This is a genomic window from Pseudosulfitobacter pseudonitzschiae (assembly GCF_002222635.1).
In the GTDB taxonomy this organism is placed as follows: Bacteria; Pseudomonadota; Alphaproteobacteria; order Rhodobacterales; family Rhodobacteraceae; genus Pseudosulfitobacter; species Pseudosulfitobacter pseudonitzschiae_A.
In genome coordinates this window covers 286,524-342,798 of record NZ_CP022415.1, presented here as the reverse complement: position 1 = coordinate 342,798, position 56,275 = coordinate 286,524, and the positions used below count along the sequence as shown (strand labels likewise).

At 61.0% G+C, this 56,275-nt stretch carries 53 protein-coding genes and 1 tRNA gene (2 of these 54 only partly in view); 25 read left to right on the top strand and 29 right to left on the bottom strand.

Features of this window, described 5'->3' with window-relative positions; translation table 11 throughout:
* From SULPSESMR1_RS25930 to SULPSESMR1_RS01535, 4 genes are all read left to right on the top strand, one after another.
* Positions 1 to 334, top strand: partial view of a glutathione S-transferase family protein gene (locus SULPSESMR1_RS25930; RefSeq protein ID WP_089419245.1) — the 3' portion only. Its footprint begins 275 nt before the window's first position; only the last 334 of its 609 coding nucleotides appear in the window; its start codon lies off the left edge, out of view; its stop codon occupies positions 332 to 334.
* Positions 335 to 396: 62 nt separating this feature from the next.
* Positions 397 to 1,329 (top strand): aldo/keto reductase, encoded by a 933-nt coding sequence (locus tag SULPSESMR1_RS01545; protein WP_089419244.1) that lies wholly within the window; start codon positions 397 to 399, stop codon positions 1,327 to 1,329.
* Complete coding sequence (locus tag SULPSESMR1_RS01540) at positions 1,326 to 2,390, top strand: NAD(P)/FAD-dependent oxidoreductase (protein ID WP_089419243.1); 1,065 nt, start codon at positions 1,326 to 1,328, stop codon at positions 2,388 to 2,390. The genes SULPSESMR1_RS01545 and SULPSESMR1_RS01540 overlap by 4 nt, the downstream gene beginning before the upstream one ends.
* Positions 2,391 to 2,410: 20 nt before the next feature.
* A complete protein-coding gene (locus SULPSESMR1_RS01535) occupies positions 2,411 to 3,202 on the top strand; it encodes a glycoside hydrolase family 25 protein (RefSeq protein ID WP_089419242.1) in 792 nt (263 codons plus the stop codon).
* 60 nt (positions 3,203 to 3,262) lie between these two features.
* On the opposite strand, the gene SULPSESMR1_RS01530 is transcribed toward SULPSESMR1_RS01535, so the two are convergent.
* The 4 genes from SULPSESMR1_RS01530 to SULPSESMR1_RS01515 form a co-directional block, all read right to left on the bottom strand.
* Entirely contained in the window at positions 3,263 to 5,758 is a 2,496-nt protein-coding gene (locus tag SULPSESMR1_RS01530; protein ID WP_089419241.1) for a GcvT family protein, read from the bottom strand.
* Positions 5,759 to 5,948: 190 nt separating this feature from the next.
* Positions 5,949 to 7,352 (bottom strand): FAD-binding oxidoreductase, encoded by a 1,404-nt coding sequence (locus SULPSESMR1_RS01525; RefSeq protein WP_089419240.1) that lies wholly within the window; start codon positions 7,350 to 7,352, stop codon positions 5,949 to 5,951.
* Between the two features lie 6 nt (positions 7,353 to 7,358).
* Complete coding sequence (gene ggt, locus SULPSESMR1_RS01520; protein WP_089419239.1) at positions 7,359 to 9,137, bottom strand: gamma-glutamyltransferase; 1,779 nt, start codon at positions 9,135 to 9,137, stop codon at positions 7,359 to 7,361.
* 20 nt (positions 9,138 to 9,157) lie between these two features.
* Positions 9,158 to 10,144 carry a 2-hydroxyacid dehydrogenase gene (locus SULPSESMR1_RS01515; protein ID WP_089419238.1) on the bottom strand — a complete coding sequence of 329 codons (987 nt, stop codon included), beginning with the start codon at positions 10,142 to 10,144 and terminating at the stop codon, positions 9,158 to 9,160.
* A gap of 98 nt (positions 10,145 to 10,242) precedes the next feature.
* On the opposite strand from SULPSESMR1_RS01515, the gene SULPSESMR1_RS01510 reads away from it, so the two are divergent.
* Positions 10,243 to 10,761, top strand: coding sequence for an SH3 domain-containing protein (locus SULPSESMR1_RS01510; protein WP_089419237.1), 519 nt, complete (start codon positions 10,243 to 10,245; stop codon positions 10,759 to 10,761).
* Positions 10,762 to 10,767: 6 nt separating this feature from the next.
* On the opposite strand, the gene SULPSESMR1_RS01505 is transcribed toward SULPSESMR1_RS01510, so the two are convergent.
* Positions 10,768 to 11,232 carry a DUF3237 domain-containing protein gene (locus SULPSESMR1_RS01505; protein WP_089419236.1) on the bottom strand — a complete coding sequence of 155 codons (465 nt, stop codon included), beginning with the start codon at positions 11,230 to 11,232 and terminating at the stop codon, positions 10,768 to 10,770.
* Positions 11,233 to 11,329: 97 nt separating this feature from the next.
* Between SULPSESMR1_RS01505 and SULPSESMR1_RS01500 the strand changes: the two genes are divergently transcribed.
* The 3 genes from SULPSESMR1_RS01500 to SULPSESMR1_RS01490 are packed head-to-tail and all read left to right on the top strand — an operon-like array spanning position 11,330 to position 14,353.
* Entirely contained in the window at positions 11,330 to 11,800 is a 471-nt protein-coding gene (locus tag SULPSESMR1_RS01500; protein ID WP_089419235.1) for a MarR family winged helix-turn-helix transcriptional regulator, read from the top strand.
* 4 nt (positions 11,801 to 11,804) lie between these two features.
* Positions 11,805 to 12,572, top strand: coding sequence for an SDR family NAD(P)-dependent oxidoreductase (locus SULPSESMR1_RS01495; protein ID WP_089419234.1), 768 nt, complete (start codon positions 11,805 to 11,807; stop codon positions 12,570 to 12,572).
* A gap of 11 nt (positions 12,573 to 12,583) precedes the next feature.
* Positions 12,584 to 14,353, top strand: coding sequence for a feruloyl-CoA synthase (locus SULPSESMR1_RS01490; RefSeq protein ID WP_240311506.1), 1,770 nt, complete (start codon positions 12,584 to 12,586; stop codon positions 14,351 to 14,353).
* Positions 14,354 to 14,421: 68 nt separating this feature from the next.
* Here the strand turns inward: SULPSESMR1_RS01490 and SULPSESMR1_RS01485 are convergent, their stop codons facing one another.
* From SULPSESMR1_RS01485 to SULPSESMR1_RS01470, 4 genes are read right to left on the bottom strand one after another with little or no spacing between them, the layout of a single operon-like run.
* Positions 14,422 to 15,756 carry a TRAP transporter large permease gene (locus tag SULPSESMR1_RS01485; RefSeq protein WP_089419232.1) on the bottom strand — a complete coding sequence of 445 codons (1,335 nt, stop codon included), beginning with the start codon at positions 15,754 to 15,756 and terminating at the stop codon, positions 14,422 to 14,424.
* On the bottom strand, positions 15,753 to 16,286 hold the full coding sequence (locus SULPSESMR1_RS01480) for a TRAP transporter small permease (RefSeq protein WP_240311507.1): 534 nt from the start codon (positions 16,284 to 16,286) through the stop codon (positions 15,753 to 15,755). The genes SULPSESMR1_RS01485 and SULPSESMR1_RS01480 overlap by 4 nt, the downstream gene beginning before the upstream one ends.
* Positions 16,287 to 16,346: 60 nt before the next feature.
* Positions 16,347 to 17,375 (bottom strand): TRAP transporter substrate-binding protein, encoded by a 1,029-nt coding sequence (locus SULPSESMR1_RS01475; protein WP_089419231.1) that lies wholly within the window; start codon positions 17,373 to 17,375, stop codon positions 16,347 to 16,349.
* A gap of 44 nt (positions 17,376 to 17,419) precedes the next feature.
* Positions 17,420 to 18,208: a crotonase/enoyl-CoA hydratase family protein gene (locus tag SULPSESMR1_RS01470; protein ID WP_089419230.1), complete on the bottom strand. Its 789-nt coding sequence runs from the start codon at positions 18,206 to 18,208 to the stop codon at positions 17,420 to 17,422.
* Between the two features lie 109 nt (positions 18,209 to 18,317).
* Between SULPSESMR1_RS01470 and SULPSESMR1_RS01465 the strand changes: the two genes are divergently transcribed.
* The 3 genes from SULPSESMR1_RS01465 (at position 18,318) to SULPSESMR1_RS01455 (ending at position 21,807) form a co-directional block, all read left to right on the top strand.
* Positions 18,318 to 19,205 (top strand): amidohydrolase family protein, encoded by an 888-nt coding sequence (locus SULPSESMR1_RS01465; RefSeq protein ID WP_089419229.1) that lies wholly within the window; start codon positions 18,318 to 18,320, stop codon positions 19,203 to 19,205.
* Positions 19,206 to 19,312: 107 nt separating this feature from the next.
* A complete protein-coding gene (locus tag SULPSESMR1_RS01460) occupies positions 19,313 to 20,500 on the top strand; it encodes a cytochrome P450 (protein ID WP_089419228.1) in 1,188 nt (395 codons plus the stop codon).
* The gene (locus SULPSESMR1_RS01455) at positions 20,497 to 21,807 is read left to right on the top strand and encodes a flavin-dependent oxidoreductase (RefSeq protein WP_198362832.1); all 1,311 of its coding nucleotides are present in this window, start codon (positions 20,497 to 20,499) and stop codon (positions 21,805 to 21,807) included. The genes SULPSESMR1_RS01460 and SULPSESMR1_RS01455 overlap by 4 nt, the downstream gene beginning before the upstream one ends.
* Here SULPSESMR1_RS01455 and SULPSESMR1_RS01450 read toward each other — a convergent pair.
* Together SULPSESMR1_RS01450 and SULPSESMR1_RS01445 are read right to left on the bottom strand one after the other, a co-directional pair.
* The gene (locus SULPSESMR1_RS01450; protein ID WP_089419227.1) at positions 21,774 to 22,433 is read right to left on the bottom strand and encodes a transaldolase family protein; all 660 of its coding nucleotides are present in this window, start codon (positions 22,431 to 22,433) and stop codon (positions 21,774 to 21,776) included. The two genes, SULPSESMR1_RS01455 and SULPSESMR1_RS01450, sit on opposite strands and share 34 nt — an antisense overlap.
* 12 nt (positions 22,434 to 22,445) lie before the next feature.
* Complete coding sequence (locus tag SULPSESMR1_RS01445) at positions 22,446 to 23,408, bottom strand: PfkB family carbohydrate kinase (RefSeq protein WP_157728952.1); 963 nt, start codon at positions 23,406 to 23,408, stop codon at positions 22,446 to 22,448.
* A gap of 143 nt (positions 23,409 to 23,551) precedes the next feature.
* Here SULPSESMR1_RS01445 and SULPSESMR1_RS01440 point away from each other — a divergent pair, with 143 nt between their 5' ends.
* Positions 23,552 to 24,712 (top strand): ROK family transcriptional regulator, encoded by a 1,161-nt coding sequence (locus SULPSESMR1_RS01440; protein WP_089419225.1) that lies wholly within the window; start codon positions 23,552 to 23,554, stop codon positions 24,710 to 24,712.
* 5 nt (positions 24,713 to 24,717) lie between these two features.
* On the opposite strand, the gene SULPSESMR1_RS24880 is transcribed toward SULPSESMR1_RS01440, so the two are convergent.
* Positions 24,718 to 24,858, bottom strand: coding sequence for a hypothetical protein (locus SULPSESMR1_RS24880; RefSeq protein WP_157728951.1), 141 nt, complete (start codon positions 24,856 to 24,858; stop codon positions 24,718 to 24,720).
* Between the two features lie 198 nt (positions 24,859 to 25,056).
* The gene (locus SULPSESMR1_RS24875; protein ID WP_157728950.1) at positions 25,057 to 25,218 is read right to left on the bottom strand and encodes a hypothetical protein; all 162 of its coding nucleotides are present in this window, start codon (positions 25,216 to 25,218) and stop codon (positions 25,057 to 25,059) included.
* Positions 25,219 to 25,589: 371 nt separating this feature from the next.
* On the opposite strand from SULPSESMR1_RS24875, the gene SULPSESMR1_RS01435 reads away from it, so the two are divergent.
* Positions 25,590 to 26,090, top strand: a complete 501-nt coding sequence (locus tag SULPSESMR1_RS01435) for a MarR family winged helix-turn-helix transcriptional regulator (protein WP_089419224.1) — start codon at positions 25,590 to 25,592, stop codon at positions 26,088 to 26,090.
* A gap of 14 nt (positions 26,091 to 26,104) precedes the next feature.
* Positions 26,105 to 27,352 (top strand): multidrug effflux MFS transporter, encoded by a 1,248-nt coding sequence (locus tag SULPSESMR1_RS01430; protein ID WP_089422073.1) that lies wholly within the window; start codon positions 26,105 to 26,107, stop codon positions 27,350 to 27,352.
* 201 nt (positions 27,353 to 27,553) lie between these two features.
* On the opposite strand, the gene SULPSESMR1_RS01425 is transcribed toward SULPSESMR1_RS01430, so the two are convergent.
* From SULPSESMR1_RS01425 to SULPSESMR1_RS01390, 8 genes are all read right to left on the bottom strand, one after another.
* Positions 27,554 to 27,628: transfer RNA gene (locus tag SULPSESMR1_RS01425), tRNA-Gln, on the bottom strand.
* A 72-nt stretch (positions 27,629 to 27,700) separates the two neighbouring features.
* A complete protein-coding gene (locus SULPSESMR1_RS01420) occupies positions 27,701 to 29,008 on the bottom strand; it encodes a mechanosensitive ion channel domain-containing protein (RefSeq protein WP_421086572.1) in 1,308 nt (435 codons plus the stop codon).
* Between the two features lie 5 nt (positions 29,009 to 29,013).
* Positions 29,014 to 30,006: an NADPH:quinone reductase gene (locus SULPSESMR1_RS01415; RefSeq protein ID WP_089419222.1), complete on the bottom strand. Its 993-nt coding sequence runs from the start codon at positions 30,004 to 30,006 to the stop codon at positions 29,014 to 29,016.
* A gap of 80 nt (positions 30,007 to 30,086) precedes the next feature.
* Positions 30,087 to 31,355 carry a glutamine synthetase family protein gene (locus tag SULPSESMR1_RS01410; RefSeq protein WP_089419221.1) on the bottom strand — a complete coding sequence of 423 codons (1,269 nt, stop codon included), beginning with the start codon at positions 31,353 to 31,355 and terminating at the stop codon, positions 30,087 to 30,089.
* Between the two features lie 10 nt (positions 31,356 to 31,365).
* Entirely contained in the window at positions 31,366 to 32,574 is a 1,209-nt protein-coding gene (locus SULPSESMR1_RS01405) for a cytochrome P450 (protein WP_089419220.1), read from the bottom strand.
* Positions 32,571 to 33,284 (bottom strand): type 1 glutamine amidotransferase, encoded by a 714-nt coding sequence (locus tag SULPSESMR1_RS01400; protein ID WP_089419219.1) that lies wholly within the window; start codon positions 33,282 to 33,284, stop codon positions 32,571 to 32,573. Before SULPSESMR1_RS01400 ends, SULPSESMR1_RS01405 begins: the two co-directional genes overlap by 4 nt.
* Positions 33,281 to 34,636, bottom strand: coding sequence for an aminotransferase class III-fold pyridoxal phosphate-dependent enzyme (locus tag SULPSESMR1_RS01395; RefSeq protein ID WP_089419218.1), 1,356 nt, complete (start codon positions 34,634 to 34,636; stop codon positions 33,281 to 33,283). Before SULPSESMR1_RS01395 ends, SULPSESMR1_RS01400 begins: the two co-directional genes overlap by 4 nt.
* Complete coding sequence (locus SULPSESMR1_RS01390; RefSeq protein ID WP_089419217.1) at positions 34,633 to 35,430, bottom strand: IclR family transcriptional regulator; 798 nt, start codon at positions 35,428 to 35,430, stop codon at positions 34,633 to 34,635. Before SULPSESMR1_RS01390 ends, SULPSESMR1_RS01395 begins: the two co-directional genes overlap by 4 nt.
* 122 nt (positions 35,431 to 35,552) lie before the next feature.
* On the opposite strand from SULPSESMR1_RS01390, the gene SULPSESMR1_RS01385 reads away from it, so the two are divergent.
* On the top strand, positions 35,553 to 37,037 hold the full coding sequence (locus SULPSESMR1_RS01385) for an aldehyde dehydrogenase family protein (protein ID WP_089419216.1): 1,485 nt from the start codon (positions 35,553 to 35,555) through the stop codon (positions 37,035 to 37,037).
* 4 nt (positions 37,038 to 37,041) lie between these two features.
* Here the strand turns inward: SULPSESMR1_RS01385 and hpaR are convergent, their stop codons facing one another.
* Entirely contained in the window at positions 37,042 to 37,482 is a 441-nt protein-coding gene (gene hpaR / locus SULPSESMR1_RS01380; protein WP_089419215.1) for a homoprotocatechuate degradation operon regulator HpaR, read from the bottom strand.
* A gap of 85 nt (positions 37,483 to 37,567) precedes the next feature.
* Between hpaR and SULPSESMR1_RS01375 the strand changes: the two genes are divergently transcribed.
* The 6 genes from SULPSESMR1_RS01375 to hpaH are packed head-to-tail and all read left to right on the top strand — an operon-like array spanning position 37,568 to position 43,560.
* The gene (locus SULPSESMR1_RS01375; protein ID WP_089419214.1) at positions 37,568 to 37,945 is read left to right on the top strand and encodes a 5-carboxymethyl-2-hydroxymuconate Delta-isomerase; all 378 of its coding nucleotides are present in this window, start codon (positions 37,568 to 37,570) and stop codon (positions 37,943 to 37,945) included.
* Positions 37,946 to 37,956: 11 nt separating this feature from the next.
* Positions 37,957 to 39,468: a 5-carboxymethyl-2-hydroxymuconate semialdehyde dehydrogenase gene (gene hpaE, locus SULPSESMR1_RS01370; protein WP_089419213.1), complete on the top strand. Its 1,512-nt coding sequence runs from the start codon at positions 37,957 to 37,959 to the stop codon at positions 39,466 to 39,468.
* Positions 39,469 to 39,522: 54 nt separating this feature from the next.
* Positions 39,523 to 40,503, top strand: coding sequence for a 3,4-dihydroxyphenylacetate 2,3-dioxygenase (gene hpaD / locus SULPSESMR1_RS01365; RefSeq protein ID WP_089419212.1), 981 nt, complete (start codon positions 39,523 to 39,525; stop codon positions 40,501 to 40,503).
* 20 nt (positions 40,504 to 40,523) lie between these two features.
* The gene (locus SULPSESMR1_RS01360) at positions 40,524 to 41,918 is read left to right on the top strand and encodes a pyridoxal phosphate-dependent decarboxylase family protein (protein ID WP_089419211.1); all 1,395 of its coding nucleotides are present in this window, start codon (positions 40,524 to 40,526) and stop codon (positions 41,916 to 41,918) included.
* Complete coding sequence (locus tag SULPSESMR1_RS01355) at positions 41,918 to 42,766, top strand: fumarylacetoacetate hydrolase family protein (RefSeq protein WP_089419210.1); 849 nt, start codon at positions 41,918 to 41,920, stop codon at positions 42,764 to 42,766. Before SULPSESMR1_RS01360 ends, SULPSESMR1_RS01355 begins: the two co-directional genes overlap by 1 nt.
* The gene (gene hpaH, locus SULPSESMR1_RS01350; RefSeq protein ID WP_089419209.1) at positions 42,763 to 43,560 is read left to right on the top strand and encodes a 2-oxo-hept-4-ene-1,7-dioate hydratase; all 798 of its coding nucleotides are present in this window, start codon (positions 42,763 to 42,765) and stop codon (positions 43,558 to 43,560) included. The genes SULPSESMR1_RS01355 and hpaH overlap by 4 nt, the downstream gene beginning before the upstream one ends.
* A gap of 57 nt (positions 43,561 to 43,617) precedes the next feature.
* On the opposite strand, the gene SULPSESMR1_RS01345 is transcribed toward hpaH, so the two are convergent.
* The 4 genes from SULPSESMR1_RS01345 to SULPSESMR1_RS01330 all read right to left on the bottom strand — a co-directional run bounded on the left by SULPSESMR1_RS01345 (position 43,618) and on the right by SULPSESMR1_RS01330 (position 47,749).
* The gene (locus SULPSESMR1_RS01345) at positions 43,618 to 44,499 is read right to left on the bottom strand and encodes a glucokinase (protein WP_089419208.1); all 882 of its coding nucleotides are present in this window, start codon (positions 44,497 to 44,499) and stop codon (positions 43,618 to 43,620) included.
* 3 nt (positions 44,500 to 44,502) lie between these two features.
* Complete coding sequence (locus SULPSESMR1_RS01340) at positions 44,503 to 45,270, bottom strand: ATP-binding cassette domain-containing protein (RefSeq protein ID WP_089419207.1); 768 nt, start codon at positions 45,268 to 45,270, stop codon at positions 44,503 to 44,505.
* Positions 45,267 to 46,595 (bottom strand): sugar ABC transporter permease, encoded by a 1,329-nt coding sequence (locus SULPSESMR1_RS01335; protein ID WP_089419206.1) that lies wholly within the window; start codon positions 46,593 to 46,595, stop codon positions 45,267 to 45,269. The genes SULPSESMR1_RS01340 and SULPSESMR1_RS01335 overlap by 4 nt, the downstream gene beginning before the upstream one ends.
* A 125-nt stretch (positions 46,596 to 46,720) precedes the next feature.
* Positions 46,721 to 47,749: a substrate-binding domain-containing protein gene (locus SULPSESMR1_RS01330; RefSeq protein WP_089419205.1), complete on the bottom strand. Its 1,029-nt coding sequence runs from the start codon at positions 47,747 to 47,749 to the stop codon at positions 46,721 to 46,723.
* 178 nt (positions 47,750 to 47,927) lie between these two features.
* On the opposite strand from SULPSESMR1_RS01330, the gene SULPSESMR1_RS01325 reads away from it, so the two are divergent.
* Complete coding sequence (locus SULPSESMR1_RS01325; RefSeq protein WP_089419204.1) at positions 47,928 to 49,127, top strand: ROK family transcriptional regulator; 1,200 nt, start codon at positions 47,928 to 47,930, stop codon at positions 49,125 to 49,127.
* The gene (locus SULPSESMR1_RS01320; protein WP_089419203.1) at positions 49,117 to 50,616 is read left to right on the top strand and encodes a CRTAC1 family protein; all 1,500 of its coding nucleotides are present in this window, start codon (positions 49,117 to 49,119) and stop codon (positions 50,614 to 50,616) included. The genes SULPSESMR1_RS01325 and SULPSESMR1_RS01320 overlap by 11 nt, the downstream gene beginning before the upstream one ends.
* On the opposite strand, the gene SULPSESMR1_RS01315 is transcribed toward SULPSESMR1_RS01320, so the two are convergent.
* Both SULPSESMR1_RS01315 and xylB read right to left on the bottom strand, forming a co-directional pair.
* Complete coding sequence (locus tag SULPSESMR1_RS01315) at positions 50,610 to 51,929, bottom strand: cytochrome-c peroxidase (RefSeq protein ID WP_089419202.1); 1,320 nt, start codon at positions 51,927 to 51,929, stop codon at positions 50,610 to 50,612. The two genes, SULPSESMR1_RS01320 and SULPSESMR1_RS01315, sit on opposite strands and share 7 nt — an antisense overlap.
* A 48-nt stretch (positions 51,930 to 51,977) precedes the next feature.
* Complete coding sequence (gene xylB / locus SULPSESMR1_RS01310; RefSeq protein WP_089419201.1) at positions 51,978 to 53,429, bottom strand: xylulokinase; 1,452 nt, start codon at positions 53,427 to 53,429, stop codon at positions 51,978 to 51,980.
* Positions 53,430 to 53,528: 99 nt separating this feature from the next.
* On the opposite strand from xylB, the gene SULPSESMR1_RS01305 reads away from it, so the two are divergent.
* Together SULPSESMR1_RS01305 and rpe are read left to right on the top strand one after the other, a co-directional pair.
* Positions 53,529 to 54,533 carry an SDR family NAD(P)-dependent oxidoreductase gene (locus tag SULPSESMR1_RS01305; RefSeq protein WP_089419200.1) on the top strand — a complete coding sequence of 335 codons (1,005 nt, stop codon included), beginning with the start codon at positions 53,529 to 53,531 and terminating at the stop codon, positions 54,531 to 54,533.
* Between the two features lie 101 nt (positions 54,534 to 54,634).
* Positions 54,635 to 55,324 (top strand): ribulose-phosphate 3-epimerase, encoded by a 690-nt coding sequence (gene rpe / locus SULPSESMR1_RS01300; RefSeq protein ID WP_089419199.1) that lies wholly within the window; start codon positions 54,635 to 54,637, stop codon positions 55,322 to 55,324.
* Positions 55,325 to 55,339: 15 nt separating this feature from the next.
* On the opposite strand, the gene SULPSESMR1_RS01295 is transcribed toward rpe, so the two are convergent.
* A protein-coding gene (locus SULPSESMR1_RS01295; RefSeq protein ID WP_089419198.1) for a class I adenylate-forming enzyme family protein crosses the window boundary here: on the bottom strand, positions 55,340 to 56,275 show its 3' portion. Its footprint extends 558 nt past the window's final position; the window shows 936 of its 1,494 coding nt (coding positions 559–1,494); the start codon falls outside the window, past its right edge; the stop codon is at positions 55,340 to 55,342.

Below are 56,275 nucleotides of genomic sequence, written 5' to 3'. Positions count from 1 at the left end.
GCACCTCGAACTGATGCATTTTGCCGAAGGCTCGGCCATGACCCCGATCTTGCTGCAACTTTATGTCGGTCGACTGGGAGACGCCGGAGCCCCGCTGCACCCGCGCATCCATCAACAGCTGGATTCGCACTTTGGCTACATGAACGATGTGCTGCGCCCGTCGGGTCATTTTGTACTGGATGACCTGTCCGCCGCCGACATCATGCTCAGCTTTCCCGCAGAAATCGCGATGATGCAGGGCCGCGCCAAGGATTTTCCGCGTCTGGCCGGATTTGTCGAGCGTATCCACGCCCGTCCGGCCTATCAGCGGGCGACCGCGCAAGGGGCCGACTAAAGCTGGCCCAAAGGGGATCGCTGCCCATTGCACCTGTGCAGCCCCCATGCCAACTTTGCGCCATGACACAACTTACATCGCTCGATGGCACGCCAGCCACCCGCCTGACCTTTGGTACGATGCAATTCGGTGGCAATGCCGATGCTGCAGCCTCTCGCGCCATGTTCGATGCCTGCCGCGACGCTGGCATCAATCACTTCGACACGGCGTATAATTATAACAACGGTGGCTCTGAAACGCTGCTGGCCGATATGATCGACACCGACCGCGACAGCTTGATGATCGCTACCAAGGCGGGCTATATTGGCGGGTCCAGCCGCGTCAATGTTCTGAACCAGTTTGATGAATCTCGCCGCCGACTAAAGCTGGATATGGTCGATCTGCTGTATATCCACCGCTTTGATCCCGACACACCGCTGGAAGAGACCTTTGATACGCTGGCGCATCTTCAGGCTCAGGGTGCGATCCGGTTTATTGGCGTGTCAAACTATGCCGCCTGGCAGGTGATGAAAGCCCAGTACATTGCCACGCAATTCGAAACCCGCATCGACGTAATCCAGCCGATGTACAGCCTTGTGAAACGTCAATCCGAGGTCGAGATCATCCCGATGTGCATCGACCAGAACATCGAGGTGGTGCCCTATTCGCCCTTGGGTGGTGGACTGCTGACCGGAAAATACGCCGCTGGTGGCACCGGCAGGCTTAACACCGACGAACGATACGCCACCCGCTATGGTGTGGCGTGGATGCACGAGACTGCGCGCGAACTGGCCGCGCTGGCTGCCGAACTGGATGTGGCCCCCGCGACGCTGGCCGTGGCTTGGGCTGCTGCCCACCCTGCCCGCCCGCGTCCAATCATTTCGGCGCGCAGCGTCGAGCAGTTGCAGCCCTCGTTGGCCGCAGAGCATTTCGAGATGAGCCAAGATCTCTATGACCGTATCACCGCCCTGTCGCAAACACCCCCGCCTGCCACAGACCGGCTGGACGACGCGTGAGCGATTTTCTTGTCATCGGCGGCGGCATCGCTGGCGTTTCCGCCGCAGCGCGACTTTCAGCGTATGGCAGCGTTACAGTGCTGGAATCCGAAGTGGCCCTTGGCTATCACGCTTCTGGCCGCTCGGCTGCACTGTTTGAAAAGAACTATGGCCTGCCATCGGTCATTGCCCTGAACCACGCCAGCGACGCCTATCACCAACCCTACCTTAGCCCCCGCGGCTTTATGCTGGTGGGGCGCAAGGGCGAGCATGCAGGTTTTGACACCGACGCCGCAAACCTGAAATGTCCCGAGATTTCGGTGGACGAAGCCCGCGCGATTGTCCCGATCCTGAACGATCAGATCACCCGCGCCGCCTATCACGTCGAGGCCTATGACATCGACACCGACCGAATGATACAGGACTTTGCCAAACAGGTGCGCGGCAACGGCGGGCAGGTGTTGACGAAATCACCCGTAACGCAGGTCGACTTTGCCGGTGGTATGTGGACCGTCACCGCAGGCGGGCAAACCCACCACGCCGCGACTTTGGTCAATGCCGCAGGGGCCTGGGCTGATCAGGTGGCAGAACTGGCCGGCCTTGCCCCCATCGGACTTACCCCCTATCGCCGTTCGATGGCACGCATTCCCGCGCCGGGCGGATATGACATCAGCGGCTGGCCGATCTTTTTCGGCGTCAACGAAACATGGTACGCCAAGCCCGACGCAGGGTCGTTGCTGGTCTCGCCCGCAGAAGAACACGCAACCACACCCCATGACGCGTGGGCTGACGACATGGTGCTGGCTGAAGGGCTGGACCGCTACAGCCAGCACGTCACAACCGAGGTGACACGGCTTGAGGCCTCATGGGCCGGTCTGCGCAGTTTCGCTCCCGACCGTACGCTGGTGCTGGGCCGCGATCCGGTGAACCCGGCCTTTGTCTGGTGCGCAGGTCAGGGCGGCTATGGCTTTCAGACCGCGCCAGCCGCCTCGCAACTGCTGGCCGATCTGGTAACGGGGCAGACACCAGAAGTAGACGCCGAAACCGTCGCGTCCCTGTCGCCCGGCCGCTTTCATCTCTAAATTTATACGAAGGCCCGCCCATGTCCTTGACCCGACGCCTTGCCCTGCTCAGCCTGCTGGCGCTGGTTGCTTGTGGTGCCCCCGGCACCAATGCACCGCCCGCCCCCGAGGGCGTGATCTTTGCCCCCAATTTCTCGGACATTCATCCCGTCGACTTTCAAGGCCGCGCACCGCAGCGTTTTCCGGTGCAAGGCATCGACGCGGCACGGTTTCAAGACTCGATAGACTGGAACAAGGCGCGGCGCAACGGCGTGAACTTTGCCTTTCTCAAGGCCACCGAAGGCGGTGATCTGCTTGACCCCGCTTTCAAACACCACTGGCGCGATGCTGGGCGCGCTGGCGTCGAACGTGGTGCCTATCATTTCTACTATTTCTGCACATCACCCGAGGATCAGGCCCGCTGGTTCATCCGCAACGTCCCCCGCACGCCGGGCATGTTGCCACCCGTGCTGGATATGGAATGGAACCCGTTTTCGCCCACCTGCGCCCACATCCGCCCGCCCGCAAGAGACGTGCGCGACCAGATGCGCCGCTGGATCAAGATCGTCGAGGCCCACTTTGGTCAGCGCCCGATCATCTACACCACACCAAAATTCTACGAGGATAACGGCCTGCGGTCATTCCGCGGCTACGACTTCTGGCTGCGCTCGACCGCAGAAAACGTCTCGGAAGCGTATCCGGGCCAAAGCTGGAAGTTCTGGCAATATTCAGCCACCGGCATCATTCCGGGGATCGTCGGTGAAGTGGACCTGAACGTCTTTAACGGCAGCCGCGCCGACTGGACGGCGTGGCTGGCCGCACACAAGCGATGATCCAAAGCAAAAGGCGACGCCCACCAGCGCCGCCTTTTTAGGTCTCAGCAGACAGCATCCCTAGCCGTCCACACGAATGTTCGCATTTGTCGGATCATAGGGGCTGTCTTCGGTCACTTCCGCATCCCAAAGCTGATCGAACATCTTGACCTTCAGCTTCGTTCCAGCAACAGCCAGATCCGGCGTGATATAGCCCATGCCGATGGATTTCCCGAAGGCCACGGAATAGCCGCCCGACGTCAGACGCCCCACACGGGTGTCGCCATGATAAAGAACCTCGCGGCCCCACGGGTCGGCATCGGCTGGCCCGTCGATCAGCAGTGTAACGCATTTCGAACGGACCCCTTTGGCCTCCATCTCGGCTTTTCCGTGAAACGCTTTGGACAGATCCACAAAACGCGGCAGATCAGCCTCAAGCGGGGTCGCATCCCGGCCCAGTTCGGTACCAAAGGCGCGATAGGATTTCTCCTGCCGCAGCCAGTTCTGCGCGCGCGCGCCCACCAGCTTCAGTCCGTGCGGCTCGCCGGCCTGCATCAGCTGGTCCCACAGATAGTTCTGCATCTCGATAGGGTGGTGCAATTCCCAACCCAACTCGCCGGTATAGGCCACGCGGATCGCGCGCACCGGACACATCCCCAATTCGATGTTGCGCATGGTCAACCACGGGAACCGCTTGTTCGACAGCACCGTGGCCGGATCGGCATCCTTGACCAGCGTGTTCAGCACATCGCGCGTTTTCGGTCCCGCGATGGCAAACACACCCCACTGCGTGGTGACATCATGGCATTCGACATAGCCGAATTCGGGCGTCTTGTCGGCAATCGCCTTGCGCAGATAATCGCTGTCATAGGCGGTCCATGCCCCTGCCGAGACCAGATAATATTCATCCTGCGCCAGCCGCACGATGGTATATTCCGTGCGCGTGGTGCCTGCACCGGTCAGCGCATAGGTCAGGTTGATGCGACCCACCGATGGCAGCTTGTTGCAGGTGAACCAATCCAGAAAGGCCGTTGCTCCGGGCCCTTTGAGCAGATGTTTGGTAAAGGCTGTGGCATCGATCAGCCCCACGCCTTCGCGGATCGCCTTGGCCTCCTCTACCGCATATTGCCACCAGCCGCCGCGCCGGAAACTGCGCGCATCGTGGTCATTAAACCCCTCGGGTGCATAATAGTTTGGGCGCTCCCAGCCATTGACCCAACCGAACTGTGCCCCTTTGGCCGCCTGCCGGTCATAAGCAGGCGAAGTGCGCAACGGACGGCACGCAGGGCGCTCCTCGTCGGGATGGTGCAGGATATAGACGTGCTCATAGGCTTCTTCGTTCTTGCGCGCAGCAAACTCGGTGGTCATCCAGTCGCCATAGCGTTTGGGGTCCAGCGATGCCATGTCGATGTCCGCCTCGCCCTCGACCATCAGCTGGGCCAGATAATATCCCGTGCCACCCGCCGCCGTGATCCCGAACGAAAACCCCTCGGCCAGCCACATATTGCGCAGACCGGGTGCAGGACCAACCAGCGGGTTGCCATCCGGCGTATAGCAGATCGGGCCGTTAAAATCGTCCTTCAAACCGCAATTCTCGGCAGACGGAATACGATGGTTCATCGCCATATACTGGTCTTCGATCCGTTCCAGATCCAGCTGGAACAGATCGGCACGGAAGCTGTCCGGCACACCGTATTCGAACCGCGCCGGTGCGTCTTTTTCATAGACACCCAAAATCCAGCCGCCTCGTTCTTCGCGGACATAGGATTGCGCATCCGCATCGCGGATCACGGGGTGCTCCACATTGCCCTCTTGCTTGCGGAAGACCACCAGTTCGGGGTCCTGATCCATCACGATAAACTGATGCTCGACCGGAATGGCGGGCATCTTGATGCCCAACATCTTGGCGGTACGCTGCGCATGGTTGCCTGATGCCGTCACCACATGCTCGGCCGTGATTACAATTTGCTCGTCCGAGGGCACCAGATTGCCCCCCTTCTCGACCATCTTGGTCGCCGTGACTTCCCATGCGGTGCCGTTCCAGTGGAACGCATCCGCCTGCCACTTGCGTTCGATCATCACGCCCCGCTGCCGCGCACCTTTGGCCATCGCCATCGTAACGTCGGCAGGGTTAATGTAACCGTCGGTCTGGTGGTACAATGCGCCTTGCAGATCCTCGGTACGGATCAGCGGCCACTTGGCCTTGATCTCGTCGGGTGTCATAAAGGTATAGGGCACGCCACATGTCTCGGCGGTGGACGCATAAAGCATGTATTCGTCCATACGCTCTTTGGTCTGCGCCATACGCAGGTTGCCCACAACGGCAAATCCCGCGTTCAATCCCGTCTCTTCTTCCAGCGTCTTGTAGAAGCGGATCGAATAGTCGTGAATATGCGTCGTCGCAAACGACATGTTGAAATAAGGCAACAACCCCGCCGCATGCCATGTCGAACCGGACGTCAACTCGTCCCGCTCCAACAGCATCACATCCTCCCATCCGGCGCGGGCCAGATGATACGCAATCGACGTGCCCACGGCACCGCCGCCCACAACCAGTGCTTTGACGTTTGTTTTCATGACCCGATTCCCTGAACGCTCATTTCGCCCTGTTCTACGCTGCAACTTCAGCGCCCGCGCCAGCCCCCCGACACGTCACAGCAAAAAAGCGACCATCGCACTTCATCTTGCCCGATAAACTCCGGGGGAGGCGCGCCCGCACCGGGGGCAGCCCCCCTGATAAAACAGCGTCGCGCCAGCGTCCTTCGGGTCAGACCGTAACAACTTTGCCTGGGTTCAGGATATTGTCGGGGTCCAGCGCACGTTTGATCGCCACCATCACCTCGGTGGCCTCGCCCAACTCCTTGACCAGATAGGGCATCTTGCCCTGCCCGATCCCGTGCTCACCGGTACAGGTGCCATCCATCGAAATGGCCATCTCGGCCAGCCAGCTGACATAGCTTTGGGCTTTTTCCATCTCTTCGGCGCTGTCTTCGTCCACCAGCAGCAGCGAATGGAAATTGCCGTCGCCCACATGGCCCACGATAGGTGCCATAAAACCCAGTTCCGCCAGCCGCTCCTGCGCCGCACTGACAATCTCTGCCAGCCGCGAGATCGGCACACAGACATCCGTGGAAATCCCCTTGGCACCGGGCCGCAACCCCAGCGAGGCCCAATAAGCATTGTGGCGCGCTTTCCACAATGCGTTGCGTTCCTCGGTGCTGGTGGTCGCGGTATAGCCTGTGCCACCGAATTCGTCGGCAATGGCTCCGAATGTTTCAGCCTGCTCGACCACGCCCGCATCCGAGCCGTGGAATTCCAGCAGCAACAGCGGCGTTTCAGGCAGATCCAGCCCCGAATAGGCATTGCACGCCTTCACCTGCAACGCGTCCAGCAATTCGATACGCGCCACCGGAATACCGAACTGGATCACCTGCATCACCGTCTGGCACGCCGCATCAACCGACGGGAACGAACAGCGCGCCGAACTGATGGCTTCGGGAATGCCCTGCAATTTCAACGTGATCTCGGTGATGATCCCCAACGTACCTTCCGATCCGATCAAAAGCCGTGTCAGATCGTATCCCGCCGAAGATTTCTTGGCCCGCTGCGCCGTGCGGATGATCCGCCCGTCGGCCATCACGGCCTCCAACGCCAGCACGTTGTCTTTCATCGTACCATAGCGCACCGCATTGGTCCCCGAGGCCCGCGTGGCTGCCATGCCCCCTAGTGACGCATTGGCACCGGGGTCGATGGGGAAAAACAGGCCCTGATCTCGCAGGTGTGTGTTCAGATCCTCGCGCGTCACACCGGGCTGGATCACACAGTCCAGATCCTCGGAATGGACAGTCAGAATCTTGTTCATCTGGGTCAGGTCAATCGAAATCCCGCCCGCAGGCGCGTTCACATGCCCCTCAAGCGAAGTGCCAGTGCCGAATGCGATAACCGGTACCTTATGCGCGGCACAGACCTTGACGATATCAGACACCTCTTGGGTGGATCGCGCGAAAACAACTCCATCGGGCATCTGGTTTTGAATCCACGTCGTCGTATGTCCGTGCTGTTCGCGCACCGCTGCGCTGGTCTGGAAGCGGTCGCCGAATTGTTGCTTCAGCACGCCCGTCACAGTTGCGATGCCGCTTTCGTTGCGCGGCAGATCAATCGCTTGCACCATAGTGTTTTAGTCTCCCAGTGCGATGCCTTCGCGGCGCGGATCGGCGCCACCCGTCAGGCCATCGCCAATTGCAATTGCATGCAGGCCCGAATTCAGTTCCCGCGTGCCCACGTCAAAACCCATCTCGCCCAGTGGCCCTTGCAACTCGGCGGCGGTGGTATCCGCCTCGAGGTCATAGGCACCAAAGCGGTTCACCGCATGGGGCATCGCCACCGCCTGCTGCACATCCATACCCCAAGCCAGATGCGCGATGATCGCCTGCGCCACATAGCCAATGATGCGACTGCCGCCGGGGCTGCCGATGGCCAGCACGGGTGCACCATCCTTCATCACGATGGTCGGTGCCATCGACGACCGTGGCCGCTTGCCCGGCTCCAGCCGGTTGGCGATCGGCACGCCATCGCTGTGGGTGCGAAAGCTGAAATCGGTCAGCTCGTTGTTCAGTAAAAAGCCCCGCACCATCAACCGCGACCCGAACCCGTTTTCGATGGTCGTCGTCATCGACGCCACATTGCCAAAGCTGTCCACGATCGAGATATGCGAGGTCGAGGGCAGTTCGATGCTTTCGTCATCTGCCCAGATCATCGCATGATCCCACTCGGGATTGCCGGGGCTAACTTCGGGCAGCGCATCATCGCCCGCCAGCAGCTTGGCCCGCTCCGCCAGATAGGCCGGATCGACCAGCCCTTTGGTGGGCATCGGCACAAAATCACTGTCCGCCATATAGCGGCCCCGATCAGCAAAAGCCAAACGCGAGGCATCGCCAATCAACCGCCACGCCTGAGGGTCCGCAGGGCCAAGCGCCGCCAGATCGTAATGGTCGAGCATCCCCAATATCTGCCCCACCGTCAGCGCACCAGAAGACGGCGGTCCCATGCCACAAACCTCGTGGTCCTGAAACGGCGCGCAGACAGCCGCGCGTTCGCGGGTGGTATAGAGGCTGAAATCCAGCGTCGTCAGCAAGCCGCCCGAAGGCACCGCAGCGTTCACCGTGTCTACAATGTCTTGGGCAATGGCACCGGTGTAAAAGGCATCGGGGTCCGCCGCCAACGCCAACAGCGTATCGGCATAGGCCACATTGGTCAGGCGCTGGCCTGCTTGCACCGGCTGCCCGTCCGGCAGGAAATAGCTGGCCGTCGTCTCGAACTGTGCCAGACGGTCGGCATCGGCGGCCACCAGACCGGCCAGACGCGGCGAAACGTCAAAGCCGCCCTGAGCCAGCGCAATCGCGGGCTGCAACAGGTCGGCCCAGTCGCCGGTGCCCCATTTCGCCTGCGCCGTGGCCAGCAGTGCGGGCGTTCCGGGCACGCCGACAGACAGCCCGCCCACGACGGCATCATAAAACTTTAGTGGTTCGCCATTTGCATCCTGAAACCGCGTGGGCGTGGCCGCCAGAGGGGCGGTTTCCCGCCCGCCCAGCGTGGTCAGCGCGTCACTGTCAGCATCGTACCACACCAGAAACGCCCCACCGCCCAGACCCGAGCTTTGCGGCTCGACCAGACCCAGCACCGCTTGGACCGCCACCAGCGCATCCGCCGCGGTGCCACCTGCGGCCAGCACATCCGCACCCGCCTGCACTGCGTGGGGATTTGCTGCGGCTACCATCCACGTCTGGCCCGTAACGGGCAGGCCGTCATCCTTGGCTTTCAGTGCGACTGCAACCTGCCGCGACATCGCGGCAAAGCCACCCGTTGTCGTGGCTTCGGGCTGAACCGCATCAGCGGCCTGTTGGGCCACAGCAGACCCCGCCGCCAACGCGGCAATCAATGTCAGTGTCTTACGCATCACATCCTCCCTCAAATGGCTCAAAGCATGGACGGCACAACCTGATCCGGCGGGCGATGACCGTCGTCGAAGGTTTTGATATTGATGATCACCTTCTCGCCCATCTCCAACCGGCTTTCCCGCGTGGCCGACCCCATATGCGGCAGCAACACCACATTGGGCAGTTCGCGCAGGCGCGGGTTGATGTCGGTGCCATTCTCGTAGACGTCCAGCCCCGCACCGGCGATGTCCCCCGACCGCAGCATGCGCGTCAGTGCGTTCTCGTCCACCACTTCGCCACGCGATGTGTTCACCAGAACCGCATCGGGCTTCATCAGCTTCAACCGGCGCGCGTTCATCAGATGGAATGTCGATGGCGTCGACGGACAGTTGACGCACAGCACATCCATGCGGGCCACCATCTGGTCCAGACTGTCCCAATAGGTCGCTTGCAGGGCCTCTTCGATCTCGGTGCGCAGGCGGCGGCGGTTGTGGTAATGCACCTGCATGCCAAAAGCAGCGGCACGGCGGGCCACAGCCTGACCGATGCGCCCCATACCCAGAATTCCCAGACGGCGGCCGGCGATACGTCCGCCCAGAAAAGCGGTCGGTGCCCAGCCCTGCCATGTACCCGATTGCATGGCAGCCAGCCCTTCGGGCATCCGGCGCGTCACGGCCAGAATCAGCCCCATCGTCATATCGGCGGTATCATCGGTCAACACTCCGGGGGTGTTTGACACCAGCACGCCGCGTTGGCGGGCCGTGGCGACATCAATATTGTCCACCCCCGCACCATAATTCGCGATCAGTTTCAGCCTGTCACCGGCTTGCGCGATCATCGCGGCGTCAATCTGGTCGGTAATCGTCGGCACCAGAACGTCCGTCGTTTTCATAGCCTTGGACAATTCCTCACGCGTCATAGGCGTGTCGTCCTCGCGCAAGGTGGTATCGAATAATTCGCTCAGCCGTGCTTCGACCGCTTCGGGCAACCGTCGCGTAACGACAACACTCAGACGTTCCTTTGCCATTCGGCACCTCCCGGACTTGGCGCACAGTATCGCGCCGCGCTATGGTGGCCGATGAGAGCGCGAGGCACAAGAACCCGCGCCCACTATATGAGGCAGCTATGGCAGGATTCCTGAAAAGAATTCAAACGGGTGTGGTCTGTGCGGCATTCGCGCTGCAACTGGGCACCATTGGCAGCGCACAGGCAGCAGACAAAGGACAGGTGACAAACCTGCCCCTGCCCCGCTTTGTTTCGATGAAAGCCGCCGAAGGCAACGTGCGGCGCGGACCGTCGCTGACGCACCGGATCGACTGGGTGTTCAAACGCCGCGATATGCCTTTGCAGATCACCGCTGAGCACGGCCACTGGCGTCGCGTCGAAGACCGCGACGGGCTGGGAGGCTGGGTGCATTATTCGCTACTGTCAGGCACACGCACCGTGATCGTCGAACAGGACATGATGGCCCTACACAGCCGCCCCGACCCCGAGGCACCCACCGCAGCGGTATTGGAAAACGGTGTGATCGCGCGGCTGGGCGAATGTGTCCCCGAATGGTGCTGGCTGACGGCAGGCGGCTATCGTGGCTGGGCCCCCAAATCACGGCTTTGGGGTGTGACCCCTGACGAAATCCACGAGTGATTTGCCTTAGCGCAGCGCGTACAACTCGACCTTGACCGAAGATTTGTTGCGCGCGCCGGTTCCCACGAACAACGTGCGGTTCACCCACTCATACCGCGCATCGCCCGTTTCCAGCCGCGCATGGGTGCGCATATAGTAGTCTTCGGGCGGCACAGGCTCGCCCCGACCAAGAGCGGCCAGAACTTCGGGTGCCCCATCGCGATACCCATAGTTGATAATCTCGATCACCGCACCATCATCAGTTTCCATCGCATAGCGTGTATCAAGTTCGGCCATGCCACTGTCGAAAACAGTCTGCCAGTCAGCTCCGACGTTCATGATCTTGCCATTCAGCTGCGGCCCCGAAACAGTACCGCCAATGATCGGAATAATCCGCCGCGCCCCTGCCCGACCCTGACCCAACTCGCGGATCGAACCCAGCTCCACGCCCAGCGTGCAAACATGTTCCAGCGTCGGTTTCAGTAATTTCATAGACAGGGCCTCTCGCATTCGATAATTGTTAACCTAGTAAACGATCGTGCTGCTGTCCACAGTGGACAGTTCCACGACCCCATGAGGTAAGGATGTCATGACACGCAGCCAACGAAAAGCCCGCACGACCGAGGCGGGCCAGTCCGAAATGGCACTGGAATCGCTGGTGGGATACAACCTCAAGCGGGCCTATGTGGTCTTGCAAAGTGACTACCGTTCCGTGATGGGCGACCACGGGCTAAGCCCGCGTGTGTTTTCGGCGCTGACCTTTGTGGTCGAGACACCGAACCTGACCCAAAGCGATCTGGCGCGGCGACTGGGGATAGAACGGTCGGGGCTGGTGGCCATTGTCGACGAATTGGAAGGGCGCGGATACCTGCGTCGTGTGGCCGTGCCGCAAGACCGGCGCATTCAGGCACTGTCACCGACAGAGGCAGGCGTGCAGGCCTATGAGGTTGCGCTTGAGTTGGTCCACGACCACGAAAACAGAGTTTTACACATGCTGAACACCGAGGAGCGTGAACAGCTTGTGCACTTGTTGAAAAAGATCAGGGAAAAGGGAGAGTGATCACATGAGTATTTGGAAAGACAGCGTTGCGATTGTGACTGGCGGCGCTTCGGGTTTGGGGGCGGCCACTGCGCGTGCATTGGCTGAAACCGGCATGAAGGTCGCCCTGTTCGATTTGAACAAGGAGGCCGGTGACGCATTGGCCACCGAGTTGGGCGGCATGTTCCACAGTGTGGATGTGTCCGATCCGGCCAGCGTCACCGCAGGTCTGGACGCCGTCGAGGCACGGTTGGGCACACCGCGCGTTCTGGTGAACTGCGCAGGCATCGGCCCTGCAGCCAAGACCGTATCGCGCGGCGCGGCCCACGATCCCGCGATGTTCGACAAAACCATCCGCGTCAACCTGATCGGCTCGTTCAACTGTGCCAGCCAGGTCGCGGTCCGCATGGTCGCAGCCGAGCCTGCCGCCCCTGATGGCGCGCGCGGCGTGATTATCAACACGGCTTCGGTAGCCGCCTACGACGGGCAAATCGGTCAAGTGGCCTATGCCGCGTCCAAGGGCGGCATCGTGGGCATGACCCTGCCGATGGCCCGCGATCTGGCGGACAAGGGCGTGCGCGTCTGCACCATCGCACCGGGGCTGTTCCTGACGCCACTACTGGAAGGTCTGCCGCAGGACGTGCAGGATTCGCTGGGCAAACAGGTGCCGTTCCCATCGCGTCTGGGTCATCCGTCGGAGTATGCCAAACTGGCATGCCACATCGTCGACAATCCGATGCTGAACGGCGAGGTCATCCGTCTGGATGGTGCGATCCGTATGGCACCACGGTAAGGAGCCCGACCGTGGAACAGCCCCGCTTTTGGGCCCCGACCTTCGACTATGAAACCCGCCCCGACGGCAGCGTACTGATGCGCCAACAAGAGGCTCTGGAAGAGCATCCGCAGGTGTTGGCCGACTATCTGGATCACTGGGCGTCCGTAGCACCTGAACGCACATGGATCGCGCGCCGCAACGAAAGCGGCGAGTGGCGCGAGATCTCTTATGTGCTGGCACAGGACATGGTTCGCAGGCTGGGTGCGGCGCTGCTGGACCTTGGTCTGGGGCCGGACCGGCCCTTGCTGATCCTATCCGAGAATAGTCTTGAACATGCCTTGTTGGGGATGGCCGCGATCTATGTGGGCGTACCCTACGCACCTTTGGCCACGGCCTATTCCCTGGTCTCCGAGGATCACAGTAAAATCAAGGATATCGCGGCCTTGCTGAACCCCGGAGCCATCTTTGCCGATGACGGGGCGGCCTATGCCAAAGCTGTCGCGGCAATTTCAGCTGACGACCGTGCGGTGATCAACGCGCGCAATGTCGCGGACGGCGCAGTGTCGTTCGACGCGCTGCTGGAGTATCACCCCGCAGGTGCCACCGAGGCCCGCGCCGCCCTGACACCCCAGACAGTGGCAAAATATCTGTTCACCTCAGGCTCGACCGGATCGCCAAAGGCAGTGATCAACACCAACGCGATGATCGCGGCCAGTCAGGCGATGATCCGCGATTGCTACCGCTTTTTGACAGACCAGCCCCCCGTGGTGCTGGACTGGGCACCCTGGAACCACACGGCGGCGGGCAACAAGGTCAGCTATCTGGTCCTGACCAATGGGGGCACCTATTACATCGACGATGGCCGCCCCGTACCGGGCAAATTCGCGGACACCCTGCGCAATCTGCGTGAAATCTCGTGTACGTGGTACTTCAACGTGCCGGTCGGCTACGACATGCTGATTGATGAACTTGAGACCGACCCCGAGATGGCGCGCACCTTTTTTTCCAAGCTTGGCATGTTGTTCTATGCTGGCGCCAGCATGTCGCAGCGGACATGGGACCGTCTGTCGGCATTGGGCCGCAAGGTGACAGGCCGCGACGTTCTGTTGGCAACGGGGTTGGGGGCCACCGAAACTTCGCCCTTTGCGCTTGCGATCACCGATTTGCAGGACCAGTCTGGAAACATCGGCGTGCCTGCGCGCGGCATGACCCTGAAACTGGTGCCAAACTCCGGCAAGCTCGAGGCGCGGGTCAAAGGCCCCAATATCATGCCGGGTTACTTTGGTGACGCTGCTAAAACCGCAGAGGTCTTTGACGAAGAAGGCTTCTACTGCTTTGGTGACGCCCTGCGCCCTGCTGATCCCGACGACTTTTCCAAAGGGTTCTTTTTCGACGGTCGGCTGGCAGAGAATTTCAAACTGACGACCGGTACTTGGGTTGCCGTGGGCGCTGTGCGGGCCAGTTTGGTGGATGCGATGGACGGGTTGATCCGCGACGCGGTGATCGTCGGTGAAGATCAGGCGCAACTGGGTGCGTTGTTGTGGCTGTCCGAAGCTGCGGCGGCGATGGATGCAGATACGCTGGCTGCACAATTGCAGGAAAAGCTGAGTGCGGCTGCCGCCAATGCCACCGGATCGGCCAGCCGTGTGCGCCGTGCCGTGGTGCTGGACGAACCGCCCAGTCTCGACCGTGGCGAGATCACCGAAAAAGGGTCGCTTAACCAACGCGCCTTGCGGGTGGGGCGCACTGCGCTGGTTGAACGGCTTTATGCGGGTGGCGAGGGCATTTTCATCGCCTGAAACACAGGTTCATAACAAGAACGCCGCGCTTCATCTGCGCGGCGTTTTGCGTTTGAAAATGCGCGGCCCTATGGCACCAGATAGTCAATCAGCCAGACCAGCGACAAGGTCACCGCCGGAAACGCGGTCAGGATCACCACGCGGATCATATCTGTCAGCACAAAGGGCATCGCCCCGCGATAGGTCTGACCGATGGGAACATCACGCGCCATCGAATTGATGATGAACAGGTTCATACCCACTGGTGGCGTGATCAGTCCCACCTCGACCACGATCAGCACCAGGATACCGAACCACAGGCCAAAGTCGCTGGGTGACATGCCGAAATCCAGCACCACCATGATCGGATAGATGATTGGCACCGTCAGCAGCACCATCGACAGCGAATCCATGATGCAGCCAAAGACAAGATACATCACCAGCACCGCGGTCAGCACCAGCCACGGGTTCAACCCCTGCTCTGCAACCCATGCCGATGACGACTGCGGAAGCTGCGTCAGCGCCAAAAAGCTGTTGTAGAGCCCCGCCCCGAGGATGATCAGAAAGATCATCGCGGTGGACGATGCCGTGGACAAGATCGCCTGCTTGAGCTTGTCCCACGACATCTGGCCAGATGCGACGCTGATCAATCCGGTGCCCGCCGCACCGACGGCCGCAGCTTCGGTCGGGGTGAAGACGCCCAGGTAGATGCCCCCCACGACCACCAGAAAGATCGTCAGAACCGGCCAGACCTTGCCCAGCGCCACCATCCGTTCCGACCACGGCACGCGCGGACGCACAGCGGCAGAGTTGGGCGACACGCGCACCCAGATTGATATTGCCATCATATAACCCGCAGCCGCCAGTATGCCGGGGATCAGGGCCGCGATGAACAGCTTTTCGATGTTTTGCTCGGCCAGAATAGCATAGATCACCAAGATCACCGAAGGCGGGATCAAAATGCCCAATGTCCCGCCAGCTGCCAGCGCGCCAGTCGACAGAGAGCCGGGATAGCCATAGCGGCGCATTTCAGGCAAGGCCACCTGCCCCATCGTCGCCGCGGTTGCCAGCGACGACCCGCAAATCGCCCCAAAACCTGCACAGGCGCCGATGGCCGACATCGCCACGCCTCCGCGACGATGCCCAAGAAAACTTTCAGCGGCACGAAACAACGAGGCCGACATGCCAGAAAGGGTGGCAAACTGCCCCATCAGCAAAAACAGCGGAATGATCGAGTACGAGTAGTTCGAGAAGGTGCCATAGGTCAGCGTTTTGAGCTGGTTCATCATCATCATCGGCGAGCCGATCACCAGATATGACCCGCCAAAACCCACGGCTAGCATCGCCAGCGCAATCGGGATGCGGATAAAGATCAGGATCAGCAGCACCGGGAAAGACCAAAGCGCCAGTTCAAAATTGCTCATGCTGCAAATTCCTCGGTTGGATCGTGGCGTCCGGTCAGGCCGCGAAGGGACCGGATCACGCAAAAGACGGCGACATGGGCAAAGGCCGCCGCCCCCACAAGGCAGGCGGCATAGCCCCACCAGACAGGCAATTGCATGATGAATGTCGTCTCGCCGTAGCGCAGCTTGTCCAACATTCCCAGATACAGCCGCCACGCGATCAGCGCGGCGGCCACCAACATGCCAAGATCGACGATCACGTCCAGCACCCGGTTCAGCGTGGTTCCATAGACCGGCTTGAACAGATCAACGGCAGCATGGCTGCGCTGCAACTGGCACCACGGCAGAAAGCCGAAAATCGCTGCACCTACCCCGATTTCGGTCAGATCGTAGATGCCATTGATAGGGCCGACCCCGATGTTCAAGGGCAACAACGCCCGCCCGGCGATGGACACACAGGTCAGAACGACGACCACCAGCAGGACCAGACCCGCCAGCAACGCCATCCACCGCGCAAGCGCGTCGGTTAATTTATAAGCTGTCATATACATTGAAGCTGCCCCGCAGGCGGCGACCGGCGTGCCCCGAACAAGGGCACGCCGCGCCCGAGCTTAGTTGGAGTATTGGTCGATCAAACCTTTGGCCTGATCAATCAGAGCCTGACCGTCGATGCCTTTGCCGTCCATCTCGGCAACCCAGCGATTGATAACGGGCTGTGCCGCATCCTTCCAACGGGCCACTTCGGCTTCGTCGAGCAACGTGATGGTGTTGCCCGCCTCGACCGCGATGTCACGACCGGGCTTGTCATACTCGAACATCACCTCGGCGGCGAATGTCGACAGGGCAGCGCCGGATTTCTCGTCCAGGATCGCTTTGAGATCATCGGGCAGCGCGTCATACTTTGCCTGGTTCATCACCAGAACAATGGTGGCGGTGTACAACGCCTCGTCGCCCGAGAATTCGGCATGGTTGCTGACCAGTTCTGTCAGACGGATCGAGGGGGTCACTTCCCACGGGATTACGGTACCATTTACGACGCCCTTGGACAGCGCCTCGGGGATCGCGGGCAGCGGCATACCGACGGGCGTGGCACCCAGTTCGGACAGCATCTCGTTGATCACACGGGTCGGGCCGCGCAGGGTTTTGCCCTGCATGTCTTCCAGCTTGGTCATCGGGTCCTTGGTGTGGATCACACCGGGCCCGTGCACCCATGCGCCCAGAACTTTGACGTCCTGATATTCGCTTTGCTGAAAGTCGCTCTCGACCATTTCCCAAAAGGCACGCGAGGTGCCGATGGGGTCTTTCATCATGAACGGCAGTTCGAACACCTCGGTGCGCGGATAGCGTCCGGGGGTATAGCCCACCACCGTCATCGCCAGATCGACCACGCCATCACGCGCCTGATCCAGCAGTTCGGGTGGACGCCCGCCCAATGCCATCGCGTCAAAGTGCTGGATAACGATGCGGCCATCCGATGCAGCCGTCACTTCTTCGCCCCAAGGCTTGAGAATTTTGGCAGGCACTGTGGCCACTGGGGGTAGAAACTGGTGCAGGCGCAAAGTGACTTCTTGCGCGAATGCCAGTCCCGGCAACATGGCAACAGCCGCAGCTGCCCCGATAATTAGTGTGCGTTTGTTCATCTTGTTTCCTCCCTGAAGATGATCGTTTTACCGGTTTTACCGGCTTATTTCTTGCGGAAATCCGGCGGGCGTTTCTCCAAGAATGCTCGCAGTCCTTCCTGAGCGCCCGCCGATGTCTGCGACATCGCAGCGGCCAGACTTTCGGTGAACAGACCGTCCGAGCGGGCCATATCGCCAATACGCCCGATGGCCTGAATCATCAGGTAATTCGAGAAGGGTGCATTATCCGCCACTTCGCGCGCCAGCTTTTTTGCCAGCGGCAGGGCCTCGCCCTCGCCCACGGAATAATGCGCCAGCCCCATACGCAGCCCGTCTTCGGCTCCGTAGTTGCGGCCCGTCAGCATCATTTCGCGCATACGGTCCGCGCCGATGATCCGGCCCACACGAACAGTCGCACCGCCGCCGACAAAGATGCCGCGGCGGCCCTCGGGCAATTGGAACCGCACCGATGGTTCGGCAATGCGTACATGCGCCGAGGTCGCGATTTCCAGCCCGCCGCCAATAACGGCACCAGTCATCGCCGCGATCACCGGCAGGCCGCCATATTCGATGGCGTCTGCCACGCGGTGCCAGTTGCGCGAATGATATACTGTCTGTTCGGGATTGCGATGCTCGTGCTCCGACAAGTCCAGACCTGAACAAAAATGCCCGCCCTCACCATACAGGATTACCGCGCGCACGCCTTCGGGCGGATGGGCAAAAAAGTCGTCCAACGCCGCCACCAGCGCATCGTTCATGGCATTGCGCTTTTCCGGGCGGTCAAAGATGATGGTCGCGATGTCGTCTTCGATCTCGATGCGGGTCACGCTTGTTTTGGCTGTATCGCTGGCCACGAGAATCCCCTCCCTGTAAAAAATGTTAAAAGTGTTATAGACTGTAATTGTTACACAGCATAGCGTTTTTAGTGTTACACTTGCGACAAACCCGAGGGAGGATTGATTCTTGGTAGATTTTGCATCCGTTCGCGCGATCGACTTTCATACGCACGCTGAAGAGCCATGCTGCGACCACCGTGATGATGGTTATAACGAATTTCAGGCTGGCATGGCCGCCTATTTCAAGAATCCGGCGGGTGCCAAAGGCATGTTGCCCACGGTGCAGGATACAGCCGCCTATTACCGCAACCTGAACATCGCCGCGGTGATCTTTCCCGTGGACGCCGAGCGCGAGACAGGCTTTCGCCGTTATTCCAATGAAGAAGTTGCAGGCATCTGCGCAGAAAATGACGACATCCTGATCCCCTTCGCCTCGGTCGATCCGCACAAGGGCAAGGCCGGCGCGCGGGAAGTGCGCCGGCTGGTGCGCGATTTTGGTGTACGCGGGTTCAAGTTTCACCCGACCATGCAAGGCTTTTATCCCAACGACCGCGAGGCCTGCTACACCGTGCTCGAGGCCTGTGCCGAAGAGGGTGTGATCACCCTGTTCCACACCGGACAGACCGGTGTCGGATCAGGCATGCGCGGCGGGATGGGGATGCGTCTGAAGTATTCCAACCCGATGTATCTGGACGACGTGGCGGTGGATTTCCCCGACATGAAGATCATTCTGGCACACCCGTCGTTCCCCTGGACCGAAGAAGGTCTGGCCGTCGCCCAGCACAAGCCCAACGTCTATTATGACATGTCCGGCTGGTCACCCAAATACTTCCCCGAAACATTCATCCGCTATGCCAACTCGATCCTGAAAAAAAAGATGCTGTTCGGTTCGGACTGGCCTGCTATTACACCTGACCGCTGGCTGGCAGATTTCGAGGCGGCCCCGTTCAAAGACGAAGTGCGCCCGCTGATCCTGAAAGAAAACGCACTGCGCCTGCTGGGTGAAACCGTGTGACAGATCCTTGCCGGTGCAGGCAATCCGCGCCGGTACAACATTGGTTCTGGGAGGAAACCGACAATGCCGATGACATATGATGCACGACCATCACGGGGGCTTGCCACATGAGCACCCTTGCGCCTCTGGACGAGACGATCACGCTGGAGCAGCTAGATCGCGATCCTTACCCCATCTACCGCCGCCTGCGTACTGAAACGCCGGTGCTGCGCGTAAAATCCGTCGGCCGCACCCTGCTGACCAAAGCCGAAGACACCAAATACGTCAAAGACACCCCCGAGATTTTCAGTTCGAACGATCCCAATACACCGATGAAGCGGGCCTTTCAGGCGCATACGTTGATGCGCAAGGATGGCGAAGCACACAAGCGCGAGCGGATGGCGATGGCGCCTGCCTTTGCGCCCAAAGTGATCATGAACGACTGGATGCCGCGCTATCAACAGATCGCCGAAGAATATGTCGCCCGCCTGCCACGCGGCGAGGTTGTCGATCTGTTTCCCGCGCTCGCCGGTCCCTATGCCGCGCGCGGGCTTGCCGTGCTGCTGGGTCTGGACGGACCGGACGGGGCCACGGATGACCAGATGCAATACTGGTCACAGGCATTAATCACGGGCGCTGGCAACTTCGGCTGGAAGGAAGATATTTTTGCCATCTCGGACCATGCCAATATTGAGATGAACGCACTTATGGACCTGCTTCAGGACCGCCACCGCGCCAACCCGAACAACTCTGCGCTTTCGGTCATGCTGAACGCCGATGACCCGATCGAAACCAGTCAGATATACTCCAACATCAAAATCGCCATCGGTGGCGGCATCAATGAGCCGCGTGATGCGCTGAACACCATCATTTACGGCCTGCTGACCAACCCCGACCAGCTGGAAGAGGTCAAACGCAACGCGGATTGGGACAAAGCCTTTGAAGAAGGTGTGCGTTGGGTTGCACCAATTCAGGCCTCGGCCCGACTGGTGCTGGAAGACACGGAAATTCGCGGCTATCACATCCCCAAGGGCGACACGGTCATGACCATACAGGCCAGTGCATGCCGCGACGAGGATCTGTACGAAAACGGCGAGGATTTCATTGTGTACCGTGACAAGAACCAGCATCAAGCCTTTGGCAACGGCCCGCATTTTTGCCAAGGCACCCATGTGGCGCGTCGCGCGGTGGGCCAGGTGATGCTGCCACTGCTGTTTGACCGCTTTCCCGACATGAGCATTCCCGACATCAACGATGTGATCTGGCGCGGCTTCGGCTTTCGCGGTCCGGTGCAAATTCCGGTACTGCTGAATTGACCCGCGTTCTGATTGCAGGCGGCGGCATCGGCGGGCTGTCACTGGCGCTGACGCTGCACCAGATCGGTGTGGACTGTACGGTGTTCGAAAGCGTGCGCAGCCTGCGGCCCTTGGGGGTTGGCATCAACATACAGCCCAACGCGGTGCGCGAGCTTTTCGATATGGGACTGACGGCGGATGAACTGGACAGCGTCGGCGTGCCCGCCCGCGAATGGGCGATGGTCGGGCTGAACGGTCAGGACATCTATGCCGAAGTGCGCGGGCTTGAAGCAGGTTATCACTGGCCGCAATACGCCATGCATCGGGGCGCGTTTCACATGCTGTTGGCACGGGTCTTGCGTGACCGCGCGGGCAACAATGTGATCAGGCTGGGCGCAAAGGTTACGGGATACGAAACGCAAGCCAACGGCGCCGTAGCCGCATTTGTCGAACACGCAGACGGCAGCACTTCGCAAGAGGATGGCACCCTGCTGATCGGAGCCGATGGCATCCACAGCCGCGTGCGTGCGCAAATGCACCCCGACCAGCCACCCATCCACTGGGGTGGCGCTGTGATGTGGCGTGGCACGACGCTGGCCAAACCCATCCGCACCGGATCGTCCTTTGTGGGTCTGGGAACGCACCGTCAACGCATGGTGATCTATCCGATCTCGCACCCCGATCCCGAAACCGGACTTGCCCTGATCAACTGGATTGCCGAGGTCACGAAGGACGATCCGGCGGACCGCGCCGACATCGGCTGGTTTCGCGAGGTGCCGATTGACGATTTCATCCACCATTTCGACGATTGGGTGTATGATTGGCTGGACGTGCCCGCACTGATCCGTGGTTCGGACAGCGCCTATGAAAACCCGATGATCGACCGCGATCCGGTGTCCACTTGGGTTGATGGCCCTGTCGCGCTGATGGGGGATGCGGCGCACGCGATGTATCCCACCGGTTCGAACGGCGCGAGTCAGGCTGTGATCGACGCGCGCGCACTGGGCGCTGCATTTGTTGCGCATGGCGTAACCGCACAGGCACTGGCGGCATATGACGCACAACTTTGCGCCCCGATCTCCGAATTGATCCTGCGCAATCGCGGGGCTGGTCCATTTGGCTTGCTGAACATGCTGAACGAACGCTCTGACGGTGAATATGACGACATCGACGCTGTGATCCCGCCCTCCGAGCGGCAGGAGTTCATGGCCAAGTACAAAGCCGCCGCAGGTTTTGCGATTGAAACCCTGAATACCGCGCCGCCAACATTGGCCAAGGATGCCAAGGTTCCGGATCAGCCCGCGACGGTCGCCTCGAACTCGGCGTAGGCGGCGGCGCTGTTGGCATCGTCCAGCAGCGCCTGTGCCACGGCGGGGCTGATGGTAAAAGTGTCCTGCCCTTCGGCGGCCAGTTGCACCATCTGTTCCGGCGACCGCAGCGAGGCCACAAGGATTGTACAGCGTTTTTCACCCGTGCCTTGTATCGCCTTCATCTGGGCCAGCGCACCATAGGCGTCCATGCCCGCCGCATCCATGCGCCCGAAATAGGGCGCAATAAAATCGGCGCCCAGCGCATTGGCCACAAACATCTGTTTCGGATCATAGCAGGCCGTCATCAGAACACGCCCGCCCAAGGCACGGATCGCCCCCGTCACCCGCACCGCCGGTTCGACCAGCGGTATTTTCACCACCGTTTCGATCCCTGCCATCCGGCCCGCATCATAGAGACGGCCCGCCCAGTCGATGTAGCTTTCCACCGGACCATATACCTGCGCGTGCAATTCTTTCGCGCCCAGATCGCGGGCGCGGGTGGCAATCTGCGCCCAGTCAATCGCGGGGTAATCCAGCCCCGCACGCGCCGCCAGCAGCGGGTTGGTGGTGATGCCGTGGAACAAACCCGTAGGCATCAGCGCATCCCACGCGTTCAGGTCCGCAGTGTCGAGATAAAGCGCCATTCGGGCAAATCCTCAGCCAGCCAATGCCGCGTCAATAGCCGATCGCGATGGCGGGTTACAGCCGGACTGCTCGCAATTCAGCGCCGCCGCCTGCCCTGCGCGCATCAGCAAGACCCGCAAGCTGTCCTTGTCCAAGCCATCCAAGGCATCAGCCGACAGCGCATCGCGCCCCGCTAGTGTCGCCAGCACCGTCGCCATAAAGGTATCGCCTGCGCCCACTGTATCGACCAGCCGTGTGACATGGGGCGCAGGCACCGTGCATTTGGCGGATTTGGCAAAGGCGGTCGCATCTTTCGGCCCGCGCGTCAGCACCACCAGACCGGCAGTGGTCGCTGCACGCAGGGTTTCGATTGCGTCCTCTTCGGGCATGTCGGGATAAAGCCAGCCCAGATCCTCGTCGCTCAGCTTTAGCAGGTTCGACACCTGCATCACACGCGCCACGCGTGCCAGATAGGCAGCGCGGTCGTGGATCAACGAGGCGCGGACATTGGGATCGAACGACACGAACATTCCCCGCGCCGACGCTTCGGCCAGCACCTCTACCCAAGCATCTGCATCCGCCCCGTCTGCCAGTGCCAGCGATCCGCAGTGCAGCGCCGTTACCCCCGCAGGAATGCTCTGCCAGAGGCTGTCGGATGTCACCTGACGCTCGGCGGTGCCATCGCGGTGAAAGGCATAGGTGGGTATCCCCTGCTCCAACATCACCACTGCGCGGGATGTCGGCTCGGGCCTGCGTGGTGCTGCGATGATCGCTCCCGAAGCGATCAGCCGCTCTGCCAGCCCTGAGCCCAGATCATCGTCGGAAATGGGTGTGACGTAATGTGTCTCAACCCCTTGCCGCGCCAGTCCGACCGCCACGTTGAAAGGCGAACCACCGGGGTTGGTGTCGAACAACGGTGCGCCGTCTTCCTCTCCGGTCTGGACAAAATCAATCAGGTTTTCGCCGCCAATGGCGATCACGGCTTTGGTTGGCATTTGCGGCCTCCTCCCTCGGGCGGTCATCTGGCCTGAAAAGCGGTCAAATCGCCTCTGATGTCAATAATTAAATCAATTTGATTTAATTATTGACTTGATCGAATCCATTTGGCTTGCTGCCCCAAACAACACCAGAGGGCCCGATGACGACCGACACAGCCACAGGCGTGCTGAAACCCCACAACGACCGGCTTTTCCTGCACCTGATCCGCGCCGCCGGAAGCATGAGCAAGGCCGACCTGACCCGCGCATCCGGCCTTTCTGCGCAGTCGTCCACGGTGATTGTGAACCGGCTGGTTTCCGAGGGGCTCTTGCAGGCGGGCAAGGCCGTGCGCGGACGTGTCGGACAACCATCCACACCCTACCGACTGAACCCCGACGGCGCGACATCCATCGGTGTCAAACTCGGGCGGCGATCGCTGGAGGTCGTCAGCATGTCGTTCGATTACCGCATTCTGGAACGTGTGATCCACCGCTATGACTTTCCGCAGGTGGCGGACCTGCGTGGCAGGATCAATGACACCATCGCCACCCTGTTGGACCATCTGACCCCCACCCAACGCACCCGCTTTGTCGGGATCGGGCTGGCCTTGCCCGACGCACTGGCCGATTGGGAAGACACCATCGGCGCCCCCACCGGCACGATGGCCGACTGGCGCGACACCGATCTGCGGGGCGGAATTGCGGCGCAGTTTGCCGTGCCTGTCACTGCCCTGAACGACGCTGCCGCCGCATGTCTGGCCGAGTTGAAAACCGGCAACCCGAATACCTATGCCAGTTTTGTCTATATCTATGTCGGCACATTCATCGGCGGCGGCATCGCCTTGGGGGGACGGCTGTTTTCAGGCGAGGGACATGCAGGAGCGATCGGATCGATGCCTGCAGAGCGGGCAGCATCGGGGGACACACAGCAGATGATCGACACGGCGTCACTGCACCACCTTGAATCGCGCACAACAACCGTGGGCCTATCAACAAGTGCCTATTACAACGGTGCCCCGCTTGACGCCCCAACGCAGGCAATATTCGACAGTTGGCTGGCTGACGCTGCCAGCACCATCGCCACGGCGTGTGTCAACGCACAAGCGCTGTTGCATCCACAAGCCATCCTGATCGACACCAGCCTGTCCGTCCCGCTCAAGGCGCAATTGCTTGCGGCGGTACAACAGGCCACCCGACGGCTGGACCTGCGCGGGTTGGCACAGATGACCATCGGATCGGGCACCGCAGGGGTTACCGCGCGGGCCACGGGCAGTGGCATTGCACCGTTTCAGGCCCATTTTGCCCTCGATCCCCCTGCCTGACGCCGTTATAGCACCACGTCGATCGCCTGCCCGAGATTGGTCACAATCTCTTCGATATCGCTGTCGGTCAGAATGAACGGTGGCGCCAGCGGGATGTGATCGCCGCACTGCCCGTCAACATTGCCGCCCACCGGATAGTAGGTCAATCCCACCTCGAAACTATTTTTTTCAATGCTTTATCCAGTACGCGTTCTGCCGGAAAAGGCGCTTTGGCCTTGCGGTTCATGACAAATTTAATGCCACGAAACAGGCTCCTGCCGCGAATATCTCCGACGTTGCGATGCTGCCCAAATGCCTGTTCAAGCGCTGCCTGAACCGCCCGCCGATCTTCTTGGCACGTGTCGTCAGCCCGCCATATAGATCGCAGCCGAACACAGCATCGCACCAATCGGCTGATAGCCAACCCCCAGCGGCGATGATGTCAGGACGCACATTGTCTTGTTCGCAAGCAAACGATGTGCCGGTGCATCCAGTCGTAAAATCCCGGATTCCAGATCGTTTTCCATGCGCAGATCGTAGTCTTCGGCACTTTTTCACCCTGCGCCTGCCCGCGATAGGTATAGCACGGCGCGATGTGGGATGTATCCACCATCGGTGGCGCAAAGCGGGCGCCGCCACGCGCTGCCGCCCCTGCCCGCACACCACAGTCGGAGGAAGTGCTTTGGTATGTCTGGGACACACATGAGGCACGGGGATTAATACCTTTTTGCAGCGGACCATGTGCGTCACTGAGGCATAAGCCTATTTTACTTGGCGATGCACATTTCAGGGCAAACCCGCTCGGCCTGCAGGAAAATTTGTGGCATCCCATTGACCTTGGAGCACCCCATAGTAAGTAGGTAATATAATATGAATCACTTACTAATTCAGGACTCACATGCCTGCAGCCCTTTCCACCCACACGCCCGATCCCAAAGTGATCGCCCCCGATAGTCTAGGATTTCTGATCAGCGACCTTGCCCGCCTGATGCGCGGCACCTTCGAGCGCGAGATTGAAAAAGCCGACGTGCCCATCACCACATCCGAAGCACGGGTGTTGGTCTATATGGCGCGCTGCGGGGCCACGCGGCAGAATGTTCTAGCCGAATTGCTCGGGCTTGCCCCGATGAGTGTGACCGGCTTTCTCGACAACCTTGAAAAGGCCGGACTTGTGAAGCGCGCAGCAGACCCCGCCGACCGGCGCGCCAAGATCGTGACACTGACGGATGCCGCACAGGGTCTGCTGGACCGCATCGCCATTGCCGGTCAACGGGCTCGCACACTGGCACTTGCAGGGCTGACCGAAGATCAGGTGGCGGCTTTCAAATCCGCTGCCCTTGGCATTCGCGCAAACCTGGAAACCGCGCGCGCCACATCGCGCACCGAGGCCGGATCATGACCACAAAACCGATAATGTCCGAAAGAAAAGTCAGCTTTATTGGCGCCCTTCTGGTCGCCATCGGGCCGGTGTCCATGGCGCTTTATACACCCGCGATGACCGAGATGGTCGCGCACTTCAACACCAGCGAATCCATCGTAAAGCTGACACTGACACTGTATTTTGGTGGCTTTGCCTGTGCACAGCTGATCGCGGGGCCACTGTCCGACGCGCTGGGGCGGCGGCCTGTGACCATCGCGTTCATGCTGCTCTATTGCGCCGCCAGCGTGCTTGCGATGCTGTCCCAGTCGGTCGAAGTGCTAATCTTTGCCCGCTTTGCTCAAGGGATCGGCGCATCGGTCGGCGTGGCGATTTCACGGGCTTTGGTACGTGATCTGTTCACCGGTGAAAAATCCTCGCGGATCATGAACCTGATCGGGATCATTCTGGCCTTGGGGCCAGCGCTGTCGCCCACTATCGGTGGGCTGATGCTGCCCGTGTTCGGCTGGCGGTCGATATTTGTGCTGATGACAGTGCTGGGCTTTGTCGTGATTGGTGTGACCGTCTTTGCCATGAAGGAAACCGTGGTACGTGACACCAGCCGCCTGAACTTTCGCGCGCTGGCCGGTTCGTACCGGATGCTGCTGACAAGCCGTCGTTTTCTGACTACGTCCTTTGTGATCGGTGGCGCACTGGGTGCTGTCTATGCGCAGGCAACATTCCTGCCGTTCATCCTGATGCAGGATGTCGGCCTGTCTCCGTCGCAATTCGGATTGTCGATGCTGGCACAGTCAGGGGCGTTTTTTACAGGTTCGCTACTGGTGCGCCGTCTGATGACCGTTTACGGGTCCGAACGGATCGTGTTGCCTGGCCTGATGTTCATCGCCGCAGGCAGTATCGGCACATCGACCTTGCTGATCTGGCCGCCCAGCTTTTTACACGTGATGCTTCCGGTTGCCCTGTATTCCTTCGGAATTTCCTTCGTCATGCCAACAATGTCGACAGCCGCATTGGCCCCCTTTGGCAAGATGGCAGGCGCCGCGGCATCCCTTCTCGGGTTCATCCAGATGGGGTCTGGTCTGGTGGTGGGCAGCATCGGCGCATTGATCGGCGACGCGCTGTTCGCGATGGGTTTGCTGATCCCGATGATGGGGGCCGTCGCCTGTACTTGCTACTGGCTCTACTGCCGCTTGCCCCCCCTGCAACCCGAACCTGCACCAACAACAAAGGCATCAGCCTCTGGCATGCCAACAGCCCCTGTCATGGCCGCGCCGGACCGCTAGACGGGCATACAGCGCTTTGCGAAATGCACTGCCACATCGCCGCAAGCCGGCCTTGTGGCGGGCCATAGAGCCCACTGTGTTCTCTTAGATGCGGACGCGGCAAGACACCCACGCAGATTTTGCGCCGAGAGTACCGGAAAGCGTCTGCAATACGACCCACCAGCCGCCCGCAGGCCTGAAACGATCAATGTCTGTGTGAAGTGGCTGGGATGGTAGGATTCGAACCTACGGTACACTGTACCAAAAACAGTTGCCTTACCACTTGGCTACATCCCAACGTGTCGCGCTAATTAATGCTCACTTGCCGCAGGCGCAAGTCCAAAATCCGGCAAATCGTGCGCGAGTTGTTCATTCTTCTGCACCTTCACGTGTCAGAAGGTCTTTGTCCGCGCGCTCGGCACGTTCTTGGTCGACAATCTTCTCCAATGCTTCGTTCTGACTCGACTGCACATCCTCGGTTTCGATCTCCCGGATGACAACCGTGGACTTGGGGGGGGCACCCGCCGCGCTGGGGGACGTTACGACGCGGAAAGTCGGCTCGGGCATCTCGATCGAGGCCGAATCGAATGCGATCAGAACCTGACGGATCGCTTCGCCCCGTGCGAGGGCAAAACCAGTCTCGTGTTGATCGATCCAACCGGTGACACGGATGCCGATGGTGCTGTCGCCAATGGTCTCGATCCAGATCGCCGGTGCCGGGCTGCTTAGAACAAATGGCAGCGCCTTTACCGTTTCCAGCGCCAGCGCCTTGGCGGCTGCAAGATCGGTGGCGGGGGCCACGCCCACGTCGAATACGAACCGGCGCTCGGTGTTGCGCGTATAGTTGATGATGCGGCTTTTAAACACCGTAGCGTTTGGGATGCGGATATGGTTGCCATCAAAGCTCAGCAGGATGGTGGCACGGCTGGTCAGGCTGATCACCTTGCCCACGTCGCCTTCGATCTCGACCGTGTCATTGGGTCGGAACGGCTGACGGAACGACAGCATAACCGAGGCGATGAAATTTTCGACCGTGTCGCGAACGGCAAAACCGATGGCCAGACCAACGATCCCCGCAGCGCCCAGAATGGTGCCCAGCAGCGCGGTGGCGTTCAGGATGTCCAACGCGATCACGATGCCCGCAACGACGAACAACAGCCGCACAATCTGGCGGTAGATATCGGCGATAAACGCATTGGGCGCGATCCGGTCCCACGGGTATTTTGCACGGGCCAGCAGTACCCCCGCCAGCACCACGAGGCCAAAGGCCAGCAACGCCACACCCAGTAGCGGCACAAGTGCCACAAGCTGGAACAAGCGCCCCTTGAAGCGTTCGTATGCCGGGTTCAGCCGTTCGACCACATCCGTGGTTTCGGTCACTTCGTTCTCGATCGCGACAACACCCTGCACGCGGCCCACCAATTCGTTCAGACGCGTGGCCGTGGCGGCATCAAGGGTGGTGCCGCGCAGGGTTACGATGCCCGATGACACAGTAACCGTGACATTGCTGTACCCCTCCAGCTCGGACATGATGTCGCGGATACGCACTGCGATGGCCGCATCTTGTTGGGCGCTGTCCTCGACGGTGATCGCGCCTTGGGGTTGTGAGGTGGTTTGGGCGTGGGCAGGTGCCCAAAGCAGCAAAGCCAACGCCAGAGCGCCCAAAAAATGACGCAGCACGCTCACTTGCCCACCTCGACCAGTATCGCACCGTGACGCGCGCCTTTTTCCACCGCTTCGTGGGCGGCGGCGGTCTCGGACAGGGCAAAGACCTGTTCCACCGGAATGGTCAGCGCCCCTTCGGTCAGCGCGTCGTGCAGGCGCGTGATGATGTGATGGCGCTCGACCAGTGGCAGCAGATAGATCAGGATCGCATCGACCGTGGCCGCCTTGAACATCAGTTCAAGAAAGTTGAAATCGGTCTTGGGTTGCGCAGCCGATCCATAAGCCGCGATGGTACCGTTCTGGGCTATCAGCGCGATGTCTGCGGCGATGTTTATGCCGAATTCGGGTTCGATGATGCGGTCCACCGGGTTGCCGTTGTTGGCGGCCAGAACCTTTTCGACCAGACCCGCGTCGGTAAAATCCACGACCTCGGCGGCTCCTGCGGCGCGGGCGTGCTCTGCCCCTTCTCCGCGTGCCGTGGCGATCACGTGCGCCCCACCCCACCGTGCCAGTTGCACCGACAGTAAACCGACGGTGCCTGCGCCGCCTTGTACCAGCACCGTCTTGCCGCGGATATCGCCGCCGCCAAAGACCGCATGGCAGGCCGTCAGCCCCGGTATGCCCAGACTGGCGCCGGTTTGCATGTCCACACCGTCGGGCAGTTTCACAGCCTGATCCGAGGGCAAAGCGATCTGTTCGGCACAAGTACCGAATGCGCGCTGCCATTGGCCGTTCCATATCCACACAGGCTGGCCGATGCGTGCCGGGTCAACCCCCGCACCCACCGCCGAAATCGTGCCGGCGCCGTCGCTTTGCGGAATAATTTGCGCAAAGGCGGGTTTGGTCACACCCGGACGGGTGCCGCCGCGCGCTTTGACATCCGAAGGGTTCACACCCGAGAACGCCAGATCGACCAGAACCTCGCCCGCTGCCGGTTCGGGGCTGGGCATATCGGTCAGGCTCAGGGCTTCGGCTGCGGGGCCAAAGCGATCATAGACGATTGCACGCATTAACTTGATTCCCTTCAATGTCTTATCCACAGACTACCTGCGTCACGCCGAAATGCCAGCGCTTCGCAAGCTGTCTTGGATCAGACAAAGGGGAGGTAAAAGGCGCGCACCTCGTCCGTGCTTTTGCCCTCCAGCCGCGCGATCTCGTCTCGTTTCAGCACGATCATCGCGGCGCACAGGTCTTCGCCCACGGCAGCGCACAGGTCGGTGTCTGCCTCAAGCGCGTCCAGTGCTGCCCCCAGATCGTCAGGCGTGTGGCGGGTTTCACGCGTATTTTCCAGCCCGTCCATATCTTCGGCGGGCTGCAGTTCCAGTTTGGTTTTCATGCCCAGCAGCGCCGCCTGAAGTATGGCTGCGACCGCCAGATAGGGATTGGCAGCGCAATCGGCCATCCGGTGTTCCAACCGTGCAGATTTGGGCGATGCAGTGGAACAGCGCGTGGTGACAAGACGGTGATCCTCGGCCCAGTTGGCCCAATATCCGGCCATCGACGCTGGCCCCAGCCGATCATAGCTGTTGGTGGTCACTGCCAGCAGACCCGCCAATGCCTCGTGGTGGGCAATCAGTCCCGCCATCGCCTGCTTTGCCACCTCTGACAGCGCCCCATCGGGGGCGATCACGTTGCTGCCTGTCTCGTCCACAAGGCTAAAGTTCACATGCAGCCCCGAACCGCCACGCTCGGGCACCGGCTTGGGCAGAAACGTCAGCATCAGGCCAAGATCAAAGGCGATCTCGCGGGCCATCGTGCGGAAGAGAAAGGCGTCGTCACAGGCCTTCAGCGCATCGTCAAAGCACAAGGTCAACTCGAACTGGCCACTGTCATATTCACCATTCAGCGATTCCAGCGGCAGACCCGCGCGCTGCGCAGCTTCCCAAATCACGTCAAACAAGCCTGCGGGATCATTCTGTGGCCCCGTGCCGTACACAAAGGCCCCCGGCGTGTCATAGGGCACCCATGCGCCGGACTCGTCCTGCTCGAACACATAAGCTTCCATCTCCAGCCCGATCATGGGCGTCAACCCTTGGGCCTTCCAGTCGGCCACCGCCTGTTTCAAACGTCCGCGCGGACACAGACCAAAAACCTCGCCGTGCACATGCAGCGTGCCCAGCGCAATGTCAGTGCCGTCTTGCCAACTGCTGCGCCGCGCGGCGTCCAGATGCAGATCAACATCGGGAATACCCTCCAGCACCCCTGCCCCCGGCACCGGAATCAGATCACGATCAAAGGTCACGCCGAACAGCCCACGGGCAAAGCCTACCTTGCCCCCGTCCGCCAGCGAAGTGGCGACGTATTTGCCACGCGGCAGGTTCAGCAGGTCGGCAAACAGAACACGGGTGCGATGGGTCATGATGCTTCTTTCATTTCAGATGGGCGCGAATTGGCAGAGTTTTCACCCCGCAGATGAAGTTGGACCTTGTCCATGTGGGCGGTGCAACGGGCTCCAGCGTTTTGACGCGGGTTGCGATCTCTTGCAGAACCGCGCGCAGTTCCAGCTTGGCCAGCCACATGCCCAGACACACGTGCGGTCCACCCTGACCAAAGGCCATGTGACGGTTGGGTGCGCGCGACAACACTGCGCGGTTCGGGTCTGCGAAAGCATCACCATCACGGCAGGCCGACACGAACCACAACAACACCTTGTCACCTGCGCGGATGGTCTGGCCGTGCATCTCTGTGTCTTGTGTCGCTGTGCGGCGGAAGTGCAGGGTGGGGGCAGCCAGACGGATAAATTCGTCCGGTGCTGTTTCAAAGTCCGTGCCCTTTTGCAGCTCTTGCAGCAGGCCGTCCTGCGTGGCCAGCAGGTGTAGCGCCATCGCGATCGAATAGCGCGTGGTGTCATTGCCAGCCGCCACCAGCAGACAAAAGAAATTCTTGAAATCCAGGCCTTCGATCTGCCCGCGCACGCGGTTCAGAATGCCATCTTCGCTAACCTTTTTGTCGCCGCGCAGCACCGCATCGGCGTAATCATACAGCTGGACACCCGCAGGCGACCGGAACGGCATCATCCGATAGGATTCAGTGTCCACCTTGTCGATCACCGTGTCGGTAAAGTAGGGGTCGGTGTTGCCAATCAGCGCGTCACCCCGCGTCACCAACCAGTCCAGATCTTCGTCGGGCACGCCCAGAATACGGCCCAGCATCAGCATTGGCAGCGTCTTGGCGATCTTGTCCACCGCGTCGAACTCGTGCTCTTGCAGCCCTTTGGCCACAATGTCGCGGGCCAGTTCGCGGATCAGCGGTTCGAACTTGGTCACCACCGGCTTGGCAAAGGCGGGGTTCACCGCGCGGCGGGTGATCGTGTGTTCGGGCGGATCGGTTTCCTGAAAGGTGCGCCGCGCCATGTATTCTTCGTGGCTTTGATCCTCGATACGAATGCCTTGGGCTGACGAAAATACCTCGGGGACGCGTTGCGCGGCCATGATGTCGGCATAGCGGGTCAGCGACCAAAAGCCTTTGGCTCCAACAAAACCGGGCGTCCAATGCAAGGGCGCATCCTTGCGCATCTGCGCAAAGGTATCGTGCGGCACACCATCCACAAAGCTGTCGTGATCGGCGAGGTTTTTCATGGCGTGCCGCCGAAAAACCGCGTCGCCCAAGCGGCAAAGACATCGCCATCCGCTGGCATCGCTGCGCGCGCCTCGGCCACTTCGACTTCGGTGGCCGACAATACGTGTTTGGTGGCGTCCAGAACACCGGCCATAAAGCGGTCGGTGAATTCGGGGTGCGCTTGCGTAGTGAAAAGATGATCGCCCTTGGCAAAGCCCGCGTTGACACAGCCCGGAGATTCCGCGATGCGGCGACACCCCTCAGGCAGCACCGTCACCGCGTCGTGGTGAAAGCTGTGCAGGTTCAGATCCTCTTGTGCGGGCTGCATCCAGTCGAAATGTTCAAGAAAGGTATGCGTCTCGACTCCGATGTTCCAATCGGATTGTTCAACTGTCCCGCCCAGCGCCGCTGCAATCGCCTGATGGCCGAAACACACGCCCAGCAGCGGTTTGCGTGCCGCATCCGCACGGCGGATAAAGTCATAGAGCGGGCCCAGAAACGCCATGCCATGCAGAACCGATTCCGGACTACCGGTGATCAGATAGCCATCTTGATCGTCTACATCCTGTGGCACCTCGCCGCCGACAGTCATATAGACGCGGTAGTCGAACCGCTGGTCCTGCCGGTCAAACAAATCGCGAAACCGGTGAGAGTCGTCGGGAAAGGCGTCCCCCACCTCGATACTGCGGTCGTGATTGACCTGTAAAAGGCCCAGCTTCAGTCGCTTCATGCTGCGACCATGGCGTTCAGGCCCGTTTCAGTGGCCGACAGGATCTTGTCCACATGGCTTTGGTCGATGACCAGCGGCGGCGAAAAGATCGCGTTGTTGCCCGACACACGGACCATCACCCCATCCTCATAAGCGGCCTTTTGGAACGCCAGCGGGGCAGCACCAGTCGCCGGTGCCTTGGTCTTGCGGTCGGTCACGAATTCGATGGCGCACATCAACCCTTCGCCGCGCACGTCACCGACGATGTCGTGGCGGCGGGCCAGGTCTTGCAAACCGGCCCTCAGCTTGGGTCCAAGGGTGGCTGCGTTTTCCCAAGGCTTGATGCGCATGGTTTCCTCGACCGCAGCCACGGCGGCGGCGGCCCCCACCGGATGCCCTGAATAGGTATAGCCGCTGTCAACCGATCCTTCGCCCTTGCTGCCTTCGAACACTTCGGCCACGCGGCCATGAATCATCAGCGCACCAAAGGGAAAATACCCGTTGGTGATCGCCTTGGCAGTACACATGAAATCGGGCTGTACACCCCAATGGCGGCTGCCTGTCTCGTCTCCGGTCCGGCCAAAAGCGGTAATCACCTCGTCTGCGATCAGCAGAACGCCGTGCTTGTCGCAAATCTCGCGCACCAGCTTCATGAACGTCGGGTGTGGTGGCACCACACCCCCTGCGCCCAGTACCGGCTCCATGATAAATGCCGCGACCGTGTTGGCGCCCTGAAACCCGATTTCGCGCTCCAACATAGCGGCAGATTGCTGTGCCAACGCCTCCGGCTCGGTGATACCAAAGGGATTGCGGTACAGATACGGCCCCGGAATGTGATAGCAACCCGCCAGAAGCGGTTCGTAGCTGTTGCGGAATTTCGAGTTACCGTTGACCGACGCGCCTCCAAAATGCGTACCGTGATAGCCCTTTTCCAGACTGATGAACTTGGTCCGCGTACCCTCGCCCCGAATACGGTGGTATTGCCGCGCCAGCTTCAGCGCGACCTCGACACTGTCGGACCCGCCCGAGGTGAAAAAACTGCGGGTAAGACCGTCGGGCGCAAAAAAATCTTGCAGCAGATAGCTTAACTCGATGGCCTTGTCGTTGCTGGTGCCCCGAAAGGTCGAATAATATGGCAGCGCGTCCATTTGTGCGGTCACCGCCTCTTTGACCGCCTTGCACGAATACCCCAGATTGACGTTCCACAGCCCGCCCACAGCGTCGATGGTACGGTGGCCGTCAACGTCCACGATATGCACGCCTTCACCGCCGGTGATAATGGCAGGCGGGTTGGCCATGCTGTCGGCGGGGTGTGCCATCGGATGCCACATATGCCGTGCGTTGTTCTCTTTCAGGAAATTGCTGTCCTTCATGGCTCAAGCCTTTCTGGCATCGCGTGCCGTTTGTTCCAGATGTCGGCTACAACGGATGGCACTGTGCCACCCAGCCGCGCCGTCAGATCGGGGCCGCGCGCAACCAGCAGCGCGGCGATGTCTTGCGGGGTGTGACCCCGCGCCGTGGGATAGGCGATGGAACAGGCCCCCGTCACCCGCCCCTGCGCATCGAACACCGGAATGGCCACCGACGACACGCCTTGCTCCAGCACATCGCGCGTCTGGGCAAAACCCCGCTGGCGCACCGCTTCGATGTCCCGCAGCACCTCTCGTCCATTCAGCAGCGCACCGCGCTGCGCGTGGTGGTCCTCCATCGCGGTCGTGACAAAAGCCTGCGAGGAGTAAGCAAGAATGGCCTTGCCCGAAGAAGTGTTGAAAAGCGGCGGCAGGCTGGTCGCGTCAAAGCTGACGCGCACCGGATGGTTATGCTGTTCGGCGTGGCAGATGCTGACCAGATCAAAACCGCGCAATTGCGACAGATGCACCAATTCGCCCGCCTGTTGCGAAATCTGTTCCACCACTGACGACACCATATCGCGTGCATCCACCGTCTGCGCGCGCATCGCGGCCAGCCGCGTCAGGGCATGGCCCAGACGATAGGCGCGCGTTGCAGGATCTTGTTCAAGAAACCCCGCCTCGGTCAGGGCGACCAGATGGCGGTGTACCGTCGCCTTATCCCGTGCCGCCAGCCGCTGCACGTCGCTCAGCCCCAGCGCGGGGCGCGCGGATGTGAACAGATCAAGCAAATGCAGGGCTTTGGCAATCGTGGACATAGGTGGCAGCACTCTCTTCGGTGCGGGACGTGTTGCACAAAGGTTGACCCGACTCGCCCTGCAATGCAATATATTTCTGCAACCTTTGGTTCAAATAATGAACCACTCAGAAAGGACACCCCTTGGATCAGGCCACAATCGACGCTCTGCGCACGCATATCATCCCCGACCAGACTCACCTGATCGACGGTCAGAATATCCCTGCGCAATCAGGCAAGCTGCTTGATGTGTTCTCACCCATCGACGGCACACGGCTGACCGGCATCGCCGCAGGCACCCAAGCAGACGCCGACCACGCTGTCGCCGCCGCCCGCCGCACGTTCGAGGCAGGCACATGGGCCAAACAGCCCCCCTCCGCCCGCAAAAAGGTGCTGATGCGACTGGCCGATCTGATCGAGGCCGAGGCGCTGGCGCTGACAATTCTGGGAGTGCGTGACAACGGCACCGAGATCGCCATGGCGCTGAAGGCAGAAGCGATGTCCTGTGCGGGCACATTTCGCTACTACGCCGAGGCCATCGACAAAACCTATGGCGAGATTGCACCCACAGCCTCCGGCACGCTGGGCTTGATCCACCGCGAACCCGTGGGCGTGGTTGCCGCCATCGTCCCGTGGAACTTTCCGCTGATGATCGGCGCATGGAAAATCGCGCCCGCGCTCGCCGCTGGCAATTCGGTTGTGCTGAAACCGGGCGAAAGCGCATCCTTGTCACTGTTGCGTCTGGGCGCACTGGCCCACGAGGCAGGCTTGCCCGACGGCGCGCTGAACGTGGTCACCGGCACCGGCCCCGAGGTCGGCGCGGCGCTGGCCCTGTCGATGGACGTGGCCGTGCTGGCCTTTACCGGATCGGGTGGCACCGGCCGTCGTTTGCTGGAGTATTCTGCGCAATCCAACATGAAACGGGTCTATCTGGAATTGGGCGGCAAAAGCCCCAACGTGGTCTTTGCCGACACCCCCGATCTGGACCGCGCGGCACAGGTCACCGCAAACGGCATCTTTCGCAACGCAGGGCAGGTCTGTGTCGCGGGGTCGCGGTTGATCGTTGAAAGCAGCATCCACGACGATTTTGTTGCCGCCGTCCAACACCACGCCGAAGCAATGCGCGTGGGCGATCCGCTGTCGGTCGATACGGACATCGGTGCGGTCCACTCGGATGCACAGTTGCAGATCGACCTGACGGCAGTGACCCGCGCACAGTCCGAAGGCGCCAGCCTGATCACCGGCGGAACACAGATTTTGCAGGGCAGCGGCGGCACCTATATGGCGCCCACGATCCTGTCCCGCGTGGCCCCCCAAAGCGACCTGTTCCAGCGCGAAGTGTTCGGTCCGGTGCTGTCGGTTACCGCCTTTGACACCGAAGACGAGGCCATCGCACTGGCCAATGGCACCGATCTGGGTCTGGCAGCGGGCGTGTTCACCGGCGGGTTGTCGCGCGCGCACCGGATGATCGCGGCGATCCGGTCGGGCGTGGTGCATGTGAACACCTATGGTGGCGCGGATATGACCGTGCCGCTGTCGGGGCACAAACAATCCGGCAACGGGTCGGACAAAAGCCTGCACGCCCTTGAGAAGTACCAAGACCTGAAAACCGCGTGGATCGCGCTTTAACGTCCTATTGCGCCGCGTCGGGGTCGGCCAGATCCCCCAGCAGGTCCAGCAGCGCCTCATAACGGTCGCCCCCCAGATGCGCGCGCCAGCTTTCCGCGATCTCGGCAGCGCGGGCGGCATTGGCGGCAATCAGCGCCGAGCCTGCCGGCGTAATCGCAACCTCTTGCCGCCGCCGGTCCTGCGCGCCCTGCACTTGCGTCACCAGCCCCTTGGCGACCATACCCTTGACGATGCGCGTCAGCGACGGTTGCAACAGCGCCGCACGTCGCGCCAGCGTACTGGCATCCAGCGGCCCCGCTTCCTCCAGCACACGCAAGACCCGCCATTGCTGCTCGGTCACGCCGGACGCGCCCAGCATATCGCGGATCGGGCCCATGACGGCCTCGCGGGCATGCATCAATGCAATCGGCAGGGAACGGCCTGTGCTGGGAAGTGTCTGGCGCATGAAAATCGAATCCTTGACGCAGCGTTTGACTTTTACTTAACATGATAATAATTGCGATGTTAAGCAAAATCTGCAGAAAGTCACAATGCCACATCTGATGATCGACTACTCGCCCAATCTCGAGGCAACCGTGGACATATCGGCGCTGTGCGATCACATCCGCCGTGCCGCGATCGAAACAGGCGTGTTCCCGATGGCGGGCATACGTGTGCGGGCCTTTGCCGCCAGCCACGTCAGCATTGCCGATGGCGACGCCAAGCACGGCTATATCGACATCTCGGTGCGCCTGCGCAAAGGCCGCAGCACAGCCGCCAAACGCGCAGCGACCCAAGCAATTTTTAACGCCGCCTCGACCTTTCTCGCGCCGGTCATGGCGCAGCACTCTATCGCCCTGTCGATGGAAATGCGCGACATCGACCCAATCCTGTCGCCCAAATCCGGCACCATCCGCGATCATCTGTAAAGGATCACACCATGTCCAACCTCGACCGGAATATCAGCACCCTCCAGCGCCATCTGGACCGTTTTGCCGACACCGGCATCCTGAACCGGATCAATGGGCAATCCCTACCCGCCCGATCGGGTGAATGGTTCGACACCCACAGCCCCGTCGACGAAAGCCACATCGCCCGCGTCGCGCGGGGCGGTGCCGCCGACATCGACGCCGCAGCAAAAGCCGCCGCCGATGCCTTTCCTGCATGGCGGGACATGGCGGGCACCGAGCGTAAAAAAATCCTGCACGCCATTGCCGACGGCATCGTCGCGCGGGCTGAAGAAATCGCGCTGTGCGAATGTTGGGACACCGGACAGGCGCTGCGCTTTATGTCCAAGGCGGCTCTGCGCGGCGCTGACAACTTCCGCTTTTTCGCCGACCGCGCACCCGCTGCGCGTGATGGCCAGATGCTGCCCTCGGCGACACTGATGAACGTCACCACCCGCACGCCTTTGGGACCAGTGGGCATTATCACCCCGTGGAACACACCCTTCATGCTGTCCACATGGAAAATCGCGCCCGCACTGGCCGCAGGCTGCACCGTGGTCCACAAACCCGCCGAATTTTCGCCACTGACTGCCCGCATCCTGATGGAGATCGCCGAAGAGGCAGGCTTGCCGCCGGGTGTATGGAATTTGGTCAACGGTCTGGGCGAAGAGGCAGGCAAGGCGCTGACCGAACACCCCGCAATCAAGGCCATCGCCTTTGTCGGCGAAAGCAGGACAGGCTCGATGATTATGAAACAGGGGGCCGACACGCTCAAGCGTGTCCATTTCGAGTTGGGTGGTAAAAACCCCGTCATCGTCTTTGACGACGCCGATCAGGACCGCGCGCTGGATGCCGCGATTTTCATGATCTATTCGCTGAACGGCGAACGCTGCACGTCGTCCTCGCGGTTGCTGGTGCAGGACAGCATCGCAGATAACTTCGAAGAAAAGCTGGCCGCGCGGGTCAACAACATCAAGGTGGGGCACCCGCTGGATCCGCAAACCGAAATCGGCCCGCTGATCCACAAGGTTCACTTTGACAAGGTGACGTCCTATTTCGACATCGCCCGCCAGAACGGCGCCACCATCGCGGCGGGCGGCACCGCCCCCGATGGCCCCGGCCACTATGTGAACCCCACGCTGTTCACCCATGCCACCAACGACATGACCGTCGCACAAGAGGAAATCTTTGGCCCCGTGCTGACCTCGATCCGTTTCAAAGACGAGGACGAGGCAATCGCCCTCGCCAATGAGACCCAATACGGCCTGACCGCCTATGTCTGGACCAATGACATCACCCGCGCCATGCGCACAACCCAAGCGATCGAGGCGGGGATGATCTGGGTCAACTCGGAAAACGTCCGCCACCTGCCGACACCCTTTGGCGGCGTCAAGGCGTCAGGCATCGGGCGTGACGGCGGCGACTGGTCGTTCGATTTCTACATGGAAACCAAACACGTAGGCTTTGCCACAGGCCACCACAAAATCCCGCGCCTCGGGGTCTGACCGCCCCGCCCCTCTTTTCCGCGCCGCAAGCGCACCGCACAACAGGAGCATACCATGCCCGTCCCCGCACCGGTTCTTTATCCGCCGTTCAACATCCTGCGGCTTAGCCATGTCGAATATACCGTCACCGACCTAGTCCGCAGCCGTGCCTTTTGGGTCGATACGCTGGGCCTTCAGGTCAGCCACGAAGAAGACGGCCTGCTGATGTTGCGCGCGATGGAAGAGCGCGGACATCATTGCATCATCCTGCGCCAGTCGGATGCGGCCCATGTACACCGTTTGGGGTTCAAACTGTTTGACGAACAGGGTCTGGACAAGGCTGCGGTGTGGTTCAAGGATCAGGGCCTGCCCACGACATGGATCGAACGCCCGTTCATGGGCCGCGTGCTGCAAACCCAAGACCCCTGGGGCGTGCCGCTGGAGTTCTACGCAAAAATGGACCGCCTGCCCAACATCGCGCAGAAATACGCGCTGTATCGCGGTGTCAAACCGCTGCGCATCGACCACTTCAACCTGTTTTCGTCCGACGTGGACGGGGCAGTGGCGTTCTACAACCAGATGGGTTTTCGCACGACCGAATACACCGAAGACGCCGAGACACAAAAGGTCTGGGCCGCATGGATGCACCGCAAGGGCGGCGTGCATGATATCGCCTTTACCAACGGCTTTGGACCGCGCCTGCACCACACCGCCTTTTGGGTGCCGACACCGCTGAACATCATTGATCTGCTTGACCTGATGTCCACCACCGGTTGGCGCGACAACATCGAACGCGGCCCCGGGCGGCACGGCATTTCCAACGCCTTTTTCCTTTATATCCTTGACCCCGACGGTCACCGGATCGAAATTTACTGCTCGGACTATCAAACCATCGACCCCGATCACGAACCGATCCACTGGGATCTCAAAGACCCCTCGCGCCAGACCCTTTGGGGCGCGCCCGCACCGCGAAGCTGGTTCGAACACGGGTCGGCCTTCGACGGCGTGGATATCGCCGAGCCTGCGCTGAAGGCGCAGCCGATCATCGCACCATAGCACAGACAGGACGCCAAGACATGAACTGGGATGATTTCGCCACCCACGCCAAAGACGTCGCCGACTGGGGCGCGGATTATCATAAAACAATACGAGACCGTCCGGTCCGCGCGCAAACCGCGCCCGGCGATGTGTCGTCACAACTGCCCGACAGCCCCCCCGAGGACGGTACCGACATGGCCAACATCATGGCCGACTTCGAGAAGGTCGTGATGCCCGGAATAACCCACTGGCAGCACCCGCGTTTCTTTGCCTACTTCAACTCGAACGCCGCCCCTGCATCGGTGCTGGCGGAATTTGTCGCCTCGATCATCGCACCCCAATGTATGCTGTGGCAAACCTCGCCTGCGGCAACCGAGATGGAAACCAGAATGCTGGACTGGCTGCGTCAGGGGCTGGGCCTGCCCGACGGCTATCAGGGCGTCATTCAGGACAGCGCCAGCAGCGCCACGCTGGCGGCCGTGCTGACCATGCGCGAACGGGCGCTGAACTGGCAGGGCAATGTGCAGGGCCTGTCGGGCCAGCCTGTTCTGCGCATCTATTGTTCGGATCAGGTCCATACCTCGATCGACCGCGCGATCTGGGTTGCGGGCATTGGTCAGGACAATCTGGTGAAAATCCGCAGCACCGGCGATCTGCGTGGGCTGGACCCTATTGCGCTGCAAGATGCGATCACCCGCGACCGCGCGGCGGGCTTTGTCCCTGCGGGTATCATCGCCGCCACAGGTGCCACCGGCATGGGGGCCTGCGATGATCTGGACGCCGTGGCCAACATCGCCAAGGCCGAGAACCTCTTTACCCATCTCGACGCCGCATGGGCAGGCACCGCGATGATCTGCCCCGAATTTCGCCCGCTATGGCAAGGGGCCGAGCGTTTCGACAGCATCGTGTTCAACCCGCACAAATGGCTGGGCGCGCAGTTCGATTGCGCCGCCCATTTCCTGCGCGACCCCGACGTGTTGCGTCAGACGCTGGCAATCCGGCCCGAGTATCTGAAAACCCACGCCCAAGGCGACATCATCGACTATTCCGAATGGTCGATCCCGCTGGGTCGCCGCTTTCGCGCGCTGAAACTGTGGTTCCTGATGCGCAGCTATGGCATGGAAGGACTGCGCAGCCGTATCCGCAACCATGTGACATGGTCCCAAGCCCTGTGCGAACGCCTGCGCGCCCTGCCCGAGTTTCAGATCGTCACTGATCCGATCCTGTCGCTGTGGACCTTTAAACCGGCCGGTGCCAGCGACGAAGACACCCAAGCGCTGGTCGAGGCGATCAACACCGACGGACGCATCTACCTGACACAGACCCTTGTGGACGGGGTCAAGGTCATCCGCTTCACCGCAGGGCAATTCGACTGCGAAGAACGCGACTTTGACACCGCCTTTGACACCATAACCGAGATTGCGAGACGCTGATGAATTTTGCCACCTACACGGCCCAAGGCCAGCAGTTTTACGGCGTGGACACCGGCGCGGGAATGATCGCCCTCAGCCCGTTCTTTCCCGACTGGGCCACACTGCGCGACGTGATCGCCGCCGATGCGCTGCACCAGCTTGCGCTGAAGGCCCAGAATTTACAGGTCAGCCACACCGATTTCACCTATGACATTCCGGTGCCCGACCCCGAAAAGATCATCTGCGTCGGCGTCAACTTTCCCGACCGCAACGCCGAGTATAAAGATGGCCAAGAGGCACCGCCCAATATGTCGCTGTTCCCGCGTTTCGCGCGCAGCTTTACCGGACACAACGGCACCGTGATCCGTCCGCCGGAAACGCCGCAACTGGATTACGAGGGCGAGATTGCCATCGTAATCGGCAAAGGGGGCCGCCGTATCGCCGAGGAAGACGCATACGATCACATCGCCGCCCTGACCCTGTGCAACGAAGGCACCCTGCGCGACTGGGTGCGCCACGCCAAATTCAACGTGACCCAAGGCAAGAACTGGGACAATTCCGGCGCGATGGGCCCGCATCTGGTGCCCTTCACCTCGCCCGCACAACTGGACGACATCGAACTTAGCTGTCGCGTGAACGACGAGTTGCGCCAGCAAGACCGCACCAGCCGGATGCTGTTCCCGATCCGTCGCCAGATCGCCTATATTTCGACTTTCACCACACTGGTGTCGGGCGATATTATCGTGACAGGCACGCCCACGGGCGCAGGCGCACGGTTCGATCCGCCGCGTTTCCTGACACCGGGCGACACGGTAACAGTTGCTGCCGATGGCATCGGCACGCTGTCCTGCACGGTGGCCGACGAATGACACCCGCACAGCATCAATCCGCCGCCGCCGCCCTGCTGCACGCCGAAAGCACCGGCCAGCAGGCGGGTCTGCTCTCTATTGCCTATCCCGACATCACGATGGACGACGCCTATGCGATCCAGAAACAGGTGGTCGCGGGCAAGCTGGCACAGGGTCAGGACATCATTGGCTGGAAAATCGGCCTGACCAGCCGCGCCATGCAGCAGGCGCTGAACATCGACATTCCCGACAGCGGTGTTCTGACCAGCGCAATGCGCTTTGACACCGGCGATACAATCCCTGCGGGGAGGTTCATCCAGCCGCGCATCGAGGCCGAGATTGCCTTTGTCATGAAAACGCCCTTGGGCGGGGCCGAGGTGACCCGCGCCGATGTTCTGGCGGCAACCGACTATGTCGCCCCGGCGCTGGAAATCCTCGACACCCGTATTCTGCGCGCCGATCCGGCAACCGGTGCCGCACGCAAGGTGTTCGACACCATCGCGGACAATGCCGCCAATGCGGGCGTCGTGCTGGGTGCGGAACGGCACGCGACTGACTGCAATTTGCGCTGGGTCGGGGCGATTGTCACCGTCAACGGCACGGTCGAGGAAACCGGCCTTGGTGCCGGCGTGCTGAACGATCCGGTCGAAAGCGTGGTCTGGCTGGCGCGGCGCATGGCGCAATACGGGCAAAAGATCGATGCCGGCCAGGTGATCCTGTCAGGCAGCTTTATCCGGCCCGTCGAATGCCCCGCAGGCACGCGGATTGAGGCGGATTTTGGCCCCTTCGGACGTGTCGACCTGAACTTTTCCTAGAAAAGTACAGCGCACGCACGCAAGGGCTCGTGGCGCTGCCCGCAGTTGTTGATTGTGTTAAACCTGATCCAGACAGGCCGCGCAGCCCGCAAGGGCTGCGGCGTCGTCCATCACCACCCACATCGGAATATCCGACAGGGTGCCCTCGAACATATCGTGCACACGCGCCGCAGCCAGCGCCTTGCCCGCGTCAGGCAGCCCCACAACAGCCCGCGCCAGCCCACCATTGAAATAGATCCCCCCCAGCGGCATGAACTGGAACGTCATATCACGGCACAATGCGGCCAGAGCGGCGACATAAACTGTCATGGTCGCAGGCGCCCCGGTTACGATCTGCTGGCTGGGCATCTCTGCCCCCCCCAAGGCACGGTGCAGCGCGCGCAATCCCGCACCGGCAAAAAGCTGTTCGACCGTTTCGAATGGTGCGGCCCTGTCCCCCAGATGCGCCTGCAAGACGCGGTAAACACCGATGGGCAGGCCGGTGTGCCCCTCTTCGGCCAGCATCACGCCACTGCCATGCGCCAGACTGACGTTGAAACCCGTCCCCATCCCCACAACCAGCGCCTGCCCGCCCGGGGCTGCGCGGCCTGTGACCACGGGATTTATGGCATCCGCAGCCAGATAGGGCAGCGCATGGCCCACTGCAGCCAGATCATTGATGATACGCACCGTGGCACCGCCCAATACGGCCCCCAACTGCTCGGCATCGAATGACCAGTCGCGATTGGTCAGACGCACATGGCCAGGCATGACGGGGCCTGCGATGGCCACGCACAAACGGTCCACCGACGCGCCCTGGCAGAAATCGGCCAGAACATCGGCAAATGTAGGATAGTCATCGTTGCGAAACCACTGCACTGTGCCCGCAACCAGCACACCGCCCCGCGCATAGGCCATGCGCGTGTTTGTACCGCCTACATCTGCCACGACCGATTGCATGCCCTAAGCCGCCTTGCCGGGCTGTTTGCCCAAGATGATCATGCTCAGCAAATCGTCGTCGGTCACATCCGCCACATTGACCGTGCCCACCAGTTTGCCGTTTTTCATCACCGACGCGCGGTCACACAATTGCAGCACGTCGTGGATGTCGTGGCTGATCAGGAAAATGCCAATGCCTTCCGCCTTTAGCTGGGTGATCAGCTCGCTGACCATTTGCGTCTCGTGCGGGCCAAGTGCGGCGGTAGGTTCGTCCATGATCAGGATTTGCGCGTTAAAATAGACCGCGCGTGCAATGGCGACCGACTGACGTTGTCCGCCGGACAGGGCGCTGACCGGATCCTTGAACTTCTGGAAGTTCGGGTTCAACCGCGACATGATCTTGCGCGCTTCGCTTTCCATTGCATCATCGTCAACCAATCCCAGTGGCGACGTCAGCTCGCGCCCCAGAAACAGGTTGCTGGCGGCGTCCAGATTGTCGGCCAACGCCAGCGTTTGATAGATCGTCTCGATGTTATAGCGCCGCGCGTCACGGGGGCTGCGGATGTCGGCACGTTCGCCATTTACGTAAATCTCGCCGCTGTCCATCTTGTAGGCACCCGACAAGATCTTGATCAGCGTCGATTTACCAGCGCCATTGTGACCCAACAGGCCCACGACTTCGCCGGGGTACAAATCAACCGACACATGATCAACCGCATGCACACCGCCAAAGCTGATGCAGATATCGCGCATGTCGATCAGCGGCGTGCCGAGAGGGGGGTTATCAGTCATTTCGAAGTCCTCCGGTAAAGATTGTCGAGATAGACAGCAAGCACCAGAACGCCACCGACGACGACCTGTTGTACCGCCGCGTCAAAGCCGATCAGCACCATGCCCGTTTGCAGCGACTGCATCACGAATGCCCCCAAAACCGCGCCATAGATGGTTCCGACACCCCCGCCAAGCGAGGTGCCCCCGATCACTGCGGCAGCGATGACATACAATTCATCCAATGTGCCCAGCGCGTTGGTGGCCGACCCCAGCCGCGCCGAAGCAACGACAGCAGACAGGCCTGTGAGAAACCCCATGAGGGCGAAAATCTTGACCGTCATCCAGCGCGTGTTGATACCTGCAAGCGATGCCGCTTCGGGGTTGCCACCGATGGCATAAACATAGCGGCCAAACCGCGTGCGGGTCATCACCACGGTCATTACCACGATCACCCCCAGCAGGATCAGCACCGGAATGGCAAAGCCGTGGCTGATGAACATCCCGCCTTCGGGAACTTCGATGTTGTTGGCGGCGGCATAGCGGCGCACGATACCCGTGGGCCAAGGATAGGCATTGACCAGCAGCACAGCACCAATGACAGCGCCGACGCTGATAATGCCAATAAACCACTCGGCCCAGATCGGGCGCAGCCGGAATTCAAACCGCTTGCGTCGCGCGCGCCCCATGATGATCAGGGCGATCACGACAAGCACCGCAATGCCGCCGACAATCCAACTGCCGGTGGCCCCCACGGCCCCGTTCGGCCCGCCGCCCAACAGTTTGAAGGTGCTGTCCAATGGCGAGATCGTCTCGCCCCGCGTGATCAGAAACGCCACGCCCCGCCAAACCAGCAGGCCGCCCAGCGTCACGATAAAGGCGGGGATCGACAGATAAGCGATCAACCAGCCATGAATGGCCCCCACCAGCGCGCCCGCAATCATGCCCGCGATGCAGGCAATGATCCAGATGCTCCAATGTTCCAGCCCCACCAGTTTCGGCAGAAACCAGACTTGGGTGATGCCCATGATAACGGCACAGAACCCCAGAACCGATCCCACACTCAAATCGATGTGGCGGGTGATGATGACCAGCACCATGCCACAGGCCATGATCCCGATCGAAGACGTCTGAACCGAAAGGTTCCACAGGTTGCGCGGCGTCAGGAACGCACCGAATCCGTTGTTGACTGCGCCGTAGACGTGAAAGCCCACCCAGATCAACGCCAGCGCGCCCAACATACCCAGCAACCGGGTGTCCAGTTCGGTGTCGCGCATAAACCGCTGGATCAGGCCGGGCTGGTTGTGTGTGGCACCTTGCGGTGCGCTGTTTTCGTTTGTGTCGGTCATGTCCGCACCCGTCAGATAAGCCGGTCCTGTTTGCGCGGGTTCGCGCAGCGGATCAGGCTGAAGTGGTTTGAGAAGTCAAATTATGGGGCACCGGCGGTTTCAGTTCGCCGGTGCCCGCTAGGGCCTTAGTTACAGCCCGCAACGCCATCCATTGCACCGGCACAGACTTTGTCTTTTTCGATGTGACCTGCGTCGATCACCTCCGAGATATTGTCTTTGGTCACCGGTGTCGGAGCGAGAAAGATCGCGATCATTTCCACGCCTTTTTCACCGCCCGACCAGCTTTCGGCACCATCGATTTCACCCATCTGCGCACCATCGGCCATGGCCAGTGCAATCTCGGCTGCCTTTTTACCCAGCTGACGCGAGTCCTTCCAGACCGAAACGGTTTGCGTGCCCCGTGCAACACGGTTCAGCGCGGCATGGTCGCCGTCCTGTCCACCGATCGGCACGTTCAGACCTTGGGCCTGCAATGCGGCAATTGCGCCACCGGCCATACCGTCGTTCTGGGACAGAACCGCATCGACGTTGTTGTTATTGGCGGTCAGGATCTGCTCCATGTTGCGCTGCGCGTTGTCAGGCTTCCAACCATCGGTAAAGGCTTCGCCCACGACCTTGATCTTGCCCGCTTCCACATCTGCGCCGATAACTTCCATCATCCCTTCCAGCAGAAACAGCGCATTCGGATCGCCCTTGTCACCCTTGATGATGGCAAAGTTGCCCTCGGGTTGCTCGGCCATAACGGTTTGCGCGATGATCCGGCCAACACCCTTGTTGTCGAACGTCAGATAAAAGGCGCGCGGGTCTTCGATCAGGCGGTCATAGCCCACAACCGGGATGCCCTCGTTGTCGGCTTGGTCGATGGCGGGGCCAATTGCGTCCTTGTCCACAGACAGGATAATCAGCGCATCGGCACCCTGCGCAATCAGCGCCTCGACGTCGGTCAGTTGCTTGGCCGCTGATGCCTGTGCATCCGCCGAGATATATGTGGCGCCCGCAGCTTCGAGAGCTGCCTTGATCGCAGCCTCATCCGTCTTCCAGCGCTCCTCCTGGAAATTTGACCAGCTGACGCCAACGGTGACATCCTGCGCCCAGGCGGCCACGGCCGTAACGGTAATTGTCGCCGCCAAGGCGACCGTTTTAATAAATTTCATTGTGTCCTCCCAAGACTTTTGCCCAACTGTCGCACGCGGGCGCAGCTCGGTGCTTGCATCATTAGTCATTTTAATTTGGAAAGCAAATTAAATTGGACAAGCCTTGAAAACAACGCCATCCTGTGGGTTCAGGCCCGCGACGTTCACCACCTAACCCTATGGAACTGCGAAACATAACATGGCATTCGGACACCAACGCGAAGACAGTCGGCTGATCCTGTTGCGTGAGATTTCGCAAGAAGGGCGCATTCCGCGCATCGACCTGGCCGAGCGGACGGGAATCAGCCGCGCGACCGTGACAACGATCACCGCCGACCTTCTGCGCGACGGTTTGATCGAAGAAATTCCCCGCGTGGATGGCGCGGCAACTGCCCGCGGCCGCCCGCGTGTGGACCTCAAGATTGCAGGTGCTGCGCATCTGGTGGCAGGGGTCAAAGTGTCGGGCACGCGGATATCGCTGGTGCTGATGAACTTCGAAGGCACCCAACTGGCCGACCACGAGGCACCTCTGGCCGCAGGGCGTCACAGCCCCGACGCCTTGGCTGGCCATATCGGCGACGCGGTGGCGGCACTTGTGGCCAAAGTGGGTCATGCGACGGCCGACTTGTCCGGCGTCGGCGTTGGCCTTGCTGGAACTGTCGATGTGGGCGCGGGGGCTGTTCATTGGTCACCGTCGCTCAATGTGCGAAACGTGGATTTTGCCGCAGTGTTGACCGAACAGATGGGCGTGCCGACCTATCTGGACAATGACGCCAACCTTGTGGCGATGGCGGAAAAGGCATTCGGCCTTGGTCGCGGGCGATCGGATTTCATCGTGGTCACCCTCGAAGCTGGTGTCGGCATGGGCATCATCCTTGGCGGTGAAATCTACCGCGGCACGCGCGGTTGTGGCGCGGAATTCGGCCACACCAAGGTCCAGTTGGAAGGGGCGCTGTGCCGCTGCGGGCAACGCGGCTGTCTGGAGGCATATGTGGCCGAATACGCCCTATTGCGCGAGGCAGACACAGCCTTGGGTACCGACACCTCTGTCAAGAACCAGATCGCGCGATTGCTGGAAGCGGCCCATGCAGGTGACACTGCGGCGGCGTCTATCGTGGCGCGCGCGGGGCGGATGTTTGCGATGGGGCTTGCCAACATTGTCAACATCTTCGACCCCGAGCTGATAATTCTGGCAGGCGAGCAGATGCAATTCGACTATCTCTATTCCGATGCGGTAATGGCCGAAATGCTCAAATCCATTGTCCAAGTGGACGCGGCCCCACCCGAAGTAGTCATCCACAAATGGGGCAACCTGATGTGGGCGCGCGGGGCTGCCGCCTATGCGCTGGAGTTCGTACAAGAGCGCGCCGCACGCGAGGGGCGTATCGATGCGGTTTAGTGTGGCCTTGATCCTGTGCGCGGGCGTCGCCCAAGGCGAACCGCTGTTCATCCCTGTCGCAGTGCCGCATCACGAATATGACGGTGGTTGGGAACATTTCGTGGGTGGCGGTCTGGCCGCGCTGGACTGCAACAGTGACGGGCGCACCGATCTGGTGGCCGCAGGCGGCGGCAACCCCGCCGCCGTCTTCGTAAACGAAAGCGAGGAATCGATACGCTTACGTATGGAGACACTGCCCGCCACCAACACCACTGGCGTATATGCGCTGGACATCAACAATGATACCCGCCTTGATTTGGTAGTGTTGCGGGTCGGGCCAGACCAGATTTGGCTGGGTGACGGGGCCTGTGGTTTTGCCCCCATCCGGATGATCGACTTTCCCGACAAATGGACCACCGCGTTTTCCGCCACATGGGAACAGGGCGAAACCCATCCCACGTTGGCGATGGGTCATTATGTGGACCGCACCAATCCCGACGGCCCGTTTCAGGCCTGCGACACCAACAGCCTGTGGCGGCCCGATGCTGACAGCTGGAGCCAGACCGTTCTTGAACCCGGATTTTGCCCGCTCTCGGCGCTGTTCACCGACTGGTCACGCAACGGTCAGGCCGATCTGCGCCTATCGAACGACCGGCATTACTATGTCACCGGCGGGTCCGAGCAACTGTGGCAAATGTCCCCGTCGCCGCGCCTTTACACACAGGCCGACGGCTGGGCCGAACATCACATCTGGGGCATGGGCATCGCGACCCGCGATCTCGATCGAGATGGCCGTGACGAAGTGTTTCTCAGTTCAATGGGCGACCAGCGTTTACAACGTCCTGCGGGCGATGGACCGGGCTATGTCGATGTACCATACGAGATGGGATCAACCGCGCACCGTCCCTATACCGGTGGCGACGGGCGGCCTTCGACCGGCTGGCACATCGCCTTCGGGGATGTGCAAAATGACGGGCTGGACGATGCTTTTATCGCCAAGGGCAATGTGCAGCAAATGCCGGGCATGGCGATGGACGACCCCAACAACCTGCTGATCGCGCAGCCGGATGGCCGCTTTGCCGAGGCGGGCGACATCGCGGGCGTCGCCTCCCTGCACCGTGGACGCGGGGCCGCGCTGGTTGATCTGGACAACGACGGATTACTGGATCTGGCCGTGGTAAACCGCCGCGCGCCGATGGAAGTCTGGCGCAATACCAGCACCGAAACCGGCAACTGGCTGTCGCTGGATGCCAACCAGCCAGACATCAACACCCGTGCCATCGGCGCATGGATCGAAGTGGACGACGGCACGTCTGTGCAATCGCGCGAACTGGTGGTGGGCGGCGGCCATGCGGGCGGCTCGGACGCGCCACAGCATTTTGGTTTGGGGGCGGCCACTTCTGTGCAAATCCGCGTGATCTGGCCCAACGCACCCGCGTCAGGTTGGACCACCATACAGACCAACCGCCGCTACCGTCTGCGCCCCGACACCGCGCCCGAAACTTATTGATCCACCGGTAACCCACTGGGTACGGTCGCGGGCACGCCCAATTGCCCGTCCAGACTTGCCGTATCGGTCAGTGCCCCCAAAAACGCGATGATGGCCGCCACTTGCCCGTGGGTCAGCGCGCTTGGGGTCAACTCGTTGGCGGCGGCAATGCGTGCAACCTCGGTCGGGTCATCCATCACGGTGGTATCCACAGTTCCCGCCAGATCAGGCAGAATCGCCTGCGCAGGATCGTAATCGACCAAATGCTTCTCGGGGTTCAGATGGTGGCGGATCACATCCTCAAGCTGCGCATAGACCCCTGCGTGGCCATACGGTAACGTATGCACCACATTGCGCAGCGACGGCGTGCGGAACTTGAACGCGTCGGCAGGATTTCCCGTGACCCGCATCCGCCCTTCGTCAGCCGCACCACTCTCGAAGGCTGCGCGCTTGCCCGGCCCGATCTGCGGCATCGCGATGGCATGAAAATCATGGTCGGTCTGGAACAGGCCAGAGTGGCAATTCGCACAGCCCGCCTTGCCATAGAATAGATCGCGCCCATGTGCCTGCGCACGCGTCAGCTCGGCTTCTCCGCGCAGGGATTTGTCAAAATCACTGTCCGTCGCGCGCCACTCAAAGGCGACAAATGCAGCAATCGCATCGGAAATATCGTGGAAATACACAGGCTTCTGGCCAATCACATCATCAAACATTGCACGGTATTCAGGAATGCCCGCCACCCGCTGCGCCAGTATATCCCACGCCCCGCCCGGACCGGTCAGCAGCCCCTGACGCACCGCCTTGGACACATCGCTTTCGCCCAAATGTCCCGCCATCTCGTCACCGGACAAAACCGGAAACATGGTTTGCGCGCTCAGCAGACTGGCAAAGCCTTGTTCCATCTCGAGGCCCAGCGGCGTGCGAATGCCACCCGCGCGAGTCTCGTCCACCTCAAGCCTGCCATCATGAAAGAACGACCGGTATTCCACAGCACCCACATTGAACAACGCTGGTGCATTGCGCGGAATGCGGTCTTCGGGCGTATTGGTCACATCAACCTTGCGTTCTGGCCCAAGGCCCGCAGCCCCGTCGCCCAGCCCCAACGAAACCCCGTCCCCCGTGGCATGGCGCGGATGGTGACACGTGGCACAGCTGACCGTTTTGCCGCCCGACAGGATCGGATCGTAAAATAGCAACCGCCCCAGCTCGATCTGCGGCATCTCCACCTTGGGAAAAACCGCATCCGGCGCTGGAAGATCGCCCGCCACAGCAACACCGGCCCACAAGGCGAATGCCGTAATACCGCGCGCGATGTCAGTCGATCCGATTGCCATAGGTTTCAGGTTTCCTTTGTCGCCAGCCACTCCACGTCAAAATCTGCATCATTGCAATGCCTTCAGGTTTGCGTATGCATCGCGGTACGCCTGATGCGCCTCGGCGCAAGCCGCAACAAGTGATGGGTCGGGGTTCACCGTGCGTGCGATTTCTGGCTTGGCCATAACCTGTACCGGATCGGCACCGGTCACGCCACAAATCGCCAGACGCGCAGCGCCAAGTGCCGCGCCGAACTCGCCCCGCGCAGGGATTTCCAGTGGCAGGTTCAACGTGTTTGCCAGCATCTGCACCCAATGCGCCGACGCAGCCCCGCCGCCGATTGCCAGCAACGCCTGTGGGTTGGCCCCCGTGGCACGCAAGGCCAAAAGGCTGTCGGCCTGCGCAAAACTAACACCCTCAAGCACGGCGCGGGTCATGTCCGGCAAATCGTGGGCAATATCCAACCCGCTGAACCCGCCGCGCACCTGCGCATCGTTGTGTGGCGTCCGTTCGCCCGACAGATATGGATAGAACCGCAACCCGCCCGGCGCACGCACGTCATCGCCCAAGGCAGCAGTCAGTGCCGCAGGCCCCTGCCCTGTGATCCGCGCCAGCCAATTGAGGCTGTCGGTACAGGCCAGCGTCACCCCCATCTGATACCACCGCGCGGGAACCGCATGGCAGAACGTATGCACCGCACTCTCTGCATCAGGCGCAAACCCGTCACGTGCGGCCAGCACCACGCCCGAGGTGCCAAGCGAGACAAAGCCGTCGCCCTCTTTCAACGCCCCCACGCCGCACGCGGCTGCGGCATTATCAGCCGCCCCTGCAATCACCTGAACCCCGCGCGGCAGGCCCAGTTCATCTGCCAAGGCATCGCGCATCGGCCCAATCACGCCTGTGCCCTCGAACAAGGTAGGCATCTGGTTACGGCGCATCCCGCCTGCGTCCAGCAACCTGTCGGACCAATCGCGCGCGCCCACATCCAGCCATGCGGTGCCCGCCGCATCCGACATCTCGCTGGCACAGGTGCCGGTCATCCACAGGCTGACGTAGTCCTTGGGCAGAACCACCTTGGCCACGCGGGCAAAAACATCAGGCTCATGTGCTGCAACCCATGCCAGCTTCGGCGCGGTAAAGCCCGGAAAGACGATGTTGCCGCTGATCTCGCGCACGCTTGTTTCCGCATCCAGTTTCGCCGCCTCGGCATGACTGCGCGTATCGTTCCACAGGATGCAGGGTCGCAGAACTTCACCCGCGTCATCCAGTAAAACCGCGCCGTGCATGTGCCCCGCCACGGCAATGCCGCGCAGGGCGGCATAGGCTTTCGGGTGTGCTGCCATCAACGCCGCCAACGCCGTCCGACAGCCATCAAGCCACATTGCCGGATCCTGTTCGCTCCAACCGGGTGCCGGATGCGCCGCCTGATAATGTGCCTCTTGTGCCCCCACGGGCGCGCCGTCTTCGTCCACCAACAGTGCGCGCACACCCGACGTTCCCAGGTCCAATCCGATATACATGGCATTTCTCCCTTGCCGCATCCTGACCCTGAATAAATTTTATTGTCAAACTAATAGCTGCTGCTGGCAATCACCTCGGCCCTGCGCCAAAGTCGCCCCATGACACGCACCGCCCTCATCACCGGATCAGCCGGCTTTATCGGTTATTTCACCGCCCGCCGCCTGCTGGATCAGGGCTGGAAAGTGATTGGGCTGGATGCGATGACCGACTACTACGACGTCACGCTAAAAACCCGCCGCCACGCGATGCTGAACCAAAGCGCGGGGTTCACCGCCGTCACCGACAGGCTGGAAACCCCCGACACGCTGCGCACCCTGTTCGACAGCCACCGCCCCGACGCGGTCATCCACCTGGCTGCCCAAGCGGGCGTGCGCTACTCCATCGACAACCCGCGCTCCTACGTCGAAGCGAACCTTGTTGGCACATTCGAACTTCTCGAAGCCGCCCGCGCCTTTCCACCCACGCATATGTTGCTGGCCTCCACCTCCTCGGTCTACGGCGCCAGCACCCAAATGCCCTATACCGAGACCGACAAGGTCGACAGCCAGATGTCGTTCTACGCCGCCACCAAAAAGGCGACCGAGAACATGGCCCACAGCTATGCGCACCTTTATGATCTACCGGTAACCATGTTCCGCTTCTTCACCGTCTACGGGCCGTGGGGCCGCCCCGACATGGCCCACTTCAAATTCACCCGCGCCATCCTCAACAATCAGCCGATCGAGGTCTACAACCACGGCGACATGATGCGCGACTTTACCTATATCGACGATCTGACCGCCGCGATCAGCGCCCTGATCGACGCCGCCCCCGAACGCGACAATCCGGTTGCGGGCGACAGCCTCAGCCCTGTAGCACCGCACCGTATCGTCAACATCGGCAACGGCGCGCCGGTCAAACTGATGGATTTCATCGCCGCAATCGAATCCGCCTGCGGCACCAAGGCACAGATAAACTTTAAAGACATGCAGCCCGGTGATGTCCCCGCCACATGGGCCGACGCGACCCTGCTGGAAACCCTGACCGGCAAACGTCCCGCCACCCCGGTTCAAACCGGAATCGACGCCTTCGTCGCGTGGTATCGCGACTACTACGACATCTGATCCTTCATCTTGCCAAATAAACTCCCGCCGGAGGCACCCGCACTTTCCACGCGCGGTCCGGCCCGTTATAGACAGCCCGACCCCAACCCAAAGGCTGCCCCATGACCTTCGACCGCGCCATCAAAATCGCCCCTTCCATCCTTGCTGCCGATTTCGCCAACTTCGGTGCCGAATGTGCCGCCGCCGAAGCCCAAGGCGCGGACTGGATCCACGTCGACGTGATGGACGGCCACTTCGTGCCCAACATCACCTTCGGCCCCGCCACCTGTGCGGCGATCCGTCCCCACATCAAGGGCGTGATGGACGTGCATCTGATGATCTCGCCGGTCGATGCCTATATCGACGCTTTCGCGCAGGCCGGTGCCGACGTGTTGACCGCCCATATCGAGGCTGGCCCACACATCCACCGCACCCTTCAGGCGATCCGCGCAGCCGGATGCAAGGCAGGTGTCGCGCTGAACCCCGGCACACCTGCGTCCGCTGTCGAAGACCTGATGGATATGGTGGATCTGGTTTGCGTGATGACGGTGAACCCCGGTTTCGGCGGGCAAAAGTTCATCGACATGACCGCCAAGATCAAAGCCCTGCGCAGCATGATCGGTGACCGCCCCGTGCATATCGAAATCGACGGCGGCGTCGATCCCGCAACTGCCCCGCTGGTGGCGCAGGCCGGTGCCGACGTGCTGGTCGCAGGCTCAGCTGTGTTCAAAGGCGGCTCGGTGCAAAACCCCGCGCCCTACGGTGACAACATCCGCGCCATTCGCGCCGCCGCCGAGGGCGTCTGGACCTAAGCCCCGAAAAGCGCCTCAGCCGATCTGATCGGCAAAGGTTTCAAGCAACTTGTGCTTCAGGATCTTGCCCGTGGGTGCCGCGGGCAGGGACGACGCCAGAATGATTTGGCTGGGCCGCTTGTAGCCCGCCAGCCGTTCGGCGGCAAAGGCGCGCAGGTCTTCGACGCTGACATCGCAGCCGTCGGCCACCTGACAGAACGCCAGCACCTTTTCATCGGCCCCGACCTTGTGGCCGATCACCGCCGCCTGAATAACCTGCGGGTGATCGTTCAGCGCCGCCTCGACCTCGGGCGGATAGACGTTGAACCCGCCGTGAATAATCAGCTCTTTCGACCGCCCCACAATGTGCAGGTGCCCTTTTTCGTCAATCCGCCCCAGATCGCCCGTATGCAGCCAGCCATCCGCCGACAGCACCTTGGCGGTCTCCTCTGGGTTTTTGTAGTACCCCTTCATGATCTGCGGCCCGCGCGTGATGACTTCGCCCACGCCATCGCCTGCCCCCGGCGCGTCCATATCCAGCGCCACCTCGACCCCCGGAAGGGCTGGTCCCACCGAAATGTCAGGGTCGCCGATCTCGTTGGTGGTGGCCGCCGTGCCTGCGCTGGTCTCGGTCATGCCATAGCCATTCTGCAAGGCGACGCCATAGAACGCTTCGGCCTGACGTTTCCACGCAGGGTCCAGCGGCGCGGCACCCGATGACACATAGCGCAAGCTGGGGCTCTCTAGCCGCGCATAGCCCATCTTTTTCGAGTAAGCCATCAACAGCGCGTGCATCTGCGGCACTGCCGAACACAGTGTCACCCCATCGCGCAAGGCGTCATAGGTCGCCGCCACGTCAAAGCGCGCCGCCAGCCGCACGGGTGCGCCGATATAGACAGCCGCTGCCATGACCGAACACATGCCAAACACATGGGTCAACGGCAGCACACCATAAATCACATCATCCGGTGT

What these genes read in the sequence shown, in the direction of transcription:
- SULPSESMR1_RS01355 (WP_089419210.1), top strand. Translation starts at nt 41,918, where the DNA reads ATGAATTTTGCCACCTACACGGCCCAAGGCCAGCAGTTTTACGGCGTG.
- SULPSESMR1_RS01545 (WP_089419244.1), top strand. Translation starts at nt 397, where the DNA reads ATGACACAACTTACATCGCTCGATGGCACGCCAGCCACCCGCCTGACC.
- SULPSESMR1_RS01340 (WP_089419207.1), bottom strand. Translation starts at nt 45,270, where the DNA reads ATGACTGATAACCCCCCTCTCGGCACGCCGCTGATCGACATGCGCGAT.
- SULPSESMR1_RS01495 (WP_089419234.1), top strand. Translation starts at nt 11,805, where the DNA reads ATGAGTATTTGGAAAGACAGCGTTGCGATTGTGACTGGCGGCGCTTCG.
- SULPSESMR1_RS01320 (WP_089419203.1), top strand. Translation starts at nt 49,117, where the DNA reads ATGCGGTTTAGTGTGGCCTTGATCCTGTGCGCGGGCGTCGCCCAAGGC.
- ggt (WP_089419239.1), bottom strand. Translation starts at nt 9,137, where the DNA reads ATGCGTAAGACACTGACATTGATTGCCGCGTTGGCGGCGGGGTCTGCT.
- SULPSESMR1_RS01325 (WP_089419204.1), top strand. Translation starts at nt 47,928, where the DNA reads ATGGCATTCGGACACCAACGCGAAGACAGTCGGCTGATCCTGTTGCGT.
- SULPSESMR1_RS01395 (WP_089419218.1), bottom strand. Translation starts at nt 34,636, where the DNA reads ATGAAGGACAGCAATTTCCTGAAAGAGAACAACGCACGGCATATGTGG.
- hpaE (WP_089419213.1), top strand. Translation starts at nt 37,957, where the DNA reads ATGTCCAACCTCGACCGGAATATCAGCACCCTCCAGCGCCATCTGGAC.
- SULPSESMR1_RS01510 (WP_089419237.1), top strand. Translation starts at nt 10,243, where the DNA reads ATGGCAGGATTCCTGAAAAGAATTCAAACGGGTGTGGTCTGTGCGGCA.
- SULPSESMR1_RS01535 (WP_089419242.1), top strand. Translation starts at nt 2,411, where the DNA reads ATGTCCTTGACCCGACGCCTTGCCCTGCTCAGCCTGCTGGCGCTGGTT.
- SULPSESMR1_RS01525 (WP_089419240.1), bottom strand. Translation starts at nt 7,352, where the DNA reads ATGGTGCAAGCGATTGATCTGCCGCGCAACGAAAGCGGCATCGCAACT.
- SULPSESMR1_RS01480 (WP_240311507.1), bottom strand. Translation starts at nt 16,286, where the DNA reads ATGTATATGACAGCTTATAAATTAACCGACGCGCTTGCGCGGTGGATG.
- SULPSESMR1_RS01515 (WP_089419238.1), bottom strand. Translation starts at nt 10,144, where the DNA reads ATGGCAAAGGAACGTCTGAGTGTTGTCGTTACGCGACGGTTGCCCGAA.
- SULPSESMR1_RS01505 (WP_089419236.1), bottom strand. Translation starts at nt 11,232, where the DNA reads ATGAAATTACTGAAACCGACGCTGGAACATGTTTGCACGCTGGGCGTG.
- SULPSESMR1_RS01315 (WP_089419202.1), bottom strand. Translation starts at nt 51,929, where the DNA reads ATGGCAATCGGATCGACTGACATCGCGCGCGGTATTACGGCATTCGCC.
- xylB (WP_089419201.1), bottom strand. Translation starts at nt 53,429, where the DNA reads ATGTATATCGGATTGGACCTGGGAACGTCGGGTGTGCGCGCACTGTTG.
- SULPSESMR1_RS01335 (WP_089419206.1), bottom strand. Translation starts at nt 46,595, where the DNA reads ATGACCGACACAAACGAAAACAGCGCACCGCAAGGTGCCACACACAAC.
- SULPSESMR1_RS01500 (WP_089419235.1), top strand. Translation starts at nt 11,330, where the DNA reads ATGACACGCAGCCAACGAAAAGCCCGCACGACCGAGGCGGGCCAGTCC.
- SULPSESMR1_RS01430 (WP_089422073.1), top strand. Translation starts at nt 26,105, where the DNA reads ATGTCCGAAAGAAAAGTCAGCTTTATTGGCGCCCTTCTGGTCGCCATC.
- SULPSESMR1_RS01305 (WP_089419200.1), top strand. Translation starts at nt 53,529, where the DNA reads ATGACACGCACCGCCCTCATCACCGGATCAGCCGGCTTTATCGGTTAT.
- SULPSESMR1_RS01410 (WP_089419221.1), bottom strand. Translation starts at nt 31,355, where the DNA reads ATGACCCATCGCACCCGTGTTCTGTTTGCCGACCTGCTGAACCTGCCG.
- SULPSESMR1_RS01345 (WP_089419208.1), bottom strand. Translation starts at nt 44,499, where the DNA reads ATGCAATCGGTCGTGGCAGATGTAGGCGGTACAAACACGCGCATGGCC.
- SULPSESMR1_RS24875 (WP_157728950.1), bottom strand. Translation starts at nt 25,218, where the DNA reads ATGGAAAACGATCTGGAATCCGGGATTTTACGACTGGATGCACCGGCA.
- SULPSESMR1_RS01400 (WP_089419219.1), bottom strand. Translation starts at nt 33,284, where the DNA reads ATGAAGCGACTGAAGCTGGGCCTTTTACAGGTCAATCACGACCGCAGT.
- SULPSESMR1_RS01440 (WP_089419225.1), top strand. Translation starts at nt 23,552, where the DNA reads ATGACGACCGACACAGCCACAGGCGTGCTGAAACCCCACAACGACCGG.
- SULPSESMR1_RS01390 (WP_089419217.1), bottom strand. Translation starts at nt 35,430, where the DNA reads ATGTCCACGATTGCCAAAGCCCTGCATTTGCTTGATCTGTTCACATCC.
- SULPSESMR1_RS01415 (WP_089419222.1), bottom strand. Translation starts at nt 30,006, where the DNA reads ATGCGTGCAATCGTCTATGATCGCTTTGGCCCCGCAGCCGAAGCCCTG.
- SULPSESMR1_RS01450 (WP_089419227.1), bottom strand. Translation starts at nt 22,433, where the DNA reads ATGGCGCTTTATCTCGACACTGCGGACCTGAACGCGTGGGATGCGCTG.
- hpaR (WP_089419215.1), bottom strand. Translation starts at nt 37,482, where the DNA reads ATGCGCCAGACACTTCCCAGCACAGGCCGTTCCCTGCCGATTGCATTG.
- SULPSESMR1_RS01460 (WP_089419228.1), top strand. Translation starts at nt 19,313, where the DNA reads ATGAGCACCCTTGCGCCTCTGGACGAGACGATCACGCTGGAGCAGCTA.
- SULPSESMR1_RS01530 (WP_089419241.1), bottom strand. Translation starts at nt 5,758, where the DNA reads ATGAAAACAAACGTCAAAGCACTGGTTGTGGGCGGCGGTGCCGTGGGC.
- hpaH (WP_089419209.1), top strand. Translation starts at nt 42,763, where the DNA reads ATGACACCCGCACAGCATCAATCCGCCGCCGCCGCCCTGCTGCACGCC.
- SULPSESMR1_RS01435 (WP_089419224.1), top strand. Translation starts at nt 25,590, where the DNA reads ATGCCTGCAGCCCTTTCCACCCACACGCCCGATCCCAAAGTGATCGCC.
- SULPSESMR1_RS01330 (WP_089419205.1), bottom strand. Translation starts at nt 47,749, where the DNA reads ATGAAATTTATTAAAACGGTCGCCTTGGCGGCGACAATTACCGTTACG.
- hpaD (WP_089419212.1), top strand. Translation starts at nt 39,523, where the DNA reads ATGCCCGTCCCCGCACCGGTTCTTTATCCGCCGTTCAACATCCTGCGG.
- SULPSESMR1_RS01405 (WP_089419220.1), bottom strand. Translation starts at nt 32,574, where the DNA reads ATGAAAAACCTCGCCGATCACGACAGCTTTGTGGATGGTGTGCCGCAC.
- SULPSESMR1_RS01485 (WP_089419232.1), bottom strand. Translation starts at nt 15,756, where the DNA reads ATGAGCAATTTTGAACTGGCGCTTTGGTCTTTCCCGGTGCTGCTGATC.
- SULPSESMR1_RS01360 (WP_089419211.1), top strand. Translation starts at nt 40,524, where the DNA reads ATGAACTGGGATGATTTCGCCACCCACGCCAAAGACGTCGCCGACTGG.
- SULPSESMR1_RS01375 (WP_089419214.1), top strand. Translation starts at nt 37,568, where the DNA reads ATGCCACATCTGATGATCGACTACTCGCCCAATCTCGAGGCAACCGTG.
- SULPSESMR1_RS01445 (WP_157728952.1), bottom strand. Translation starts at nt 23,408, where the DNA reads ATGCCAACCAAAGCCGTGATCGCCATTGGCGGCGAAAACCTGATTGAT.
- SULPSESMR1_RS01475 (WP_089419231.1), bottom strand. Translation starts at nt 17,375, where the DNA reads ATGAACAAACGCACACTAATTATCGGGGCAGCTGCGGCTGTTGCCATG.
- rpe (WP_089419199.1), top strand. Translation starts at nt 54,635, where the DNA reads ATGACCTTCGACCGCGCCATCAAAATCGCCCCTTCCATCCTTGCTGCC.